This window comes from Psychrobacter sp. UBA3480 (genome assembly GCF_002377945.1).
Taxonomy (GTDB): Bacteria; Pseudomonadota; Gammaproteobacteria; order Pseudomonadales; family Moraxellaceae; genus Psychrobacter.
In genome coordinates, this window is record NZ_DFQV01000001.1 from 21,547 (window position 1) to 79,217 (window position 57,671).

The 57,671-nt window shown below is 42.6% G+C and carries 48 protein-coding genes (1 of these 48 running past the window's edge); 20 read left to right on the plus strand and 28 right to left on the minus strand.

The annotated features are described in order from the left end of the window. The 4 genes from miaA to B2863_RS00120 form a co-directional block, all read right to left on the minus strand. The coding region (miaA, locus tag B2863_RS00105; protein ID WP_296206713.1) for a tRNA (adenosine(37)-N6)-dimethylallyltransferase MiaA at positions 1 to 1,034 on the minus strand (1,034 nt) is incomplete at its 3' end. A gap of 82 nt (positions 1,035 to 1,116) precedes the next feature. Further along, positions 1,117 to 2,919, minus strand: coding sequence for a DNA mismatch repair endonuclease MutL (mutL, locus tag B2863_RS00110; RefSeq protein ID WP_296206714.1), 1,803 nt, complete (start codon positions 2,917 to 2,919; stop codon positions 1,117 to 1,119). A 53-nt stretch (positions 2,920 to 2,972) separates the two neighbouring features. Next, positions 2,973 to 3,503 carry a tRNA (adenosine(37)-N6)-threonylcarbamoyltransferase complex ATPase subunit type 1 TsaE gene (gene tsaE, locus B2863_RS00115; RefSeq protein WP_296206715.1) on the minus strand — a complete coding sequence of 177 codons (531 nt, stop codon included), beginning with the start codon at positions 3,501 to 3,503 and terminating at the stop codon, positions 2,973 to 2,975. Next, the gene (locus tag B2863_RS00120) at positions 3,503 to 4,123 is read right to left on the minus strand and encodes a 6-pyruvoyl trahydropterin synthase family protein (RefSeq protein ID WP_296206716.1); all 621 of its coding nucleotides are present in this window, start codon (positions 4,121 to 4,123) and stop codon (positions 3,503 to 3,505) included. Before B2863_RS00120 ends, tsaE begins: the two co-directional genes overlap by 1 nt. 357 nt (positions 4,124 to 4,480) lie before the next feature. On the opposite strand from B2863_RS00120, the gene B2863_RS00125 reads away from it, so the two are divergent. After that, complete coding sequence (locus B2863_RS00125; protein ID WP_296206717.1) at positions 4,481 to 4,606, plus strand: hypothetical protein; 126 nt, start codon at positions 4,481 to 4,483, stop codon at positions 4,604 to 4,606. A gap of 258 nt (positions 4,607 to 4,864) precedes the next feature. Here the strand turns inward: B2863_RS00125 and B2863_RS00130 are convergent, their stop codons facing one another. Beyond that, on the minus strand, positions 4,865 to 5,197 hold the full coding sequence (locus B2863_RS00130) for a YnfA family protein (protein WP_296206718.1): 333 nt from the start codon (positions 5,195 to 5,197) through the stop codon (positions 4,865 to 4,867). 6 nt (positions 5,198 to 5,203) lie between these two features. Next, positions 5,204 to 6,016: a PhzF family phenazine biosynthesis protein gene (locus tag B2863_RS00135; RefSeq protein WP_296206719.1), complete on the minus strand. Its 813-nt coding sequence runs from the start codon at positions 6,014 to 6,016 to the stop codon at positions 5,204 to 5,206. A gap of 348 nt (positions 6,017 to 6,364) precedes the next feature. Here B2863_RS00135 and htpX point away from each other — a divergent pair, with 348 nt between their 5' ends. Next, on the plus strand, positions 6,365 to 7,273 hold the full coding sequence (gene htpX, locus B2863_RS00140) for a protease HtpX (protein ID WP_296206720.1): 909 nt from the start codon (positions 6,365 to 6,367) through the stop codon (positions 7,271 to 7,273). Positions 7,274 to 7,433: 160 nt separating this feature from the next. On the opposite strand, the gene B2863_RS00145 is transcribed toward htpX, so the two are convergent. Next, positions 7,434 to 9,128, minus strand: coding sequence for an alpha/beta hydrolase-fold protein (locus B2863_RS00145; RefSeq protein WP_101205046.1), 1,695 nt, complete (start codon positions 9,126 to 9,128; stop codon positions 7,434 to 7,436). Positions 9,129 to 9,263: 135 nt separating this feature from the next. Here B2863_RS00145 and B2863_RS00150 point away from each other — a divergent pair, with 135 nt between their 5' ends. After that, positions 9,264 to 9,920 carry an IS1595 family transposase gene (locus tag B2863_RS00150; RefSeq protein WP_045455674.1) on the plus strand — a complete coding sequence of 219 codons (657 nt, stop codon included), beginning with the start codon at positions 9,264 to 9,266 and terminating at the stop codon, positions 9,918 to 9,920. Between the two features lie 173 nt (positions 9,921 to 10,093). On the opposite strand, the gene B2863_RS00155 is transcribed toward B2863_RS00150, so the two are convergent. Both B2863_RS00155 and B2863_RS00160 read right to left on the minus strand, forming a co-directional pair. Further along, a complete protein-coding gene (locus B2863_RS00155) occupies positions 10,094 to 11,368 on the minus strand; it encodes a saccharopine dehydrogenase family protein (protein WP_114700114.1) in 1,275 nt (424 codons plus the stop codon). 298 nt (positions 11,369 to 11,666) lie between these two features. Further along, positions 11,667 to 12,908, minus strand: a complete 1,242-nt coding sequence (locus B2863_RS00160; RefSeq protein ID WP_296206721.1) for a carboxynorspermidine decarboxylase — start codon at positions 12,906 to 12,908, stop codon at positions 11,667 to 11,669. Positions 12,909 to 13,007: 99 nt separating this feature from the next. Between B2863_RS00160 and B2863_RS00165 the strand changes: the two genes are divergently transcribed. Further along, positions 13,008 to 13,673, plus strand: coding sequence for a DUF924 family protein (locus B2863_RS00165; protein ID WP_296206722.1), 666 nt, complete (start codon positions 13,008 to 13,010; stop codon positions 13,671 to 13,673). Between the two features lie 136 nt (positions 13,674 to 13,809). Here B2863_RS00165 and B2863_RS00170 read toward each other — a convergent pair whose 3' ends face one another. The 3 genes from B2863_RS00170 to lpxB all read right to left on the minus strand — a co-directional run bounded on the left by B2863_RS00170 (position 13,810) and on the right by lpxB (position 17,574). Next, complete coding sequence (locus B2863_RS00170; RefSeq protein ID WP_296206723.1) at positions 13,810 to 15,063, minus strand: CAP domain-containing protein; 1,254 nt, start codon at positions 15,061 to 15,063, stop codon at positions 13,810 to 13,812. Positions 15,064 to 15,356: 293 nt separating this feature from the next. Beyond that, positions 15,357 to 16,235 carry a ribonuclease HII gene (locus B2863_RS00175; protein WP_296206724.1) on the minus strand — a complete coding sequence of 293 codons (879 nt, stop codon included), beginning with the start codon at positions 16,233 to 16,235 and terminating at the stop codon, positions 15,357 to 15,359. 22 nt (positions 16,236 to 16,257) lie between these two features. After that, entirely contained in the window at positions 16,258 to 17,574 is a 1,317-nt protein-coding gene (gene lpxB / locus B2863_RS00180) for a lipid-A-disaccharide synthase (protein ID WP_296206725.1), read from the minus strand. A gap of 429 nt (positions 17,575 to 18,003) precedes the next feature. Between lpxB and B2863_RS00185 the strand changes: the two genes are divergently transcribed. Beyond that, positions 18,004 to 19,086, plus strand: coding sequence for a 3-deoxy-7-phosphoheptulonate synthase (locus B2863_RS00185; RefSeq protein ID WP_296206726.1), 1,083 nt, complete (start codon positions 18,004 to 18,006; stop codon positions 19,084 to 19,086). A gap of 234 nt (positions 19,087 to 19,320) precedes the next feature. Here the strand turns inward: B2863_RS00185 and pepN are convergent, their stop codons facing one another. Continuing rightward, positions 19,321 to 21,921 carry an aminopeptidase N gene (gene pepN / locus B2863_RS00190; protein ID WP_296206773.1) on the minus strand — a complete coding sequence of 867 codons (2,601 nt, stop codon included), beginning with the start codon at positions 21,919 to 21,921 and terminating at the stop codon, positions 19,321 to 19,323. A gap of 420 nt (positions 21,922 to 22,341) precedes the next feature. Between pepN and B2863_RS00195 the strand changes: the two genes are divergently transcribed. The 3 genes from B2863_RS00195 to B2863_RS00205 all read left to right on the plus strand — a co-directional run bounded on the left by B2863_RS00195 (position 22,342) and on the right by B2863_RS00205 (position 24,628). Next, the gene (locus tag B2863_RS00195; protein WP_296206727.1) at positions 22,342 to 22,950 is read left to right on the plus strand and encodes a DUF6231 family protein; all 609 of its coding nucleotides are present in this window, start codon (positions 22,342 to 22,344) and stop codon (positions 22,948 to 22,950) included. A 141-nt stretch (positions 22,951 to 23,091) separates the two neighbouring features. Further along, positions 23,092 to 23,610, plus strand: coding sequence for a peptidoglycan-associated lipoprotein Pal (gene pal, locus B2863_RS00200; RefSeq protein WP_296206728.1), 519 nt, complete (start codon positions 23,092 to 23,094; stop codon positions 23,608 to 23,610). Positions 23,611 to 23,812: 202 nt separating this feature from the next. Beyond that, a complete protein-coding gene (locus tag B2863_RS00205; RefSeq protein WP_296206729.1) occupies positions 23,813 to 24,628 on the plus strand; it encodes a 4'-phosphopantetheinyl transferase family protein in 816 nt (271 codons plus the stop codon). A gap of 136 nt (positions 24,629 to 24,764) precedes the next feature. Here the strand turns inward: B2863_RS00205 and B2863_RS00210 are convergent, their stop codons facing one another. Then, entirely contained in the window at positions 24,765 to 25,643 is an 879-nt protein-coding gene (locus tag B2863_RS00210) for a hypothetical protein (protein WP_296206730.1), read from the minus strand. Between the two features lie 593 nt (positions 25,644 to 26,236). Between B2863_RS00210 and B2863_RS00215 the strand changes: the two genes are divergently transcribed. Next, a complete protein-coding gene (locus B2863_RS00215) occupies positions 26,237 to 26,995 on the plus strand; it encodes an IclR family transcriptional regulator (protein ID WP_165597749.1) in 759 nt (252 codons plus the stop codon). 221 nt (positions 26,996 to 27,216) lie between these two features. Here B2863_RS00215 and mmsB read toward each other — a convergent pair whose 3' ends face one another. From mmsB to B2863_RS00255, 8 genes are all read right to left on the minus strand, one after another. Continuing rightward, on the minus strand, positions 27,217 to 28,194 hold the full coding sequence (mmsB, locus tag B2863_RS00220; protein WP_414706848.1) for a 3-hydroxyisobutyrate dehydrogenase: 978 nt from the start codon (positions 28,192 to 28,194) through the stop codon (positions 27,217 to 27,219). Between the two features lie 136 nt (positions 28,195 to 28,330). Next, complete coding sequence (locus B2863_RS00225) at positions 28,331 to 29,596, minus strand: enoyl-CoA hydratase/isomerase family protein (RefSeq protein ID WP_296206732.1); 1,266 nt, start codon at positions 29,594 to 29,596, stop codon at positions 28,331 to 28,333. Positions 29,597 to 29,651: 55 nt separating this feature from the next. Beyond that, entirely contained in the window at positions 29,652 to 30,434 is a 783-nt protein-coding gene (locus B2863_RS00230; protein ID WP_296206733.1) for an enoyl-CoA hydratase, read from the minus strand. 32 nt (positions 30,435 to 30,466) lie between these two features. Next, entirely contained in the window at positions 30,467 to 31,627 is a 1,161-nt protein-coding gene (locus B2863_RS00235; RefSeq protein WP_296206734.1) for an acyl-CoA dehydrogenase family protein, read from the minus strand. 219 nt (positions 31,628 to 31,846) lie between these two features. Further along, the gene (locus B2863_RS00240; protein ID WP_296206735.1) at positions 31,847 to 33,331 is read right to left on the minus strand and encodes a CoA-acylating methylmalonate-semialdehyde dehydrogenase; all 1,485 of its coding nucleotides are present in this window, start codon (positions 33,329 to 33,331) and stop codon (positions 31,847 to 31,849) included. Between the two features lie 343 nt (positions 33,332 to 33,674). Continuing rightward, positions 33,675 to 35,696: a propionate--CoA ligase gene (locus tag B2863_RS00245; protein WP_296206736.1), complete on the minus strand. Its 2,022-nt coding sequence runs from the start codon at positions 35,694 to 35,696 to the stop codon at positions 33,675 to 33,677. Between the two features lie 313 nt (positions 35,697 to 36,009). Further along, complete coding sequence (locus tag B2863_RS00250; RefSeq protein WP_290177411.1) at positions 36,010 to 37,680, minus strand: fatty acid--CoA ligase; 1,671 nt, start codon at positions 37,678 to 37,680, stop codon at positions 36,010 to 36,012. A gap of 203 nt (positions 37,681 to 37,883) precedes the next feature. Beyond that, the gene (locus tag B2863_RS00255) at positions 37,884 to 39,074 is read right to left on the minus strand and encodes an MFS transporter (protein ID WP_414706852.1); all 1,191 of its coding nucleotides are present in this window, start codon (positions 39,072 to 39,074) and stop codon (positions 37,884 to 37,886) included. Positions 39,075 to 39,610: 536 nt separating this feature from the next. Here B2863_RS00255 and B2863_RS00260 point away from each other — a divergent pair. The 3 genes from B2863_RS00260 (at position 39,611) to B2863_RS00270 (ending at position 42,482) form a co-directional block, all read left to right on the plus strand. Beyond that, positions 39,611 to 40,543 (plus strand): dienelactone hydrolase family protein, encoded by a 933-nt coding sequence (locus B2863_RS00260; RefSeq protein ID WP_296206737.1) that lies wholly within the window; start codon positions 39,611 to 39,613, stop codon positions 40,541 to 40,543. A 313-nt stretch (positions 40,544 to 40,856) separates the two neighbouring features. Beyond that, positions 40,857 to 41,603, plus strand: a complete 747-nt coding sequence (locus tag B2863_RS00265; protein ID WP_296206738.1) for a hypothetical protein — start codon at positions 40,857 to 40,859, stop codon at positions 41,601 to 41,603. Between the two features lie 132 nt (positions 41,604 to 41,735). Beyond that, positions 41,736 to 42,482 (plus strand): hypothetical protein, encoded by a 747-nt coding sequence (locus tag B2863_RS00270; RefSeq protein ID WP_191113724.1) that lies wholly within the window; start codon positions 41,736 to 41,738, stop codon positions 42,480 to 42,482. 124 nt (positions 42,483 to 42,606) lie between these two features. On the opposite strand, the gene B2863_RS00275 is transcribed toward B2863_RS00270, so the two are convergent. The 3 genes from B2863_RS00275 to B2863_RS00285 all read right to left on the minus strand — a co-directional run bounded on the left by B2863_RS00275 (position 42,607) and on the right by B2863_RS00285 (position 45,383). Then, complete coding sequence (locus B2863_RS00275) at positions 42,607 to 43,122, minus strand: Rrf2 family transcriptional regulator (RefSeq protein WP_296206739.1); 516 nt, start codon at positions 43,120 to 43,122, stop codon at positions 42,607 to 42,609. Between the two features lie 359 nt (positions 43,123 to 43,481). Further along, entirely contained in the window at positions 43,482 to 43,919 is a 438-nt protein-coding gene (locus B2863_RS00280) for a DUF3429 domain-containing protein (protein WP_296206740.1), read from the minus strand. Positions 43,920 to 43,988: 69 nt separating this feature from the next. Next, positions 43,989 to 45,383: a DASH family cryptochrome gene (locus tag B2863_RS00285; RefSeq protein ID WP_296206741.1), complete on the minus strand. Its 1,395-nt coding sequence runs from the start codon at positions 45,381 to 45,383 to the stop codon at positions 43,989 to 43,991. Positions 45,384 to 45,607: 224 nt separating this feature from the next. Between B2863_RS00285 and B2863_RS00290 the strand changes: the two genes are divergently transcribed. Further along, positions 45,608 to 45,856: a hypothetical protein gene (locus tag B2863_RS00290; RefSeq protein ID WP_296206742.1), complete on the plus strand. Its 249-nt coding sequence runs from the start codon at positions 45,608 to 45,610 to the stop codon at positions 45,854 to 45,856. A 115-nt stretch (positions 45,857 to 45,971) separates the two neighbouring features. Here the strand turns inward: B2863_RS00290 and B2863_RS00295 are convergent, their stop codons facing one another. Continuing rightward, positions 45,972 to 47,450 carry an aldehyde dehydrogenase family protein gene (locus B2863_RS00295; RefSeq protein WP_296206743.1) on the minus strand — a complete coding sequence of 493 codons (1,479 nt, stop codon included), beginning with the start codon at positions 47,448 to 47,450 and terminating at the stop codon, positions 45,972 to 45,974. 428 nt (positions 47,451 to 47,878) lie between these two features. Between B2863_RS00295 and B2863_RS00300 the strand changes: the two genes are divergently transcribed. The 7 genes from B2863_RS00300 to B2863_RS00330 all read left to right on the plus strand — a co-directional run bounded on the left by B2863_RS00300 (position 47,879) and on the right by B2863_RS00330 (position 56,283). After that, the gene (locus tag B2863_RS00300) at positions 47,879 to 48,478 is read left to right on the plus strand and encodes a TetR/AcrR family transcriptional regulator (RefSeq protein WP_057760518.1); all 600 of its coding nucleotides are present in this window, start codon (positions 47,879 to 47,881) and stop codon (positions 48,476 to 48,478) included. Between the two features lie 378 nt (positions 48,479 to 48,856). Continuing rightward, positions 48,857 to 50,068 (plus strand): iron-containing alcohol dehydrogenase, encoded by a 1,212-nt coding sequence (locus B2863_RS00305; RefSeq protein WP_201607832.1) that lies wholly within the window; start codon positions 48,857 to 48,859, stop codon positions 50,066 to 50,068. Between the two features lie 166 nt (positions 50,069 to 50,234). Further along, entirely contained in the window at positions 50,235 to 51,284 is a 1,050-nt protein-coding gene (locus tag B2863_RS00310) for an NADP-dependent oxidoreductase (protein WP_296206744.1), read from the plus strand. Positions 51,285 to 51,523: 239 nt separating this feature from the next. Continuing rightward, complete coding sequence (locus B2863_RS00315; protein WP_296206745.1) at positions 51,524 to 52,201, plus strand: type 1 glutamine amidotransferase domain-containing protein; 678 nt, start codon at positions 51,524 to 51,526, stop codon at positions 52,199 to 52,201. Positions 52,202 to 52,231: 30 nt separating this feature from the next. Further along, positions 52,232 to 52,861, plus strand: coding sequence for a glutathione S-transferase family protein (locus B2863_RS00320; protein WP_296206746.1), 630 nt, complete (start codon positions 52,232 to 52,234; stop codon positions 52,859 to 52,861). A 385-nt stretch (positions 52,862 to 53,246) separates the two neighbouring features. Continuing rightward, the gene (locus B2863_RS00325; protein WP_296206747.1) at positions 53,247 to 54,935 is read left to right on the plus strand and encodes an MFS transporter; all 1,689 of its coding nucleotides are present in this window, start codon (positions 53,247 to 53,249) and stop codon (positions 54,933 to 54,935) included. Between the two features lie 85 nt (positions 54,936 to 55,020). After that, complete coding sequence (locus B2863_RS00330) at positions 55,021 to 56,283, plus strand: HlyD family secretion protein (RefSeq protein ID WP_296206748.1); 1,263 nt, start codon at positions 55,021 to 55,023, stop codon at positions 56,281 to 56,283. A gap of 142 nt (positions 56,284 to 56,425) precedes the next feature. On the opposite strand, the gene pdxH is transcribed toward B2863_RS00330, so the two are convergent. Together pdxH and glmM are read right to left on the minus strand one after the other, a co-directional pair. Next, positions 56,426 to 57,088 carry a pyridoxamine 5'-phosphate oxidase gene (gene pdxH, locus B2863_RS00335; protein WP_296206775.1) on the minus strand — a complete coding sequence of 221 codons (663 nt, stop codon included), beginning with the start codon at positions 57,086 to 57,088 and terminating at the stop codon, positions 56,426 to 56,428. A 109-nt stretch (positions 57,089 to 57,197) separates the two neighbouring features. Next, on the minus strand, positions 57,198 to 57,671 hold the 3' end of the coding sequence (gene glmM / locus B2863_RS00340) for a phosphoglucosamine mutase (RefSeq protein WP_296206749.1). 894 nt of this gene lie beyond the right edge of the window; the window shows 474 of its 1,368 coding nt (coding positions 895-1,368); the start codon falls outside the window, past its right edge; it ends in the stop codon at positions 57,198 to 57,200.

A 57,671-nucleotide genomic window follows, 5' to 3' on the forward strand; every position in this document is an offset into this window, starting at 1 on the left:
AGCCATGTGTACTGACGTTTTGCTAGCTGTCTTGTAGCATATAATGCCTTATTTTGCATTTCCTGACAAGCAAGCGCCTCGGTCTCTTGGTTAGCCATATTTGGTTGAGTAGCTGACTGAGCAACATTATCTGAGATTTCTTTTTCTCCGTTGACAGCTGTATGCTTTCCAAAAGCTTCATAAAATTGAGCTTTATCTAGATGAGTCTCATCAAATATCGGATGCTCAATATGCACCAAGTATTCTAGTACTTGCCTGTAACCCACACAGCGCATCGAAGGCATATTAGGCGTGAGCGGATACTTTTTTAGTAAGTCTATGACTTCAGCCACTAGCCCTTCATTCCACATGATATCTAGACGTTGTTCGATACGATTATGTAGCCATGAACGAACTGGCATTACCGATAGCGCGTGCCACTGCTGCTCTGGGTTGTGGGCTAGGGCTTGCTTTGGCTTGCGCTGCCAGTCACTTATTGGAATATTTGTTTGTAGATAGACTTCCACTGCTCGCGTGATACGCTGAGTATCAGTAGCATTCAAACGCTCATGGCTTATAGGGTCTATACTACCCAAATAATCATATAGAGCGCTAATACCTTCCTCTTGACGCCACTTCTCTACGCGCGCCCGTACGCTGTCATCGCTATCGGGCACAGGAGACAACCCATCGAGTAGCGCCATGTAATACATCATGGTGCCGCCTACTAATAATGGTATCTTGCCATTTCTATGACATTCGTCAATGAGGCGGGCAACGTCACTGACAAACTCAGCCACACTATAGCTTTGCATAGGATCAATGATATCGACCAAATGATGTGGATAACGCGCCAGCTCATCCGCTGTTGGCTTGGCTGTGCCAATATTCATGTCACGATATATCAGTGCTGAGTCCACAGAAATTAATTCAAAACGACCTGTATCGTATAGCTCGTACGCCAGTGACGTCTTGCCGCTAGCAGTTGGTGCCATAAGACAAACCACGCTATTATCCGCCAACTTGTGAGAGATGCTATCAGACGAATGTTGCATAAAGTGGCCTTTCATAATATATGGATAACTCAGATATCAATTGGTTTAATTGCTTTAAGATGTTGTAATTATTTTCAGATATTCAGGATAGCATTAGCTTTACTAAGCGATGGCTATCTATCGTCTTGATAGCATTGTTCATCATTATTTCAGTAAGATCATTCACGAAAACCATTGAATCTTGCACAGACATTTGCGCATTGACCGTTATAAGTTGCTGATTAAACTCAGTAGCACTTTTTGGTAATCTATCTTTTTTGAATACTTGCTGACTAGAGGTAAGTGACTCAAATAACTGGTTTATTTTAGACTGCCAATTTTTAGCACTTATCAGTACACATTGCCCTTGGTGATAAAATAACAGCCAAGGTAGACTTCTATCATCTGTGCTTGAGTCAATACCAACAGTTTCTACATCGTTAATGATATCTAAGCAAATTGGTAAAGATGCAGAGGTAGCTGCTCCATCAGAATAATATGAAGTGCTGTTGTTACTGTTGTTACTGTTGTTACTGTTGTTACTTTGGTCTGAGCGCTCATTGATATAAGATTGCAATGACTCTTGCAATGAAGGATTATCTGAAGATAATTGGTTTGCAGTAGACTGATAAGACTGCTTATTAGATTCTACTTTATTATGCTGCCTTGGGTTATTAGTAAGCTGAATACTTGAGATGGGCACTTCAGAAGAACGACTTAAAGAAGCATCATTATTTGCCCGTTCCGCAGATATGTATTGGCTATCAGCTTCTGGCTTCGGTACAGATTCAGATGCAGACTCAATTCCAAGCCCAAATTTAGTTACATCGATCGTTTTCAACTGCGTACGAACTGTATGGCCTAAGTGCGCCATAATATTATTCAATGGACTGATTTTGATACGTTGTTTAGATGGATGCACATTGATATTTAACCATTGCGTTGGCAAATCAAAATACAGTGCATACCCCATACCTGCTAGCTGCGCACCTTGTGCCAGTTGACGTATTTGATTGCTAATTAACGCTTCTTTTACCAGTCTGCCATTTACATAAATCAGCTTTGGTAAGTCAGATTTTTCATAATGCAATGGCCATAACCAACCACTAATCGCTGCTTGATTAGCATTGCTACTATCATACTCTACAGACGACTGTATCAGACTCGACAAATCTATCGATATTGCTAATGCATTATCTATCAATGCCATACCAGTCGCTTGTTCCAACCGCGGTAGTGGCAAACGACTGTCATTATTACCACTAATACTCGTAGCACTTGCAGATAATGATAGCCGCTGTTTATTGTCATGAAAAAGTGTTAAAGCAACATCGGCACGCGCCAGTGCAACCTCTCGGACGATGGTTTCGATATGACCAAATTCAGTGGCAATAGATTTTAGGTTGCCACGGCGGGCAGGCACGTTAAAATACAAATCTTTTACGACAATCGTGGTACCGCGGTTATGGACAACTGGTAACAGTTTCGGTGTGTCATCTAATACACCAACGACCTGTAATTGACGACCGATACCGCTCTCATCATGACTACTGATTAAGGTCAAACGTGAGACAGCAGCCATCGCCGCTAACGCTTCACCGCGAAAACCCAACGTCGTAATACCATGCAAATTAGCAACGTCAGCAACCTTACTGGTCGCATGTCGGGTAATGGCCATAACCATGTCATCAGGATGAATACCGACCCCATTATCCACTACCTCAATCAGGCCCATACCGCCTTGAGTGATGCGCACCTCAATACTAGTCGCACCAGCATCGATGGCATTTTCCAGCAACTCCTTGACCACCGCTGCTGGACGGGTCACCACCTCACCTGCTGCTAATTGATTAATTAGCAACGGCGATAGTTTTTTAATGCGGGTATTAGGATGATTATCTGGCATTTATAGATGTCATATTTTTGGAAAGTAGCGATTGGTATAATTTAGATATTCGTTTAGATGATAAGTTGCGATAGATCTAAACCCTGCGCTTGACCTGCCTTTGACAACCTCAACTGCACTTGGCGAGCTTCAGTGTCGTTATCATCGCTTACACTTTGAGTCATATCGATGAATAACGTAGGCGGTGGAAGATAGCTATCAGCGCGGCTAGCCCATTCGATAATGACCAATGCTTCAGGCTCACCGAGATACTCGTCAAATCCAATAAAAGACAGTTCTTCTGGATCTTGCAGACGATATAAATCTGCATGATAAACTGGCTTGATCGAACCATCCTTTCGTTGAATACTGTAGGGCTCAACCAAGGTATAAGTTGGACTTTTTACCGCACCTGTATGACCAAGCGCTTGTAACCAGTAACGCGTTAGTGTAGTCTTTCCAGCGCCCAAGTCCCCTGCCAGCCACACGCTACCTGTCAGTGGTAATGTCGCTAATTGCTCAGCCAATGATTGAGTGTCTTGCTCAGAATTGAGTATCAAAGTCTTTAAGAATTTTTCATTTTCTATAGATTGACCATCACACATTAGACTGAACCTGCTTGTACTTGCTCTGTCTGTACCTGCATGGTCACAGTTGGATTGGTAAAGCTTTCACCGCGAATCAGTTTGGCATACAGCTCAGAGTCAGCCCACTCAGCACGAACCTGCTCACTGAATTCGAAGTCTTCTAAGACTAGCTGACCCATTTGATCGTTTGCAACATCATCAGCAAAGCACTGCGCATACCCTGTCGCCGTCTCGTGGGCAATCACTGAGTACACGCTGACATCTGCTTCGCCGTTTTGCATTTGTGTCTGACGTAGTATTTCTTGTGCCCAAAAGAATATCACTCGTGAAAACTGCTCTGCCGATGGTGAAACTGGCAAGCTAATCCAACGTGCACTAAATTTCTTACACGCTGCAATATACTCAGGATCATCTTTGTTCCAAAAACAAATCGCATGATCAAAGCTATCAATAATATCTTTGATAGAAGATTTTAGTAGACCAAAATCATAAACCATTTGCCCATGGTCTAAACGATTAGCTTCTAAAATCAGCTCAATCTGATAGCTATGACCATGAATGGAGTGTTTGCAACGCTCAGAGCTACAGTTGCGAACGATGTGAGCATTTTCGAATTTAAACAGTTTACGTATACGCATAATAGGGTGACCAAAACAGTGAGCACGATGGTGCTAAATGTTAATAAATAAGAGTTTGCCGCGTTTATTCATCGGCTTTTAGCCATTATAGCAAATCGCTATGTATCCGTAAGTAAGCACTTATGAATACCATGATTAATTGAACGAATCAGTTGGCGCATGGCTTGGCTAAAACAATGATTTGGCTAAAGAAAATAAAAGGAATAAATCGTAGGCGAATTGTGCGAGTGCTATCTATTACTAACGCTTAAGCCTATACTCGATTCAATAAGCGACTATGTTAGTCGTCACCATACTTACTTTAAGTCAGCTCAATTGGCTCAACGGGTTGTATGCGTTATCTACAAAGGAGTTACCATGAGCAAAGGTCAAGACAGTAAAAAGAACGTCAAAAAGAAGCCGCTTTTAACAGCTAAAGAAAAAAAAGCCGCCAAACAAGCTAAGAAAGACGGCAATAGTAGCAGTATCCTAGGCAAGCACTAATTTTATATATAGATACTAATCATATAGAACGGTTCATCAAATCTAATCATTTGACGAACCGTTTTTTATTATCTGCTATTTGCTAATTAGGGCGCGTCTTCATTTTAAAAATGGTCATAAAAATGAGATAAATTGCCGTCAAACAAGGAAAATAGTGTCGATAATATCGAGATATTAACCCGCTATTTGACGCGGTTTGGCAAAATTTAGCCATTTTTAGCCCATTTAGATGACCATCGATTGAATTGCAGACATGCCCTAGGCACTACGCGGTGCAAACATAATGATCGCCATGCCAAGTAACGCGACCACAGCACCTATTATGTCCCATGAAGTCGGACGAATACCATCAACAGCCCATAACCATAGTATTGCCATAAAAATATATACACCGCCATAGGCTGCATAAACCCTACCTGCAGCGGTCGGATGTAACGACAGCAGCCAAACAAAAGCGACCAAACTCAGCGCGCCAGGTATCAGCAGCCAGATTGACCTACCCTCTCGCAGCCATAGATAAGGCAAATAACACCCTGCAATCTCAGCCAATGCGGTCAGCGCAAACAGTCCAACGGTCTTCAGTTCTGTCAAACGTATCTACTCCTCAACGGTGATAAATCCAGTCAGATATGGTACGGCATTGCCAGAAATAAGCACTCTATCCCCTGCTACGGTACAGTCAAGCACGCCGCCTCGACTAGATGCTTGATAAGCGACTAATTCATTTTTACCTAAACGCTCTGCCCATAAAGGTGCAAGCCCAGTATGAATCGAACCAGTCACGGGGTCTTCGTCACCGCCATTTTCTGGCCAAAAGTATCTAGAGACAAAATCGTAATTCTGATAACTTTCTGAGGTTGCCTGACAAGTTACCACCACATCATAAGGTGCTAGCTGCTTTAATGTCTCATTATCACGCACAACATTCAATACATCAGATTCAGAATCATAGATGACAAAATATGCTTGAGCATTACGATATACCTCAACAGGAGCAATGGATAGACCTGCCAATAAGCTATCAGGAATCTCATCAATTTTTTTAGGCACTGTATTGGGGAAGTCCATTTGTATCTTGCCTGATTCTGTTTGGACAATGGTAAGTATACCAACTGCTTTGGCTGAAAATTGAATAACCTTTACGTTCGGGTTTTTCTTAAACAGCACGTAAGCAGAGGCTAAGGTCGCATGACCACAGAAGTCAATTTCGGTCAATGGTGAAAACCAACGAATATGATAAACACCTTTATCATCAGGAACGATAAAAGCCGTTTCAGACAAATTATTTTCAGACGCGATAGACTGCATCAAAGCATCAGCTAACCATTCATCTGTGACAATAACTGCAGCGGAATTGCCTTTGAACAAAGTATCCGTAAAGGCATCAATAATGTTTATTTCTAGTCGCATGGGATGTTCTCATTTTTATAATTTTTAAAGATTAATCTTGGTCATTATTATCTTTGGAGAAATCGAAATAAGAAAATCTGACCAAAACTTAATACTTAGATCGATAGGCAATAGTTTCAGTGATGTTGTACTGTAGCTAACCAGTCTTGGCAACGAGCTAATATACCTAGCTCGCTAATTCTCTCAAAAATTCTCGCTATAGCTGGGACAACATGATTATTTTAGCATTTTGACAATATTGAAATAGTATGACACACAAAACCCCAGTAAAATCTATCATAACAAACAAACCTCTTAGATGACCGTTTATCGAGGCCATACCGACATTGTAAATAGGAAGTTAGCATCATGATGCGTATTGGATTATTTTTATTAACCAACTTGGCAGTGATTGTGGTATTTAGCATTGTGTTTGGTATTTTATCGAGGTTTTTTGGAATCGGTGGTGTGCACAGCGCAGGTGGTCTCAACTACATTAGCCTTGCCGTTATGTGTGGTATCTACGGTATGGTCGGCTCGATGGTGTCGCTATTTATATCGAAGTGGATGGCTAAAAGATCCACTGGTACGGTAGTCATAGAATCGCCACGCACCGCTACTGAGCAATGGTTAGTTGATACAGTCGCCAAACAAGCACGAGCCGTAAATATCGGTATGCCTGAGGTTGGTATTTTTAATAATTCGCAGCCAAATGCCTTTGCGACTGGTTGGAATAAAAATAAAGCACTGGTAGCGGTTTCGTCTGGTCTACTACAAAATATGAATCAAGATGAAGTCGAAGCGGTACTGGCGCATGAGATTGGTCATGTGGCTAACGGTGATATGGTAACCCTTGCCCTCATTCAAGGGGTCGTAAATGCCTTTGTAATGTTCTTTGCACGTATTGTAGGCAGTTTCGTTGATCGTACTGTGTTTAAAAATACCAGTGACCGCCCAGGTATTGGTTACTTTATTACGAGTATCGTAATGGATATCTTACTTGGATTTTTGGCATCTGCCATCGTGATGTGGTTCTCACGCTTACGTGAATTCCGTGCGGATCAAATGGGTGCAAAATTGGCCAGCTGCGAAAAAATGATTAGTGCGCTTGATGCGCTTCGTCCTTCTGCACAGCGACCAGATCAAATGCCTGAGAGTATGAAAGCATTTGCGATCTCATCAGGACAAACGCAAGGCTTTAGTATTGCCAACCTATTCCGTTCACACCCAACGCTTGATGACCGTATTGCGGCGTTGAGAGAATATAATCCTAATTAATGACAATCGATTTAAAACCAACTTGCTACTTGTTAGCAGGTTGGTTTTAAAAAAATACTTTATATAGAAAATTAGAAGTTAGAGTATGAATACTCAGTCACTATCATTTTATTTAGTAGTAAAAGGCTAAACATTAGCGCTAGTTTAAATAAAAGAGATATTACTTCTTTTCCTTAGACGGAAAAAGCGATACCAAACCATCTCCTATGATTCCTCGCCAAGCAAAGTAATCATGTCCTGCAGCATACTCTTGATAATGTGTATCGTACCTTTTTGCCAATAAAACGTCTCGCAGATGACGATTGGTTCCCAATATACCGTTGCTACCACTTTTACCACGAGCCGTTTCAAACACGCCTGCGCTCAAAAAGAAACGAACGGGTGCCTTATCCATTTTTATTACCTCAGACGCTACGAAGTGTTTATCTTCTGCTGTCTGATCTTTTGGATGCCACCAGTAAGACCCAGACATAGAGATAACATTGCCAAATATGTCGGGGTGACGTAGTGCGATAGTCGTCGCTGCTAAACCGCCATAACTTGACCCTGCAATGACCGTTCTATCCGTTGGTATCGCTACTGGCAATCGTTTATTTATTTGTGGTACTAACTCATTGGCCAATACATCTGCAAACATTGGGTTGGCAGGTAATTCACGTGCACGGGCATCATTATCAGGATTGCTAATAAACACCGCTGTCACTGGTGGAACCTTACCTTCTGCAATCAAATTATCTAAAATCGTGGGCAATCCAACCGTATCAATATAGGCTTCCGCATCAAAGATATATAACAGCACCGCATCATCTTTACTATTCTCCTTGTTGTTATTAACAGTTGGGGAGTAAATGGTGATATCGCGAGTATTGTCCAATGTACTATTGGTAAATTTAAAGGTAGACAACTCTCCTTTGGGAACCTCTGCCTGTCTTTTTATCCAACGCCTATTTGGTGCGTCTTTTAACGTAATAGTAGATTTGGTTGTGTACTTATCAGTGGCTGAACGTGGCCATGAATGGTGATTATAAGGATCGGCTTGAGCCACGGCTTTTATGGCGACTCTACGAGCAAACTCAGACAGAGGTGGCTCAGGGGTATTGGGAGCAATCTGATAGGATAAGTGCGTGTTGTTTGGCACAATAAAGCTTTTGTACCATGTATCAGAGTCTACCAATCGTTGCAATGCATCATGATTGGTGGACGGGCCACCCATTAACTTGACATTGCGATAGTCTCCTCGCGCTAAAAACGTCATCACAGTGCCCAAAGCTGTGTCTTCAATCAGCGGTGTACCTAATACTTCCACTTCCGCCCAAAAGCGATCTGTACTCTGCCCTTTCTGCAATGACTCAAGTAATGCCGATACTCTGGGGCTGAGTAACGTGTCAGAACTGTCTAGAGAATTTCCTAAAGAACCTTTTAAATCTTGCTCTGCTAAACTAACACGTTGTTCGAGCACTATCTGATAAGCACCTGAGCCAGACAGTCGCCAGGTCTCTGCACAGTTTTCGGCTACTGAATAGAAGTGTTGTTTGCCACTTTTATTATCAATCAAACGGCGCGATACTTTTCCTGTGGCATCGATAACATCTAGCGTCATCATACTTCTATCACTCTCAACATATCCGGTTAGATAATCGCCTGTATCGCAAGGAACGCTAAAATCTAATGACTTATGCTGTGGCTTGATATCAGCGTTTTCCCTGTTGGAATGATTTAAATCGCCTTTCAAGGGACTTTCAATCGTTAGCATCGTTGCCTCCGAACCAAATGCAGGAAATGACGCCGAATATAATAAAAAGGTAAAGCCTGCTATGGCCCATTTCTTCTTAGGAAGAAATCGTATGTATCTCATTCACTACTCCCTCATTTACTCACTGACAAACATCTAATTTCTACCTTTACAGAATGTCTAGCGAATGATACAAAAGTGAAATACTACCTTATTTTTAGGGGCTGTAGTAGATAAGCACTATGCTAGACTACTTTTATGAAGATAACCCGTTGTAAACTAAGTAAAAAAGCACAGCGAAGGCTGTTAGAGTTTTTTACGGCTGAAGTGACTGCTAGAACAGCCGCAGATTTGCTTGATATTCAGCCTAATACTGCTGCACTTTTTTATCATAAAATAAGACTTGTGATAGATTACCATCTCTCATTAGAAGCTGATGAGCTTTTTGATGGTGAGGTCGAATTAGATGAAAGTTACTTTGGCGGTGTACGCAAAGGCAAAAGAGGTCGCGGGGCAGCTGGTAAAACCGCTGTATTTGGTATTCTAAAACGAAACGGTAAGGTTTATACCATTGTCGTAGCAGACACCAAACAGACTACCCTAATGCCTGTTATTAAGCGTAAAATCAAGCCTGACAGCTTTGTTTATACGGATAGCTATCGAAGTTACAATGCATTAGATGTGAGTGAGTTTAAACATTTCAGAGTCAATCACTCTATAGAGTTCATTTGCGGTAAGAACAATCACATCAATGGCATTGAGAACTTCTGGAATCAGTCCAAACGAACACTCAGAAAGTATAATGGGATTAATAAGAAGAACTTCCATTTGTTTTTAAAAGAGTGCGAGTTTAGATTCAACTATGGCTCACCATCTAATCAGCTGAAAACCTTGAGAAAATGGTGTGATATTTAATCCTTATCTACTACAGCCCCTATTTTTAATATAGATGATATTGAAAATCATTATCGTTTGATAATTTATTCTGTATAAATAAATAATGACAATTTATTTTTCCTTTATAAAATAAAAAACCCACCTGACTCAATTAAAGTCAGATGGGCTTTTAGAATAGATATGATGACTAACTAAATATCAAACTCAAGCGCTCTATCACCTTCGCTATCTTTGATACGCGTTGGCAGACCAATCTTGTTTAGTAGATTGATAAATGGCTTGGCATCTAGCTCTTCGACGTTGACCATTTTGCCTGCATCCCATTCGCCAGTAGCGACCAGTATCGCAGCAGCAACAGGTGGCACGCCTGCGGTATAAGAGATACCTTGGCTACCAACTTCATTGTAAGCATCTTTATGATCTGAGACGTTATAGATAAACACTTCAGTCTCAACGCCATTGATCTTGCCTTTGACTTTGTCACCGATACAGGTCTTGCCTGTATAGTTCGGTGCAAGCGAGCTTGGATCTGGTAGTACTGCTTTAACAACTTTCAGTGGTACCACTTCTTGGCCTTCAGCAGTCATCACTGGCTGCTCAGATAGCAATCCTAAGCTCTGTAGGACAGTGAAGACATTGATGTAATGCTCACCAAAGCCCATCCAAAAGCGAATGTTTGGTACATCTAAGTTGGCTGACAGTGAATGCACTTCATCATGACCACTCAGATAGCTATTTTGCACACCCACAACTGGCAAGTCATCCGTACGTTTGACTTCAAACATTTTGTTAGACTGCCACTTGCTGTCTTGCCAAGAGTAAACCGTACCGGTGAACTCACGGAAGTTGATCTCTGGGTCAAAGTTAGTCGCAAAGTATTTGCCATGGCTGCCCGCATTGATATCAATGATATCGATATCAGTCACAGATCCTGCATCCATCATGTCATAGCCAAGACGCGCGTAGGCGTTGACCATACCGGGATCAAATCCTGCACCTAAAATGGCCGTAACATTGTTGTCTGCACAGCGCTCTTTACGTTGCCACTCGTAGTTGTTGTACCAAGGCGGCGTCTCACAAATCTTGCGTGGATCTTCGTGAATAGCCGTATCTATATACGCCGTGCCTGTTTCAATACAAGCTTCTAGTACGGTCATATTGATAAATGCCGAGCCAACATTGATAAGTATTTGTATTTTTGTGTCTTGTATCAGCTGCACGAGTGCTTGGCTGTCCATGGCATCGACCTGATGCGTATGCAAGACCGCAGCTTGCTTAAAGCTGTCTTTTTCTTTTACGCTCTGCGCGATAGCATCGCATTTGTCTTTGGTACGTGAGGCGATATGGATCTCGCCAAGCACATCATTGTGCATCGCACATTTATGCGCGACCACTTGAGCGACACCGCCTGCTCCGATGATCAGTACGTCTTTTTTGTTAGATTTGGCTTGTTGGTTTGTGTTCAATGAACAATCCTCCTTTGTGTCCCTGTCGATACCATTGATTGCGGCTATGCAAAACAGAAACGAGTGAATGATATGCGTGAATTAAAAAGGAAGACCGAGGAAAACCCACGCACCCGTCGGGCAGATACCACTCTAGTATTTGCCCGACGCGATTATAACAATTTTTATTCCCTTATCGGTAAAAAATATGTATAAAAAGTGGAGATATTAAAATGTCTACTAATACAGGTTAAGCCTTTGTTTTTTAATCATTAAAAATACAAAAACCCGACAATAGCATAGTCTTAAAAGCTAAACCTTAAGATAGGCTGGCTTTATATTCCTCATAGTCAAACTCACGCTGGATATCAGTACTGCCATCCAAACGGCGGATCACTATCGCTGGCATATTGACCCCATTGAACCAGTTTTTCTTGACCATCGTATAACCGGCAGCATTACCAAAGGCAATCTTATCGCCTATCTGCAAATTATTCGGTAATGCATACTCACCAAAGATATCACCTGCCAAACAAGAACGACCATAGATAATGGTATGGTCTGCTGACTCAGCATTCGCCTCAGACGGTGCAGCTTCTGCAGGATTGCCAATAGGCGCAATATCGGTAGCTGTATGGTTAATCGCAGCAATCGGTGCTGACTCACGATAGATAAGCAAGTCGAGCATATGTGCTTCAATCGAAGCATCAACGACGGCTAGGTTTTTTTCGTTATGCATGGTATCTAGCACAGTAGTCACCAACGTGCCTGCGCCATGGATGCTTGCTTCACCTGGCTCAAGATACACTTGCACGCCATAGGTTTCGCTAAAGGCTTTCAAACGTGCAGCTAGCTTCTCTAATGGATAATCAGGCGCGATAAAGTGGATACCACCGCCCAAGCTCACCCATTCAAGCTGCGCTAAGATATCACCAAATCTTTCTTCGATATCAGCCAAGCTTTCGCTAAAGGCTTCAAAACTGTCATTTTCACAATTGTTATGAATCATGACGCCAGTGATATCGCCAAGTACTGCTGCGATTTTATCTTTATCGTGCTCGCCAAGACGGCTAAATGGACGCGCAGGATCAGCAATCAAAAATGATGAGTTGCTGGTCTTAGGGTTGAGTCGTAGACCTACAGGTATATTTTGCGCGGCGGCTCGCGCTTTAAAAGCGTTGAGCTGTGAGATTGAGTTAAAGATTATTTTATCCGCATAGTTCAATACTTCAGGGATTTCATCTGCACTATAGGCGACGCTATAAGCGTGCGTTTCTTTTTTGTCGCTGTTACTGGCATCATCGTTATTGCCAAAGGTTTCATAGCCCAATCTGACTTCGTTAAGTGAAGATGAAGTCGTGCCATGCAGATAAGGCTGCATCACATCAAAGACCCCCCATGTGGCGAAGCATTTTAGTGCTAATAATGCTTTTGCACCAGACAGCTCACATAGCCTAGCGATGATTTTCATATTGGCAACGATAGCCGCTTCATCAAGCACGTAGTATGGTGTTGGTGGCAATGTCGCGTTGATAGAATTCTCTAGATTTTTTGCATTCATAATAGATTACCTAATAGACACTCTGCTGTTGGTATCTTGACAGACAGATATAAATATTTGCGCTATAGTAGACTAAATTCATCATAATTAGAATATCTTATGGCACTCTCAACCGATTATTCCAGCTCAGCCAGTCGATACCATTCATCACAATTGGATCCGAAAAACATAGATTTGACTTATCTAGATCCTGATGCGCGTGCCGTGTTGGATTTTTGGTTTGATAAAAACAATGAAGCTTACTGGTTTGAACAAAACGATCGTTTTGATAAGCAGATACAAGATAAGTTTGGCGGCATTTGGGAAGCAGCGAAACAAGGTGAATGTGTCACTTGGCGTATCGCAGAGTCTTCATTGGATGGTAATAGCTCGATAACGGCGTTGGCAGGACGCTTGGCAGAAATTATTGTGCTGGATCAGTTTTCACGCAATTTATGTCGCGGACAAGCAAGTGCATTTGCGCAAGATGGTATGGCATTAGCACTCGCCCAAGAAGCCATTCAACAGCCTTATTTTGATACTCTACCGATGCAATGGCGTAGATTTATTATCATACCGTTTATGCACTCTGAGTCGGCCATGATTCATAAGCGTTATCTACCGCTATTTGAACAACTAGATGATGCAAACACATTGGACTTTGAACATCGTCACAAACAAATCATCGATCAATTCGGGCGATATCCACATCGCAACGAGGTACTAAATCGCGACTCAACCGAAGATGAAAAGAACTTTTTAAAACAGCCTAATTCATCGTTTTAGGCCACATTCCTAGTATTGTACGAAGATAATTAAAGTTATTACACAAAAAATTATTACATAAAAAGAAGGTCTGAATCATATCACTGGTTCAGACCTTCTTTTTTACGATCAATATTTAGAGCGTATTAAATGATTATTAGTAATTTACCTTACCAGTAGTAAACGTAAATGACTGCTGCTCTAATGTTTTATCGTCAACCAAAATATCAAAGCTGACCTTATATTCGCTATTACCATAAAGTCCACAATTACCACCTTTATTACTACCTGATTCACAGCTTTTCAGCGCATCCGTTAATGGCAAAATAAATGCTTCATTCGCTGGCAATGCATAATTCGTACCTTTGTACGGATCATTGTCAGAATCAAGCAGTTGAATCGGCAAATCTATATTACGCTGCACATCTCGGAATTTAACGTTACTCACTTTAACTTTATCAGCGGATGGCATGTTGATATAAACCGGCTGTCCGATAGGATCAGTACGCAAATTGCGCCCAGAGCCTCTGACTGGATTTGGGGTTTCGTTATAAAGTGCAGTGACTGTCCCCGTCACATCTTGACATGGGTACGTAAAAACACCTTCAAGCGTTTTATTTGTCGTGGTTTTTGTCCCTGCAGCATTGCTTACCAAAACATAGCCTTTATTGTTAGCAGCATTTTTACCACTAGGCGTATAGGTAACCATCCCTGTTCCTACTACGCCTGAAGTTGGCAACATTAAAGAGCGTAGATGATAAGGCGCTGACAACAACGACTTTGCCATAGAGCTTGCCACGGCTTCTGTACTCAAAAAATTTCCTGCCGAACTGTAATAGACAGACTGGGCAATGTTTTCAGTGACACCATATTGCGAGTTGCCATAGTCCGCATTGATCAATCGATCTGCCAGATCTAATCCACTGAAAAAAGGATTGTGAGAACCTGTCACACTAGCAATATCGCTAATTTCGTTTTCGAAATGCGCGTTAAAGCTGGTTGGCGAGCTATTGGCAAATACATATTTAATATAATTTGCATGTTGAATAGCAATATCGTCTAATTCTGTATCAACAGATAAACCATTTAGACCACAGCTGGTTCTTGCTAAACTGAACTGATTATTCGCACTTAATGCTGCTTGTACATTATTAACGGCTGACCCATTACCACCAGCGTTAGGAATACCATCGCTTGGCTCGTCACCCTGACTAGTAGGCGTCGCTATAATCGGAGCAGAAGTAATAGGTTCTGACGTGGTTGGCTCGGCAGTTTCATCGCTTTGTGAGTTATCTGGTGTATTAGCAGATGTAGAACTGCTGTCAGAATCACCGCCTCCGCCGCACGCGCTGAGAAATATGGTTAAAAATAGCACTGCCGCAAGATTTTTTTGAGAAGTATAAGAAGTCATCGCTCATCCTATAAAATAATAACCTGTTTGTGAAAAGCAATGAGAATAAAAATCAGTTACAGGGTAGTCAGTGATTGATTTAACAGTGTTTTATTTCAATATAATGTCTATTGTATTACAAGTTATGAACTTTTGCTCATTATTTTGTAAAAAACCTGCTACTCGCTGATTGCAAGTAACAGGTTTCTTTTTAGGTCTATAAATCAACATTATGCTTAAGCTATTTTCGAGGCAAAGATATCATCTATAAAGTACGATTCTTTTGTCTCCGCTATACAGTCACTTTTTCATAGCTACTGTATTTCTAACGCTTTTCTTACTGGTGCAAAACTACGTCTATGCGTTGGCAAGACACCATATTTTTCGATTGCTTCCATGTGCGCGCGCGTCGGATAGCCTTTGTGTTTGGCAATACCATATTCCGGATATTGAGCATCCAGTGTATACATCGATTCATCACGACTTACTTTTGCTAATATACTGGCCGCTGCAATACTAGTATGACGCGCATCGCCTTTTACCCATGCTTGACAATCAATCGCAGATGGCGCCACCTCTAACTTTTTAAAGCTATCATAGTTCAAATCAGGACAACGATTTCCATCAAACAGTACTTCTATTTTTAATTGATCGAGCGACGTGCTTTTATCATTTCTAGTGGTCGAGAATTTTTTAAAAATCACTTCTAGCAATGATTCAGTACATAAGCGCATGCCAAGCATCGTTGCTTGCAAGATATTCACCTGGTCGATCACTGCTGCTGGTATATCAGCGATGATATAACCGATAGCATGCTGCTGAACCAATGGATAAAGGATATCGCGCTTTTTTTCACTCAGTTGTTTGGAGTCTGTCAGTATCGACAACGGCGTGTCTTTAAGCGGTTGTTCCTCAATCAAACCTGACCAAGTCGCAGGTAATATTGCCGCCGCCACATTGACACTACCTAGTAATGGCCCACGTCCTGCTTCATCAACGCCGATTTGTAGCATTGATTGCGCTGCATCTTGGTTATCATTAGACAGATATTGAGTGAGCAGTTCAGCGGTATTCATGTTCCCATATAAGTGTATGGGCGCTGCTAACTGAATATATTTTCCTTTGACATCAATATGCTCGATATTAATATCAATTATTTGAACTGAGCTTTCTGTATGTTGGTTGATATGCATAATATTAGGAGGTCTTTCTCGTTTAATTAGGATTAATAGTATCGGTATTTTGGATAAACCACTGTTCAATCACGCTGTTTGAAGGCTCATGGTTACTTTGCTGTTGTAGCGACTGCTTTGTCACTAGTAAGTCGTGTAATTGCTCGGCATAAGCGCGTGGTTGCAGCAATCGCATCACGGTACGGCATATATTGTCACCGCTTGCTTGCTCTTGAATCAGCTCAGGTACAATCGGTGCATTAGCCAATATATTAGGCAATGCCACATATGGTACTTTTACCAGACGCTTGGCAATTTGGTAAGTCAGCTGATTTAATTGATAGACTACTACCATCGGCCGTTCAAGCAGCATTGCCTCCAGCGTTGCTGTCCCAGATGCCAGCATCACGATATCTGATGCCGCCATGGCATGTTGGCTAAATTCTGGCTGGGTATCATCGTAAACCACCACAATTGCTTCACGTAGCTGTTCTGAGCGTTGGTCGATCACTTCTTGTACTATATATTGATGGTTTTGATCGACCGTTGGAATGATAAAGCATAGCTTAGGATCTAACAGGATTAACTTTTGGATACCATCAAGCATCAATGGCAGAATAGCTGTAATTTCACCGCGCCTAGAACCTGGCATTACACAAATAAGCTGACTTACATCATCGAAGCGTTCAATAAAAAACTGCTGCAACCCATCGTTGTCCCAAACGAGCTCACTGCGACGTTGGTTGATTGGCGTATCGATCAGATTCTGATCAATGGTTCGTAGTAATGGATGACCCACACAGATCGCTGGATGGTTATGTCGCTCATAAACTGGCAACTCAAACGGGAATAGACATAGCACCAAATTGGTCGCCGCTTTAATATTATGGATACGTGACTCACGCCACGCCCAAATAGAAGGACTGACGTACTGCACACAGAATACGCCTTGGGGCTTTAGTTTTTTGGATACTCGCAAATTAAAGTCAGGCGCATCAATACCGACGAACCAATCAATATTGGCAGCCTTAAATGCGCTCAGTAGCTCGCGGCGCGCTTTGAGCAAATCTGGTAGCTGCGACATGACTTCTACTAGGCCCATTACTGCCAAGCGCTCCAACGGAAAAATACTCTGTAGCCCTTGCGCTTGCATCTTTGTACCGCCTACGCCTACCCAGACAATATCATCACGTAGATTATTCATTTGCCGCATAAAATCTGCGCCTAAGCTGTCACCAGATACCTCACCTGCGACGATGCCTATCACTAGCGGCGTAGCATTTATATTTGGTACTTGAGAATCCGTCTCGGCTTGATGAATGAGGTCAGTATGGTGATGAGACGTAGCAGAATCTGTCATGACAAGCTCTCGATATTAGAAATACACAAAATAAAATAAACCGTTATTATAAAATATAACGTAATAAATCAGCGATACGACCTCACGGATAATGTGCGCACTCATCCGTACTGTTTTAATGACACAGTTTGGGCCACCCATCGCTGATGTTGCTATCATACTTGACGATGATACAAATAGCGAAATTCACACATAAAATCTGAGCGTTATGCACCAAAAACTCAACCAACTCTTATTAATAGATAGAAAAACCAAATGCTAAACGTGCATTTAGAACGTCAAATATCATGCTAAGTCTCTATAAGTATAACTAAGTTTTAGTTTTCTCATTCCAGTTATCAGTCAATTAACTGCTCGACTACCCTTGTCAACCAACACTTTTGTCCGCATAATGAATGTTCCTATAAATCAGCTAGACGATATATAACCATGACAACATCAGTTACCCATAATGCAGATATTGACGACGTGAATATTGAAAAATTTATTCCTTTGATTACTCCCGCCGAGCTAAAAGCCGAGCTGCCTCTGTCAGACGACGCGTATAACACCGTACTAAAAGGTCGTAATACTATTCAAGATATCTTGGATGGTAAAGACAAGCGTTTGTTTGTGGTCATTGGCCCTTGCTCTATTCACGATATCAAAGCCGCTCACGAATATGCCGATCGTTTAGCCGTATTGGCAAAAGAAATCGAAGACAGTGTATTTGTGGTCATGCGTGTTTATTTCGAAAAACCTCGTACGACGGTTGGCTGGAAAGGCATGATCAACGACCCTGACATGAATGACAGCTTTGATATAGAAAAAGGCTTGCGCACGGCTCGTAAATTGCTACTTGATTTGAATGAAAAAGGTCTACCTTGCGCGACCGAAGCACTTGATCCAAATACGCCGCAGTACATCCAGGATCTAATCAGCTGGTCAGCCATTGGTGCACGTACCACTGAGAGCCAAACGCATCGCGAAATGAGCTCTGGTTTATCATGCCCAGTTGGCTTTAAGAACGGTACTGATGGTGGTATGACAGTTGCTGTAAATGCCATGCAAGCGGTTAAAGAAGGTCATAGTTTCTTAGGTCTATCGTCAGATGGTAAAGTCTCTATCATCAAATCTAAAGGTAATCCTTACGCGCACGTGGTACTTCGTGGTGGTAACGGTAAACCTAACTATGATGAAACTGCGGTAGCCCAAGTTGAAAATGAACTAGCAAAAGGCAAAACCAATAGCAAGATTATGATTGACTCAAGTCATGCTAACTCAGGTAAAGACCCTTACCTACAACCGATGGTTATCAAAAACGTTGCCGAACAAATTCAAAATGGCAATAAATCGATTATCGGTATGATGATCGAGAGTCACTTAAAAGGCGGCAATCAAAAATTGACTGCTGATTTAAGCCAGCTTGAGTACGGCAAATCGATCACCGATGGTTGCCTAGATTGGGATAGCACCGTCACAGCATTACGTGACTTACGTGATATGGTAAAAAAGGTGCTACCAAATCGCTAATCGCTATCCGCGATAATTTATCGTCGAGCAAGCAATAAAAAGCCCCTTTCGTACTAATACGAAAGGGGCTTTTTATTTCTGAACGTTTTATAAGAAATACTGTATTTTAAAACTTGGTTAGCAATGACCATCAACGATACGTATCTAACTGATTGGTCAGAGCTAGCCTTATCTTGATATTAGTGCTTCTCTAAAATTGATACTGTATCTTAACCAATATTGCACTGCTCTCAATTAACTATTTGCAGCACCTAGTACACTCTCTAAGCTTTCGAGCACATGCTTAGATGAGACATTCTTTTGTAAATCTATCAGCTGCTCGTGCGCCATTTGACGACGAGGCTCAGCCAACGTATTCCAGCGGGCGAGTACTTGCAGTAAGCGTGAGGCTAACACAGGATTGGCATCATCTAATTTTTGAATCACGCCTGTATACATCTCTAGACCTTCTGCCGTCCAGAGTACCGTCGGTTGTGAGCTAAAAGCACTGATAACTGAACGGACACGGTTAGGGGTATTCCAATCAAAGTCCGTATGCGTCAGTAGCGACTTAACCATATCAGGCGTCACATCGTCAGCGGCAGCTTGTACACTGAACCACAAATCGACAACCAGATCATTTGCTTGGAAACGATCATAGAAGTCTGCTAAGTACTTATCTGCATCTACCAGCTGATGATTGACCATGGCCTTCAATGCACCAAAGCGCTCAGTCATACAGCTCGCATTATCATACTGCTGCTGTGCCCAGTCTGCTGCATCATCCACATTGGCAGTCAATGCCATATCGAGTACGACATTACGCAGCGCACGAATGCCTCGAGCTTCAGCGCTATCCTCATAAGACTGCATTGGCAAGTTATTGTACAGCTCAGCCCATTGATCTTTTAACTTATCAGCAACTTGCTTGTATAGCCCATCGCGCTGCTCTTTAACCAGCGCTGGATCGTAGTCTTTAGAAATAGCAGAAGCCAACTCTTGCGCTGATGGAATATCAAGCAACCGTGCCGCTAGCATCGCATCGTCAGCCGCTAAGACAGGCAACGTTTGCGCCAATGCTTCTAGGTATACATCAGGGCTGCTCTTCGTACCTTGTCCTTGCAGCAAAATACGATTTACCAGCATTTGAGTAACTTGCCAGCGGTTAAATCCATTGGTTTCGTGCTTAAGCAAAAATGCTAAGTCTGCATCTTGGTAGTCATAGTTAAGCTGTACTGGCGCACTAAAATCGCGCAGTAATGACACAACAGGCTCGCTCGCAACATTTTCAAAGACAAAGGTTTGCGTCGCCTCGTCAAGCAATAACATACGCTCAGCGACGATAGCGCCTGAGTCTTTATCAAACAATGCGGTTGCTACAGGTATCGGCAATGGTTTTGGTGCATCAAAGCCTTTGACATGGCGTGTTTGCTGATTCAAAGTAATAGTCAGCGTCTGTGCTGCGCTATCATAGGTTTGAGAACCCGATACCACTGGCGTACCAGGCTGACGATACCAATCAATGAAATTCTCGATTTTGTCATCAGTGATACTCAGCGCTGATAAAAAGTCCTCAACTGTTACCGCTTGTCCATCATAGCGACGGAAATACTCATCTGTTCCTTTGCGGAAATCATCTGGCCCTAACGTATTGGCAATCATACGCACAATTTCAGCGCCTTTCTCATAGACAGTCGTTGTATAAAAATTATTAATCTCAACGAAGCTCTCAGGACGTACTGGGTGCGCTAATGGACCTGCATCTTCGCTGAATTGATGGGCACGCAAGGTCGCTACGTCATCAATACGCTGTACCGCGCTTGACTGTTGGTCTGCTGAGAATGACTGATCACGGTAAACGGTAAAGCCTTCTTTCAAACACAGCTGGAACCAATCACGGCAAGTAATACGATTGCCTGTCCAATTATGAAAATACTCATGAGCGATAATGGCTTTTACGCTAAAACTACGAGCATCGGTGGTCGTCTCAGGGCTAGATAACACACAAGCGGTGTTAAAAATATTCAAACCTTTATTTTCCATTGCACCCATATTGAATTGGCTGACCGCCACAATCATATAGCGATCTAGATCGTAGGCTCGCCCGTAATTGACCTCATCCCATTTCATCGCATCTTTTAGGGCTTGCATACCGACATCACATTTATCGATATCAGCAGACTTGGCATACAACTCAAGCAATACTTCTCGACCTTCGCTAGTCGTATAAGAATCTGTCAATACATCTAAATCGGCTACCACACAGGCAAATAGATAGCTTGGCTTATTGGTTGGATCGTGCCAGATGGCATAATGGCGGTCTGGTGCATCGGCCACTTCGCCTGCTTCGACTAAGTTACCATTGGCCAACAACGTCGGATAGCGCTTATCTGCTTCAAGTCGCGTGGTAAATATCGCCAACACATCAGGGCGATCAGGATAAAAAGTAATCTTACGGAAACCTTCTGGCTCGCACTGAGTCACAAACATCGTGTCGTCGCCACTGCCCGCCATATATAAACCTTCAAGCGCCGTATTGGTCTGTGGGCAGATACGCACCTGAATATCTAAAGTAGCTCGCTCAGGGGCATTATAAATCGTCAGCTTACCTGTTTCCTGCTGATAATCCTCAGTGGTCAGTGCCTTACCGTTCATCGTAATCGTTAGCAACTCTAACGACTCACCAAATAAGACAATATCCCCTGCCGTTTGACGTACCATCTCAAGCGTACTGTCTACCTGCGCGTAGTCTCCAAACAGTTTGATATCTAAATGTACCGTATCGACATCAAAACTTGGTTTGGTATAGTCTTTTAAGTTAATCTTACTTGGCGCATGGGGCGGCACATCTGGCATTTCAGGATTGATGATTTGTGCATCAGTTTCAGCAGTAGACATATGGTGTCCTATTATTATCAGTGATTTGGTTATAAGTTATTTTTACTGGGAATGAGTAATATCATTTCGCTATTTACAGAAGACTCTAGTGCAAATAAAGACTTTGCCTTCAGGCTAACTACACCAGCTAAGCACTTAGTAAACTAAGCACATAGACAAAGCTTTGCAATGATTAAGCTAATTTTTATTACTAAATTGGTTTTCTTGTTAAGCTTATAGCTAGATTGACCTAAATCGCCAAATTTCAAGTATGTAAAGTAAGATATCGTCGGTTCAAGATGATTTAAATATGAAACATACGTTATCAATTGGATAATGTTGTTGAAAATGATTTAATAGTCGTACTGATGACCAATCATTTAACTAACGGCTTATTATATGACAAAAAATACGGTGAAACGCGCAGACATTACCCTACCTTTACTTATAGAGTATGTTGACGCGCTACTACCTTCATTGACGACTCAGACAGAACTGTCACCTGAGCATAGCAAAGATAATAGTGAAGCATTATGGGTAATACATAACCATGCGGATTTATTAGCACTACAAGCACAACTTGACGATACTACATCTACTAATGAGAACACTGAATCGAAGCTGAACGCACGACACTTATCAACGTTATCAGATCTTGCTAAACAGCATGTACCTGATCGTTATGAGCTTGCTTGCTTTTGGCTACCCACCTTGTCAGAAGAGCTAACTCAGCATTATGTACCGCTACTCATGCGCTACCGTGACCTGTATGCCGCGCACTTGCTTATTGCATTGGACAGCTCGATAGACCTAAAACCTTACGGCTTTACGCCATTTGATATATTGAATGAGCCATCTCTAAATATTGATGACATTCAATCTATTAACTCATCAACCGTTACTGCGACGCTTTGGCAATTTAATCTATATGACTACAAACAACTGCCGAATTGGCTCAATGCTGATTACTGGGCTAACCCTGAAAACTGGGGCAAGCACCGCTGGTAATATACTCAATTTTATCTATCGTAATTTACAGTAAAAATACTTACATAAATTAACATTTAGTATATTATAGATAGAGATTGCCTAAGTTTTATCGGAAGCAGTTTAAAAAAACAAATTTAATTAAAATTTTAGGAGCTCGTCATGTCAATCAGTTTTTCTAAGATCGCTGTTCTTGCTTTATTATCAAGCGCTGTTGCACTGACCACTGGTTGTGCTACCAAGCGCACTACTTCAGAAGTTGTGGTTGCCCCGCTAGGTATCCCAGGTGGACAAGTTGGCTATAATGGTGCGGTTATCGTTGATAACTCAAACGCTGTCATCACGGGCGCTGAGAATATTCAAGCAGTGGTCTACTTTGCCTTTGATAGCAGCGAAATTACTGCTCAATCAGCGAGCGTCCTTAACCAACACGTAAGCCTGCTAAATTCAAACCCAGCAGCGACTGTCGTTATCGCAGGTCACACTGATGAGCGCGGTAGCCGTGAATACAACATGGCACTAGGTGAGCGACGCGCACAAGCTGCCCGTAACTACCTTGCTGCTCAAGGTGTCACTGCAAACAACATCCGTGTCATTAGCTATGGCGAAGAGCGCCCTGCAGCAGCTGGCAACACTGAAGACGCGTATGCACAAAACCGTCGTGCTGAGCTGTCTTACTAAATTGTGATTTAGCGTTATTTATAGCGTTCGATAGTTTAATAAAAGCCCAGCAAGAGTATATTGCTGGGCTTTTTGGATTTTTAGTAGGTTAATTAGATATAAACTATTTAAATATAGCTTTTGTATGACTATCTATGTATCAAATACATAGCGTTCAGACTTACTCAATTCTATGATAATCGTTTTTGATGACTATTAATATATGCCGAATTCTAACCTTACCCAAATACAGTACACTCAACTCGACACCACGACATGGTGTGTGACTGCTCAAGTGAGTGAGTCAGTAAGTCATTCAGTCACTGGAAGCTTGTGGAAAAAGTCATTATGGTTATCATCATGCAATACGTCGTGTAAAGACATCACTAAGTTCAATAGCCTAAATTGGTACTATCAGGTGGCGACAGCAGCACCTAGACACTTAGTACCTGCTCTAGCACGTAAACAGCGTCAGCAGCAGCGGCAAGGCGTCAGGCAACTATTGCAAGAGCTGCTCAAAAAATTAGAAATAGATGACACCTTGGATGAGTCAAGCTTTCCCTATCGGCTCATCAACAGTCAGTATTACGTATGCTTTAGCCATACAGGAGCTAGTAGTTCAAAGCAAACTACAGAATCGAATCAGACAAATTTTACACATTTACACAGCAAAATAGCTGTCGTTATCAGTCGCCAGCGTCCTGCTGGTATCGATATAGAGACCCATAATATTGCATGGCATGTAGTCAAACGTTTCTATTCAAAGAGCGAGTTAGCTATTTTACAGGAGCTATCTACAGATCAGCGAGAACGCACTGCCAAACTGTTATGGCAAATAAAAGAAAGCTTTATCAAAGTCAACCAATATACATTAGCTCAAGGTCTGGGTATGGATTACTCTCACCTTATTCCTAGCTTGATTGAAAATAAAAAAGAGGTTAACTCTGCTTCTATACTCAGTGATAGTAAGGATGCGGACTACCAATCTGTTTATCGTATTGCCACGTTACGATCTCAGCAAACTGTCATCATTTTTTGAGCAGAGTTTTCTAAGTAAAGTTCAAATCTGACTTTTAGCATATCTTTCAATACTCTATTTTAAGCATAAAAAAACGACCCTAAAAAGGATCGTTTTTTTGTTTTCTACTAATGACAGTATTTAAACTGTGATTAGACTAGAAACGGTAAGTTGCGCCAACTTTAACGATTGGCAACCACTCTAACCAATCTTTATCTTCTAGCTCTTGCTCAGCAAGTTTAGCAACTTGACCCGCATTAAGACCAGAAGGTATATCAGTAACACCGTTAGAAACTCTCACAACATTTTCTGGGTCAGTTGCATTTACAGTAGCATTAGTTTTACCCATGTAAGCTGCGCCAATTTCACCAAATAGACCGAAGTTGTTTGTGATGTTCGGACGGAAACCGATAGTAGCGTAAGGAGCTAGCTTGTTACGATGCTCCATAGTACCTTGTAAAGTACCTACATCATCTGCGTTGTATGACACATCATTAATTTTGTAAGTACCGCCTTTAGAGTTAGCAGTTACATCAAAATCGTTGTCTGGAACGATGATACCAGCACCAACTGTGAACCAGTTACCAGTAGGACGTAATTGTACACCTAGGTATGGGTTACTAAAGTCAGCATCTACATCATAGTTTACGTCGTCTGCATCGAAATCACCGCCGAAAAGGTCAGCTACATCGCCACCTGCCCAACCAGCTTGTAGTTCAGTTTTCTCATTCATTGACCAACCGATGTTCGCACCATAACCTAGAGTACCAACTTCAGCGCTAACTGATGCTGGGTTTACTACTTTATTAAAGAAACCTTTAGTGCCACCAACAACAGCGCCAGTAGTGTTGCTTACTACACCAGCGTCAGCATTGTATGCATAAGAAGCAGGTTCTGCTTGATAAGCAACTGCAACTGGCTCAGCTTCATATGCGACTGCAGCATTGTTATCAACAACGATAACTGGCTCAGCAGCTAATGCAGCAGTTGATGCTAGAACAGCAGCAGAGATTGCCGTCAATTTAATAAATTTCATAATTATTCTCCTAAAGTGTGAAATAAACCCGCCCATAAAAAACGATGATTGTGCTTTTGTTAAACCATCATTTTGTTGAGGTGATTAAAACAATTCTGACTTGAAAAGTCACCCCTACTGATGCTGTTTTTATTTGCCATTATGTAAAGATTGCATAGGTACTGTAATAATTGCTACACCAATCTGTAAAAATTCGCTTTTATGTTACATAACGTCCTTAAAGTAACCAAACAGCGTAAACATGAGACTTCGCTTGCTTAATGTTTATGTAAGGGTATTGCAAAACATGTCCACATAGTTATCTAGAACGCACTTTGAATCAATGACAATTATATGGCTCAACCTTACAGAATAGTGTGCCTTGTGAGTTGACGTATCTATTGTTACGTATATAGGCAAATCTACGCCAACAAATAAAACGATATAAATGATCTCATATAACGCGACTAACGCTTGCCTCAAGCGAATATTATGCTAAATTAGTTGTTATAATAGATTTGTTATAGAACGTTAGTAATGTCACTATTTGTCTTATTTATGAAAACCTTGTGATGCTGCCTGCTCTATTTCTTTACTCCTAACGAGCCATATATATGCCTAAAGTATCGTCGATTACCCGTGTACTAGAAATCATCGAAGCAGTGTCCTATGCTTCAAAACCGCTTTCTCCACTTGAGCTCTCACAAGAGCTAGATATCCCTAAACCGACCATTCATAGATTGATTCAAAATTTGGTTGATGATGGTTTTTTGACTGTTGATATTGGTGGCGGTATTATCCCTGGTAAGCGCGTACGCAATTTGAGCGTTGAGCTCTGGCAGCAACGGTTATTTTTTAACGAACGGCAGATGATTTTGCAAAAGCTGGTTGACGAGCTAAAAGAAACTTGCGGCATTGGTATTCCTTATCATATGAATATGATCTATACCAATCGTGCTCAGACGACCTTGCCACTACAGATTTATCTTCCTGTCGGAGCAAAATCACCCATGTGGTGTACAGCGACTGGTAAGCTATATCTGAGCCAACTATCTACAACTAGCCGTATGAAAATACTACAAGGGTTACCATTAGATAAGTTTACTAAGAATACGATTACTGATATCGATGCATTAAATGCCGAGCTTGATCGCATTGCTGATACTGGTATCGGCATCGATAATGAGGAGTTTATCTCTGAGATGGTGGCAGTGGCTGTACCTATCTTGGATAAAAAGCAACGCTATCTGGCTTCTCTCTATCTGCATGCGCCAACCATACGCGTCTCATTAGATGATTTGCTGACGCACGTTCCAAGACTGCAAGAAGCAGCACAAGACGTTCAGACGCTCGTATATGATCTGCAAAGCTAATACTATCTATTAGCCATAAAAAAAAGTCTACGCTATGATTTTAGCGTAGACCTGTTTCTTTTTAGCAAATGCATTCTCTTAATTAATGCCACCTACTAATGATACGAAAAATTCTTAATATTAGTATCTTTAAGAATTGGTATTCCTAAAAATTGGTATGTCTAAGAAGGTTACATTCAAAAGAGACATAGTTAAGAGAGTCACGCTTAAGACAATCATGCTTAAGACAATAATGAGACATCATGACGTCCGATAATACTAGAAAAGTCTTTATCACCATTCTCTACAGTATGTGAGGCATATAACTCTGTTGCTTTAGCACCCATTGGCGTTTCTACTTCAGTGTCTTGAGCAGTTTGCATCGCAAGGTTTAAATCTTTTTGCATCAATTTGCTCATAAAGCCGCCTTGATAGCCATTGCTAGAGGGCACATTTTCCATGACTTGTGGATAAGGATTATAAACTTCTAATGTCCAGTTACGCCCTGAGCTCTGCAGCATGATATCTGATAGCACTTTGGGATCTAGACCGTTCTTGACTCCTAGATTAATCGCTTCTGCCGTGCCCGCCATCAAGATACCTAACAGCATATTGTTGCAAATTTTTGCGACTTGACCTGCGCCATGGTCGCCTGCATGAAAGATATTTTTCCCCATTACAGCAAGTATTGGCTCAGCCTTAGCAAAAGCAGCAGCATCGCCACCAACGATAAAGGTCAAACTACCAGCAACTGCCCCGCCTGTACCACCAGAGACTGGTGCATCCAAGAAGTCGATGCCAAGCTTACTTGCCGCCTCTGCTACTGTCCTTGCATCAGCCGCCGCAATCGTACTACTGTCAATCACAAGCGTGCCTTTTGGTAACTCTGCGAGCAATCCATCAGAGCCACTATCGCCTAAATATACAGAATGTACATGCTGACCTGCAGGTAACATACTAATCACGACTTGAGCATTACTTGCAGCGTCTTTAGGACTTTCTGCAACACTAGCCCCTGCTTGCTTCAAGCGCTTAGTAGCTGTCTCAGACAAATCAAAAACAGATAGCTCGTAACCTGCCTTTAATAAGTTCTCTGCCATTGGCGCACCCATATTCCCAAGCCCAATAAAGGCAATATTTGGTTTAGAGTTATTATTATCCATCGTACTTGTATCCTTTGTACCCATCTCATCACTCCTTGATGATTTATGATGTAGCAATAGCTACATACTATTTAACAGTATTTATTAGTGAATATTGCTTATTAATGAATGCTGCTATCTTATGTCTTAGCATCATTCTTCAAAGCGTTATAAAGTCGCTGACTGTTTTACGTTATAAATTTCTTTTAGGCAGTTAGCGGACATACTGACTACCCAAAGCGTCACTACCTAACCAACCTTCTAAAGGGTGCTCGTTTTTAGAATAAGGATTGCCAAAATGCTGATCGATATACGCCTGCCCTTCTACACTTAGACAGTCTGCCAATGAACGCGACCATTTGGGCTTTCTATCTTTATCAATTAATAATGCCCGCACGCCTTCTTTAAAATCAGGATTGGCCGCGCAATGTACTGCGACGTTGGTTTCTAAATACAGTACTTGTTCGACCGATAGGTCAGCGACTTTGTGATACAGCGCATAGGTTAATGCAGCCGTGACTGGGCAGCCATGCCGATAGGTTGCAACTGCTCGCTGAGTCCAACTGTCTTCTGCAAAGTCTTGGTTTAGCTGCATGAGTGCTTCATCGCTTTGTAGCAACGCATCAATATCAGCCAGACTACCACTATTCATTAGTTGCTGAATAGGCTGCCAGTATGTTGCAAGCTTACTATCAGGCAGTTCGGCTATTGGCAGCTCAGCAAGTGCACGGCTGACAATACTATGCGCACTATTGTCATGACACTTATTCGAACTGCTTGCGTTATCAACTGCCTGCCAGTTGCTCTGTTTGAGACATTGGATAACGGCATCATAGTCATGGCTGGCAACAGCATACTCTGCTAAATTGGCTAATAGCGCGTCACTGCCATTGCACATCGCGCCAGTTAAACCTAAGAACAAACCCGTCTTGGCAGGCATACGCTGCAAAAACCAACTGCCAGAAGCATCGGGGAACAGTCCAATTGTGACTTCAGGCATGGCAAAACGTGTGCGCTCAGTGACCAGACGATGACTACATCCTGCCATCAGCCCCATACCGCCGCCCATGATAATACCGTCGCCCCAAAGTATTAATGGCTTTGGATAAAAGTGCATTTGACGATAGAGACGGTACTCGTGACTAAAAAATTCAGTGGCATACGGGTTTGGCATTGGTGCACTGGTAGACATGCTGTCATAGAGCTTACGAATATCACCGCCCGCACAGAATGCTTTGTCGCCCGCACCTTTTAACACAAGCGCAACCACTTGCTCGTCCGCTTGCCACTGCTCTAACTGCGCTGAGAGCAATTGGCACATATCAACGCTGAGTGCATTAAGCGATTTAGGTGTATTGAGTGTCATGACTCCAATCAAGTGCCCGCAATCTGTCGACTCAGTATTGAACAACACAGGCGCTTCTTGAGCTGCATTATTTACTGACGTTTGGGAGTTAATATCATTCGTCGCTGATGTCATAAAAGTGACCTACAAAATTAAATAATAAAAATGGCTCAAGCGTTTTGACTGCTGTTTATTTGTTTTGCCAATTGGGTTTACGCTTGTCTAAAAATGCTTGTACCCCTTCGCGCTGATCTTTAGTATCAAACAACTTCACGAAAGCTTCGCGCTCATGGATAAGATTTTGCGCAGGCGGGGTATCTCTAGCCGCCTGAATCAGTTGCTTGGAATAACTGACGGCGACGGGTGATTGCTTTGCTACTTTTTTTGCTAAGTCCTGAGCGATTTGCAGACCCTCACCTTTTGCCACGACCTCTTCAACCAGACCGATACGCAATGCCGTATCCGCATCAACACGCTCACCGCACAGTATCATACGTTTGGCCCAACCTTCGCCTACTAACATAGGCAAATTTTGTGTGCCGCCAGCACATGGCAACAATCCTACACCTGTCTCTGGCAATGCCATCTGGGCATGCGCTTCTGCAATACGGATATCACATGCGAGTGCACATTCAAGTCCTCCACCCATCGCATAGCCATTGATAACTGCAATACTGACACCGCGATAGGCAGACAATGCTTCAAACGCCTCACCAAATGCAATCGCCATGCTGATGGCACGGCCTTTATCGCCGTCTGAGAAATTATTTAAATCTGCACCCGCTGAAAAGAACTTTTCGCCATCTCCATGCACGATCAGTGCATAGACATCGTCGTTGGCATTGAGGTCGGTAATGAGCTGCTTAAATGCATGTAGACTATCCATCGTCCACGTATGTGCCGGTGGGTTATTCAACGTCAATGTTGCGGTATGGCCATCAATTGATAGCTGTAGATTTGTATAATCTGTCATAAAACATCCTTGTTTCAGTAAAACGAGATAAATTAGCGAAGTTGACTTAACCCTTCATCTTGCAAAACCTGACGTGAAATAATCACTCGCATGATCTCATTGGTGCCTTCTAAGATTTGATGGACACGCAAGTCTCGCACATGGCGCTCAAGCGGATACTCATTTAGATAACCATAGCCGCCGTGCAACTGCAGAGCTTCATTGGCAACATCGAAACAAAGATCCGTAGACAGACGTTTTGCCATCGCGCAGTAGGTAGACGCTTGTCCATCATTGTTGTCGACTTTATCAGCTGCTAGATACAGCATTTGGCGCGCGGCAATGGTCTGAGTCAACATATCAGCAAGTTTAAACTGTACTGACTGTAAGTTGGCAATTGCACTACCAAACTGGCTGCGCTCTTGCACGTAACTGGTTGCGGTCTCTAACGCCGCTTGTGCCGTTCCTACTGCACAAATACCGATATTAATACGGCCACCATCTAACCCCTTCATAGCGATACGAAAGCCTTGACCTTCCTCACCTATCAGGTTTTCTACTGGTATTTTTACATCTTTAAAACTAATTGTCCGTGTTGGTTGTGCTTTCCAGCCCATTTTGTGCTCGTTTTTACCATATTCGATACCAGCACTATTGGCATCTACGACGAACGCGGATACGCCTTTTGGCCCTGCCGCGCCCGTGCGTGCCATCACCACCAATACATCGGTTGAGCCTGCGCCAGAAATAAAGGTTTTTTCACCGTTCAGTACGTAATGCTCGCCTTGCTTTTCCGCTTTGGTACGTAAGGAGGCTGCATCAGACCCTGCATTTGGTTCTGTTAGGCAATAGCTGCCAAGCCACTCACCGCTGACCATATTGGGTAGATATTTTTTGCATAGCGTATCGCTACCATATTCACCAATCATCCATGCGGCCATGTTATGAATACTCATATACGCTGCTACAGCCGTGTCGCCCCATGCAAGCTCTTCGAATACCATCGCTGAGTCCAGTCTTGGTAGGCCTAAGCCATCATATTCTGGATTGGTGTACAGTGCCAAAAAGCCAAGCTCACCAGATTTTTTGATCACATCTACTGGGAAGTGCGAGTTGCGATCCCATTCAGCAGCATTTGGCTTTAGCTCTTTTTGCGCAAACTGACGGGCGGTTTGGCGAAAGGCGACTTGGTCATCGGTCAATGAAAAATCCATAGGGTCATCCTTGTTCTTATAGATCGAATAGAGGGCTTAAATCTCAGATAAACGTTAATAAAAGCGCTAGTAAAAATGTTGGTCAGAGATTTTATAAGACATTAGCGCGACATGATAGCGGCATAACGATAATAAAATTGCGTTTAATAGTACCGCAAGTCGCATTATCGTCATACCGAAAACACAAAATGTCATACTGAAAATACAGTGAGCTGACGATTAAATTGAAATCGTTGTGTTGACACCGCGGCTCGCTTCATCATCAAACCAACGTGCGGTCACTGTCTTTGTCTGAGTATAGAACTGTACCGCTTGCTTGCCGTAAGGCCCTAGATCACCAAGCTTACTGGCACGTGAACCTGAGAATGAGAACATTGGAAGTGGCACAGGAATTGGCAAATTAATACCAATTTGACCGACCTGAATGTCTTGTTGGAATTTGTGGGCTGCCGCTCCTGACTGGGTAAATATTGCGGTACCATTGCCATGTGGATTGGCATTGAGCAGTGCAATTGCTTCGTCCAAGCTATCAGCGCGCATAATGCACAGTACTGGTCCGAATATTTCCTCTTTATAAATTTGCATATCGCTTGTGACATTATCAAAGATCGTCGGGCCTACAAAGTTACCTTTTTCGAACCCTTCAACGGTAATTCCGCGACCATCCAAAATCAAGCTCGCGCCCTCTTCTACCCCAGTATCAATCAAGTGCTCGACACGGGCCTTTGCAGCAGGCGAAATCAATGGTCCCAAATCCTTGTCATTTTTCCCAGCTGAGACGACCAAGCTTTCCGCTTTTGCTTTAATCTCGTCAATCCACTCACCAGCTGCGCCTACTAGCACGACCACTGATAATGCCATACAGCGTTGACCAGCTGCACCAAATGCTGCGCCTGCTAGCTGATTGAGCGTTTGCTCTTTATTGGCATCAGGCAGGATAACGCCATGATTTTTGGCACCCATCATGCACTGGGCACGCTTACCTGATTGGCTAGCACGCTCATAGACGTGTTTGCCTACATGAGTAGAGCCGACAAAAGAAACCGCTTTGATATCTGGATGGTCGCAGATAGCATCGACGGTTGCTTTGCCACCATGTACTACGTTTAGCACGCCTTCTGGTACGCCCGCTTCAATCGCTAGCTCTACCAAACGCATAGTCACCATCGGATCTTGCTCAGACGGTTTTAGGATAAATGTGTTGCCCGTAGCAATCGCCATTGGGAACATCCATAGCGGAATCATCGCTGGAAAGTTGAATGGCGTAATACCAGCACAAACGCCGAGTGGCTGCCAAATACTATAAGTATCGACCCCTGACGCAACGTTTTCTACGAAGTCGCCGATTTGCAGATTGGCGATACCAGCGGCATGCTCTACCACTTCTAGACCGCGAAACACATCACCGCGCGCATCTGCAATCGTTTTGCCTTGCTCTGCGGTCAAGATTTCTGCCAGCTCATCCATATGATCGCGAATCAAAGATTGATATTTCAAAAAGATACGCGCACGCGTGGTGATTGGCGTTTTGCGCCATGTTGCAAACGCAGTCTGTGCGGATGCAACCGCTTGGTTAATCTCATCATTGGTGGTTTGTGGGACTTTGGCGATGACTTCTTGCGTCGCTGGATCGGTGATGTCAATCCATTCATCGGTGTTTGATTGTACGAACTGACCATTGATGAGCTGTTGAACGTGGTGCATAAGATATCCTTATCTTTTTTGCGAGACTACCGTGTGACGGCACCTAGATATTTATTAGAAAAATAAAAGCAATGAGGGTTTGTCTATAAAACATTCATAAAAAATTGAATTTTAAAATGATTTATTTTGTATCGTTATTGACTATAACAATAAATCAATTTTACGGTCAAGCGCTTTATCAAATTTTTATATAAGTTTATTTTAATAGCACGTGTTCCTATAAAAATTGTTTAAATAATAAAAACGAGAAAGCCCATGATGACTCATGAGCTTTTTGAAATTAACCTATCTTTCAGCTGCGATTAACATCATCGCTAACTCATATAGTGCTAATTTATACCAATCAATAATCCTTCATTGCTTGCTTAATCGCATCAATAGCAGTTGGGTTATCAAGCGTTGACATATCTCCTGTCGGTTGGTTTTCCGCCAGTGCACGAATTGAACGACGTAAGATTTTTCCAGAGCGGGTTTTTGGCAGTGCCTGTGGGAAATAGATAGCAGCTGGTCGCGCAATGCCGCCCAAAGATTTGACGACAGCCCCTATCACTTGCTGCTCGATGCGAAAACGGTTTTCGGTGGTTTCAATTTGCGTTTGATCTTTTAGGACACAGAATGCAATAGGTAGCTCGCCTTTTAGCTCGTCTTGAATACCCACCACAGCACACTCTGCCATCTCTGGATGTGTGCTGATGGCCTCCTCTATCTCTTGTGTGCCTATGCGATGTCCTGCAACGTTAATCACATCATCGGTACGCCCTAAGATGTAGAAATACCCTTCTTCATCTGTTACTGCATAGTCCGAGGTTGAGTACTGCTGACCATCAAACAGACCAAAATAGCTGCTAATAAAACGCTCGTCGTTACGCCATACCGTGGTGAGACAGCCAGGCGGTAGCGGTGCTTTAATTGCAAGCAACCCTTTTTCGCCAGCCTGACAAGGATCGCCTGTTTCCTCATTGATAACATGCGCCTCATAGCCATACATCGGGTAACCAGGTGACCCCTGCTTGTGCGGCTTATGATTGAACTTTGGCGTATGGCTCAAGATTGGCCAACCAGACTCTGTTTGCCAATAGTGATCTAAAATTGGTACGCCTAGATGCTGAGTCAACCAATTAGCCGTCGATTCATCAAGCGGCTCGCCTGCCAAAAAGAACGACTTCACACTGGAGACATCGTAACGCGTCATCCAGCTTTCGTCTTGCTTTTTGAGCATACGCACGCCTGTAGGAGCGGTGAATAAAATATTAACTTTGTTAGCTTCAACGATACGCCACCAGATACCTGGGTTTGGCATATGCGGCAAGCCCTCATACATAATACTGGTCATACCAGCCAGTAACGGCGCATAGATCGTATAAGAATGCCCAACGGCCCAACCAATATCAGATATTGCCCAAAACGTCTCGCCCGCCTTGCCATCATAGACATAATCCATTGACGTCGTCAGCGCAACTGCATGACCGCCTGTATCCCGCTGCACTCCTTTTGGTGTGCCAGTAGTACCAGAAGTATAAAGCAGATAAGACGGGGTGTTTGACTCAAGCCAAACTGGATCTACGACTGCATTGGCCTCACAACTATGACGACGCTCGGTCGCATAATCAACATCGATGTCTTTTGCCTCAAACGGCAATATACCGCGATTGACCACCAGTACATGCTCTGGCTTAACAGATGCTTGCTCGACGCCTTGATTGACTAGGCTTTTATAATTAATGACCTTACCGCAGCGCAGCCCTGCATCTACCGTAATGACCATTTTGGCCTCGGCATCATCCATACGGATAGCCAAGTTATGGGCGGCAAACCCACCAAATACGACTGAATGCACGGCACCAATACGAGCACACGCCAGCATGGCATAAGCCGCTTCTAATATCATTGGCATATAGATAATGACACGGTCACCTTTACCAATACCGTGACGCTGTAGCACATCGGCAAAATAATTAACTTCTTTATACAAGTCATTATAAGTCAGGCGGCGCTTGGTATAGTCTGTATAAAACTCGACGTTGTTACCTAAATCTTTAAACGAATCAACGACCGCTGGAAAGGTTTCTATCAATTCTTGATTAATCTCTGATGACACCCACACAAAAGCATCTTGCTCTGCCCGGTCTGCTAGATGGCGATCGACGCAGTTATAACAAAGATTTGTCTCACCGCCGACGAACCATTTGGCAAAAGGCAGATTACTGTCATCTAGAATTTGCTCAGGCTCTTTATGCCAATAGATACGCTTCGCCTGCTCAGCCCAAAATTGCTCTCGATCCGTAATAGACTCATGATAAATATCAGCGAAGTTTGGCGTGTCTGTCGTTTGGGTAGAAACTGGAGATTGGGAATGGTCGCTCATAGTAGCTGTCCTTAGCATAAACGAGAAATGAGGCAATAGTACTTTATAGTTAAGGCACTTAATAAGTTATAACGGTATTCACCTCGCGCGACGCTCTGTCTGCGTGCAACTGGCTGATACCAACTCTAAAATGCTTCAACTATAAAAAACCATGTCTTAGTAAATACTGGTCATCCTTGCCAGAATTAAAAAACCGATACATATCGTATCGGTTTAAAATGTAGCAGAGCCTATCGAAAAGGTCAACTATTAAGCGTGTAATACGCGCTACATTTTGACGAATACAAATATTTGAACATTTAACTAATACTAATCAAATCTCAGTTTGATTGGCATACATCTCACGCATAACTTTTTTGTCATGTTTACCGACGGAAGTTTTTGGTAGCTCATCAACGAACTTAAACTGGCTTGGCACACCATATTTAGGAATGATACCGCGCTCTACCGCTTTTTCTGCAATCGCTTTGATATCATCAGCACTGGTATCCTTAGCATCAGGCTTTAATACCACCAAAGCCAACGGACGCTCACCCCATTGCTTATCACGCACGCCAATCACTGACACATCGGCTACTGACGGATGTAGTGATAAAATAGTCTCAATCTCTAATGATGAAATCCACTCACCACCTGATTTGATCACGTCTTTTAAGCGATCGGTGATTTTGATATAGCCATCAGGACGTATGTAGGCGATGTCTTGGGTATGCATATAGCCATTTTCCCATAGCTCTTTGCCAGCGTCGTCATTTTTGAGATAGCTTTGGGTCAACCAAGGCGCACGCAATACAAGCTCGCCTGTATTTTCTGGCCCAGTTCCCACTGACTTGTTGCCTTCGCCCCATACCTGAGCATCGACCATAAGTACGGGTTTACCTGTCATACAACGACGGGCAATGTCTTCTTCTTCAGTCATTTCAGGCTCATCGAGACTAAAACCCGTTAAGCTAATAAGCGGGGCGGTCTCTGACATCCCGTAGCCTGTGTAAACTTCAATGCCTTGTGCCATCGCCGTTTTGGCTAGACCTTCGGTCAATCTTGAACCACCAATAATCATTTTTAGACCATTAAAGCTAGCGTCGCGGTCTTGTGCTTCTTTGAGTACCATTTGCAAAATCGTTGGTACACAATGGGTGATACTGACCTTTTCATTGACAATTAAGTCCATCAACGTATCAGGCGCATAGCGACCTGGATAGACTTGCTTTAGACCCACCATGGTTGCTGTAAACGGAAAACCCCATGCATGCACATGGAACATTGGCGTCATCGGCATATAGACATCCCCATAGCTCACGCCTTGCTTATCAGGCAGCATCCCCAAAGTTGCCGCTTCTGCTAGTGTATGTAGCACTAGCTGACGATGGCTAAAGAAAACCCCTTTTGGATCACCTGTCGTGCCTGACGTATAAAAGGTCGTCGCAATGGTATTTTCATCAAAATCTGGGAAATCAAATTCGCTATTCGCAGCTTCTAGTAGTGCTTCATACTCGCCTGTGACACGGCTTTGGTTGCTACCAAAGATACCTTCAGCAGTGACACCATTGTCATCAAGCCAGATAATATGCTCAATACTTGAGTTCTCGAACTGATAGTCTTTAACCAATGGCGCAAACTCAGAGTTGAGCATCAGCACTTTAGGCTTGGCATGGTTGATGGTATAAAGGATTTTTTCAGGCGATAGACGGATATTGACAGTCTGTAAAACGTACTCTGACATTGGTACGGCAAAATAAGACTCAAGATAGCGATGACTGTCCCAATCCATCACGGCAACCACATCACCTGCATCGAGCTTTAGGTCTGCTAATACATTGGCCAAGCGATTGATACGCTCAAACAGCTCTTTATAAGTCAGGCGCTTTTTGTCCGCATACACAATCTCTTGATCTTGCGATACCGTTTTTGCACGGCTTAATAATTGCTTGACCAGTAATGGATAATCGTAGGCAGATGGTGCACTGTGGTAAATGTTTGACATAGATCTGACTTCCTTGTTTGTTGTACTTATAAGGGATAAATAATAATCAAGTTAATAGCAGCATAAAATCTAATGCGCTAATCATTTTAATTTTTATAATAACATCGTTATTGATAGTAAGAAAAAAGCGACGCCGTGTAAAGCGGTCTTACATTAAGTATCATAAGATGACTGACCGAGCCTACATTAAATCAGACAGCCAATCACTTTGCCCGTACTGTGGTTTTAATCATCCCAAAACTGGCTATTAATAACGCCAATACCTGCACAAACAGTAATAACCATACGGTAAGAGACCACTGCCCTCGCGCATAAGCTATGCCACCCAGCCATGCCCCTAGCGTACCGCCTGTATAGTAGCCCATATAATATAGACCCGAAGCTAATGAACGACCCTTTTTTACGTTGACCGCGATATAACTGATGGTTGCTGATTGGGTAACAAACACACCCGAGGACATAATTGCTAGTCCTATGATCACTCCCCACAAAGGCGTAACCAAGGTCAATAACAAACCCACCATCGATACAACAATAGCGACACGGACCGTACGCGCCGAGCCAAACCGACGTAGCAATTTACTAGACAATGGCGTGATAACAACGCCCAATAGATATACTGCAAAAATATTAGCAAGTGCCCCTGTCGTCAACTGATACGGTTCATCTGCCAGATGTAAATTAATAAAAGTGAAGCAGCCTACAAGGGAGAACAGCACGCAAGCGCCAAGCAGACATGCTGTTACCACATAGCGATTGGTGACGTGCTCACCCAGCGTCTGTATCGCTGAGCGAAAATTAGGGTTGGCCACAAAGTGACGAGACGATGGTAGCATCTTGCCGACCCATATCGCGCCTAGCAAGGTCATTGCGGTCATGACGTAGTAACCATGCCGCCAGCCAATCAACTCATGCAAATGCCCCAGCAAGAACCGACCCATAAAGCCGCCAAGCACGCATCCTGACACATAAAAGGACATCAACTCAGTCATTGCCCGGCCCTCAAACTCCTCACCGATATAGGCAATTGTCACCACCGTAATACCCGGTACAGACAATCCTTGCATGAAGCGCCAAATGCCGACCCATTCAATGCTCGAGCTCTGGGCAATAAGCGCTGTTGGTATCGCTAAAAACAATAAAGCGCCAACGATAAACGACTTGCGCCCGACTGCATCTGAGAGCATACCCAAAAATGGTGACATAATCGCAATAGCCAATACAGTGGCACCAACGATCATGCCAGCCTGTACTTCGGTCGCAGCAAAGTCCACCATCATGACTGGTAGCACCGCTTGAATAGAATACACTTGCAAAAAAGCAAACATACCTATCAGGCCAATTGTGAGCTTCAATATCCACGACGTTGAATGATTGGATGTGACTGGTGGCACAGCTGTTATATCTTGAATCTGATCTTTAGAATTATTCACAGGGGATCTGACTATATTGGTTATACCATGACTGTAAATGATAACCGTCACTGGCGTGGATGGTAGAGAGGAATAAAGGTGATTTATGCTAAATGTATAAGCAAAAGCACCGTTATTAAACGATAAATGTTCATCATAATGACAAGCCAATTATGGTAGCACATTCATCAATATACTCAGGTTTAAAAGTGTTATTGCCTCTTGATAGATTCTTTATTTGGGTTCGAGATTATCGTAGAAAAACTTGACTAGGAATCACATTTCGACTTAAGACGGTGAAGACAGTTTTCGACTCACAAGGTCATGATCAACGTTACGTTTATTGCATATACAGGGTAGTATGGTCAGATGCTGTTGACGCATTTGTTAATCATTTAACTACTTTAACGATTGATAACAGTGACAGTTAACAATCACTACCTACGTCTATTTTTTCTAACCTAGAGACGTGCACGACTACACAATCTTTTAGAATACAATTTACTATGACGAAAAATATGGTGCTTTCAAAAATTATTATCGCGATGAGTATATTGGTTTTCTCTACGATGGCTGTAGCAGAAATAACTGTGTCAGAAACTAGCGTTAAAGGTCTCAGTCCAGTTGGATCAACACTCGACGCTACAAACTCACTAGCGGCAGTAGACTGTATAAAGGATGACGCTATCACTGCTACTGAGCTCACTAAAACACGTGATAACGGTCCGTTTTCTGTAAAGTCCAAGCACGTGAGTCGTCAATCTGCCAATGGCTTTGGTGGCGGTACCATACATTATCCAACGGATGCTGCTAACTGTGGTCTGCTAGGTGGTATCGCGGTGGTGCCAGGTTACGTGTCGTATGAGTCTTCGATCAAATGGTGGGGGCCGCGTTTGGCCTCTTGGGGATTTGTGGTTATTACTATTAATACTAGCTCCATTTACGATAACCCAGATAGCCGTGCTGAACAATTGAGCGCGGCTCTCGATCATCTCATCGCTGATGAAACAGTGGGGCATATGATCGATCCAAATCGTTTGGGCGCTATTGGCTGGTCAATGGGCGGCGGCGGTGCGCTACGACTGGCAACTGAGCGCAGTACGGTGCAAGCCATCATTGCACAAACGCCCTATCACGATACGAGCTATGGCGCGATGGATACGCCTGCTCTATTCATCGCTTGTGAAAATGACCGTATCGCCCCGAATAAAAAATATACCAATACTTTTTATCAAAAAGCTGACGGTCCAAAAATGAAGGTCGAGATTAACAACGGCAGTCATTTTTGTGCCAGTCATCGTTTTAACGAGAAACTATTAAGTAAACCTGCTATTGCATGGATGCAACGTTATATTAACGGTGACACACGTTTTGATAAATTCTTATGTGGCAATGAAAGCTACATAGATGATCCTCGTATCTCAGCCTATGATTACGAAGACTGTTTATAAGCTATTTTCAACCTACTTACGAAAGGAAGGACTGATAGCTCTAACTGTTAATAATGACATTTGAATAACAACTCTTTTTTATTTTTACACATTTACATTGCTTCTATCTTTTTTCTTACAGACTTTACTACCATAAAAATTAATAATCATATGGTCAATCCTCTATAAATTGGATACGGTGTCAGGCTCGCTTAGTCTACAAATTGTAGTACTTTCACTCGCCTTCCTTGTATCCAAATTATATTGAACCGACTGTAGGCTGCTACAAACAAATAAAACAATTGAATAAATGAACGATTAAGGAGCAATGTTGATGACTGATGAGATGTATGACTTGGGTGCAGGGTTTTGGAGTATTCGAGGCTCTTTTATCAAAAACGGTATCCTTGACATTGGTGTTCAATGTGCACTCATAAGACTACCATCAGGTCGATTTATATTCTTAGATAGCTATACATTAACTGGCGATGTGCGTCAGCAAGTCATGGCATTGACCAATGATGGTCAAAATGTCGAAGCCGTCCTCAATGTTCATCCGTTTCATGCAGTACACTGTGCTCAAATGGCCAAAGACTTTCCGCAAGCGACCTTTTATGGCAGTAGCAGACATCCAGAGCAAGTACCTGAAGTCAATTGGGCAAATGACTTGGTCGAAAGCGATGCCATTGCTGCGCGCTACCCTGAACTCAAATTCTCTATACCTCAAGGCATCTATTACATCTCACCTAACAAGACGGTTCATGCTAGCTCATTATTGGTCTATCATCCTGCTAGCCAGAGCATTTATGTCGATGATACCTTTGAGATACCCCCTTCCAAGTTAATAAATGCCGTGCAGCCTAACCTCGGCTTACACCCTACTACCAAAAAAGCGCTCAAAGATGAGCCAAACGCAGCTAAGCACTATTGTGATTGGGCAGTAGAGCTGGCACACGAGTGGCGTGATGGTCGTCATTTTTGCGGCGCGCACTCGGGATTGGTTATATTTGAGGAAGGTCAATTTGAGACAGCACTTATATCAGCGATTGATTTGGCTTGCCCTGAGCTTGAGAAAGTATAAAAACAAATATAAAAGCGTAAAGAGTTAGAACACATACCATTAAAACAACTCGAAAGATGAAGCTTACAGTGAAAAATTAGCTTTGTTTTATTTACATATTCTATTTCATTTACTAGACGAGGAAAATTATAAATGACTGATCACATTCATGATTTAGGCGCAGGATTTTGGAACATACGCGGAACATTCCGTCTCGGTGGCGTACTAAATATCGGCACTCAATGCTCGCTAGTCAAGCTATCATCAGGAAAATTTATCTTTTTGGACAGTTACGCCCTAACGGGTGATGTTCGAGATGAGATTATGGCATTGACCAATAATGGTCAAGATGTCGAAGCTGTCCTCAACGTACATCCGTTTCATACAGTCAGCTGTGCTCAAATGGCCAAAGACTTCCCGCAAGCGACGTTTTATGGCAGTAGCCGTCACCATAAAAAAGTACCAGAAATCAATTGGGCAGATGATTTGGTAGAAAGTGACGCAGTCGCTGCACGCTATCCTGAGCTTAAGTTTTCAATGTCAGAGGGCATTTACTATATATCGCCCAATGAGATGATTCATGCAGGTTCTTTATTGGCTTATCATCCTGCCAGTCAAAGCTTGCACGTAGATGATACTTTTATGAGTCCACCATCGAAGTTATTAGAAACTGTATTACCTGAGCTAATACTGCACCCTACGACCAAAAAAGCACTGAAAAACGAGCCAAACGCTGGTGCGCAATACTGCGACTGGGCGACCAATTTGGCTCATGAATGGCGTGACGTACGCAATTTCTGCGCTGCGCATTCTTATCTTGTTCAGTTCAAAGAAGGTGGGTTTGAGAAAGCACTGGTGAAAGCCGTTAAGAAAGCACGTCCAAAACTAGAAAACGCCTAATTTCTCACACTTTAAACATATATTCTTAATAAGCATAAAAATGGGTCGCTATTACTGTATTTACTAGTGTAGTGACCCATTTTTTGAGCCAATGACTTTATGAAATATGCGATTATCGAAGCTGTTACCGAAACAGCAATGTCGCTAGCTCATCTTCATTGTTCAGAATATCTGCCAATGTATAACGCTCAAGCACATTGATAAATGCGGTGAGCGCTTCAAAAAACACGCTTTTTAGCTGGCAGGCTGGACTAATCACGCAGCCTAGTGATTTATTCTTTTCTTCCTCAATGAATGTCACTGGCAAATCCGCCTGATGAGCGCCCTGCTCACTATCCTTATGAGACGCTGGTACGGCAAAGCACTCTACTAGATTAAAATCAGGCTCTATCTGTTTGATCAATACGCCCAAATTAATATCTTTAGGTACACGTGCCAATCGTATGCCACCGTTTTTGCCACGCACACTTTCTATATAACCGAGCTGACCCAGCTGATGAATAATCTTGGTCAAATGACTTTTAGAAATACCATAACTATCAGCAATATCGCTAATATTAGCCAATAGTGATGGATCTGGTCTCACGGCTAAATAAATCAATGAGCGTAGCGCGTAGTCACTATAATTGGTCAGTCGCATGTACTTGCGCTCCTATTTTTATAAATTTTATACATTAAGCTAGGGCGTGTCATCAATTAGGTTATGAGCATTAAAATAAGATAAATTGATGCTAAATAAGGAAAAGTTCGCAGTGAATATGAACATATTGACAAGAACTTTGACACAGTTTAGCGAAAATTTAGCCATTTTAAGGCCATAAATTGCATCAATGTGCTAATTGATGACACGCCTTAGACAAAGTAAGTCGTATTTTTGGTAATAACGTTTAGACATAGCATTTACGGTAATCTCTCAAATCAACGTCCCAAGTATAAAAACAGAGAAAGCAAGCTGTCTGTTCTTTAGCTGTTATTTGGCCATGACTTAGTTAATATCACTTACAACTGTAATGCCGCGATGACTAACGATATGACCACTATCACCGTGACATACTGCCTTACTTTAAAGTAAGCATGACTGATAATCTGCGCTTGATGAAGGCTATAATCAATAACCAACAGACTTATAAAACCAATCACTAATAGCCAAACAAAGCTACTGGCTGATAATATTAAAAACCCAAGCCAAAGGCCAAGCGCAATGACATTGCTATATAGTGGAAGTCTAATAGCCCACTTATTGTCGTCAGCTAAATCTAAATGATTACCCCAATGCGCGCCTGCCATAAATGAGCCAATCACTAGTCCATAAGCACTTAATACATCGACTACTGAACCAAGTATAGGCACGGTAACAATGTCTACCATCAGCAAAAATGCACAGGCGACAAACGGAATAGCACCTGCAAAAGTTAAATAAGGACTGGGCTTTTTCATTGTTTAAACCTATCTTATGATTACTCTAATAATAGCTATCACCTGTTGAATGGGTGTTTTCGACATACATTAATCGCTCTTTTGAGTGTTGCCTTGCCACTGACGAATAAACTCACCGTTTGGATCGTATTGCTGGGTTTGCTTGTCTAGATTAAACTGCCTGCACCCTCTGGGGTCAGCGCCCACGCCTGCCAGATATTGCCAATTGCCCCAATTACTGCCGACATCATAATCAACAAGATATTGCTCAAAGTAAGCTGCCCCGTAACGCCAATCAAGGCCTAACTCATGGATAAAGCAACTGGCAACCAATTGTCGTCCGCGATTCGACATATAACCTGTCGTGTTCAATTGGTTCATGCATGCGTTGACGATAGGATACGGTGTCGTACCATTTTTCCATTGTGCTAACAGATTTTCGTTCAATTGAGTTGAAGGCGTGTGCTGACTGATACCTTTAAACCAAAATAACTTTTGCTGATAGGTGACAGCATACCAGTAGAAATACTCACGCCATAGCAGCTCAAACCATATCCAGTAGGTAGAGTCATTTGCGATAATATCGCGCTCATAACGGCGCAAACGATTTAATACTGTGTTTACAGACAGCGAGCCGTTTGCAAGCCAAGCGGAAAACTTTGTGGAATGCGCCCACTCATCTAGCGCGTTTCGGGTAGTTTTATAAGTGCTGGGCGCATCGGAATCGAAATAGGCATCTAAGTGCTTAAGGCCATTTAACTCACCACCTCTAAAACTGGATGGCTGCTGTGATGGCTTATCACGCTCTGCCTGATTAGACAACTGAGATTCAAAAAAGTACTCGTTCCTACTCTGCATATTGTCAGGTAATGGGGCAAGTGTTTCTGGCGTTGGATAAATTGCTATATCTTTTTCTGCATGCAGCAAATCATAATCGGTTTCTATTTGTTTACGAAACTGTGTAAAGCTTTTGGGTAAGCTCTCTAGCGGTAACTCGTCAAACAAAGTCGATGTTGTTTGAATGTGCCACTGTATCTCTGGATATTTCGCCTGTAGAAGGTCATATACTTTGTTTTGATTATAATCTGCCTTCTGGCTGATGCAGATATCTGTCACTTGTTGCTGCGCTATTAGATCACTCAACTGAGTAAAGACGTCCAATGCTTCATCGCCTTTCTGTAAATACAGCAACCTATTACCCCGCTGAATCAATGACGCATTTAAATCAGCCAAGCTCTCATGCAAGAACTGCTGGCGGGCTTGACCCATAGCCTCATAACGATAGGCGTCGTAATGGTCTTTATCGTCTAATATATCTGTCAACGATGACGCATAAACCAATAGCAGCTTTCCATCAGTGGAAATTTCAGATGCTTTTAATAGAGTGGCATTGTCCGCTACTCGCAAGTCATTATGGAATAGCACCAATGTAACATTTCTGTTCGCTGAGTTATTCTCTGAGTTGTTCGCTGCTTGATTTAGCATACCCTATCCTTCTGGCTGTTTAGCGCTTATCTATTATTTTTAATATTTAGTCTTTAATCTTGAAATGTCATATACGATGTAAAACATACTTAGGGCGTATTGAACATTCAACTATGATGCGAGCCTAATACTTGTAAGGCAATGCGCTCAGCCCCAGAAACTACTTATAAGCATTGACTCTCATGTGTCTGACTGCTTAAATGGCTTACCTCTAGGAGAACACCATGACTCAAAATAATACTACGACTGAAGAAAATAAATCAGATGAAAAGCGTAAACTTATCAATCGATTTTTGATGAGATTGACAAAAGAACAGCCTCAAATGTATTACGCAACCACCTCTGAGATATCGCGAAGTATTCATACGATGATAAAAGAGCACACCAATCGCCTATCGGTAGAAGAACAAGCACTGGTAAGACGGATGAGTATGGAAGAGATTGAAGGGTTACTTGGTTTTCATGCCAGATAAGAGATTGACCAACTTCAAATACGTTATTATCAGTAAGTTGCCAAATGACACACAAAAAAAGACCGCTATCAAAGCGGTCTTTTTTATTAGCTATTAACATTCTATTTTAGGACAATTAGAATGGATATTCACGTGGTTCATTTTGCATTGAGATCCAATGCGTTCTAGTGAATTCTTCTAGTACCCACTCACCGTTGAATCGGCCGATACCTGAGTTTTTCTCACCACCGAATGGCGTATTGCTTTCATCATTGACCGAGATGTCATTGATGTGGGTCATGCCAGCTCTGATACCGCGAGCGAAACGTAGACCTTTTTGCATATCAGCAGTGAACACCGCACTAGACAGACCATACATAGAATCATTGGCAATCGATAGCGCATCGTCTTCGTCTTTAGCACGGATGATACCAACCAATGGTCCAAACACTTCATTGCGTGATAGATCCATTTCGCGAGTCACTTCGGTAAAGATGTGCGGCGGTACGACTTGGCCTTCGATCTCGCCACTGAGTATCATTTTTGCGCCTTCTTCCTGCGCTTTAGCGATTTTTTCTTTAAGCGATTTGACTTGTTTTTCGTTGATGATTGGGCCAACAGCGGTATCTTGCTTATTAGGATCACCGACGTTCAATGTTTTAACATGCGCTAAGAAACGCTCTACAAAATCATCATATATCTCGTCTTCTACAATGACTCTGTTAATTGCGATACAGATTTGACCTTGGTGTAAAAACTTACCAAAGGCGGCTGCTTTTACTGCTTGCTCAATATCAGCATCTTTTAGTACCACAAATGGACTGTTACCACCTAGCTCAAGTGCCACTTGTTTGATGTATTCACCACCATTGGCCAGCTCACCGATATGTTTGCCCACTGAGGTCGAACCTGTGAACGACACTAGACTTGGCGATTTGTGCTCGACGATTGCATCACCTATCTCACTGCCTGAGCCGACCACGACGTTTAATAGACCTTTTGGAAGACCAGCTTCTTCGAATACTTTGGCCAATAGCAAACCACCTGTCACTGGCGTATCACTAGCAGGCTTGAGTACCACCGCGTTACCAAGTGCTAAGGCAGGCGCGATAGAGCGCTGCGTTAAATGTAGTGGGAAGTTCCATGGGCTAATGACAGCGACTACGCCGATTGGCTCGCGATAAATGAAGTTCTCTTTACCAGGGGTATTCGATGGACGAATCTCACCATGGACACGATTAGGGAATGTCGCTGCTTCAAGGGTAATCGCGCGCGTCGCACCGAACTCGACCATGGCTTTGATACGAGTACTGCCCGACTCTTTGATTAGCCAATCAACGATTTCTTCTTGGCGCTGATCGAGTATGTTTACGACTTTATACAACACTGCAGAACGCTCTGCTGGTGTCTGCTTGGCCCACGCTTCTTGAGCTTGGGTCGCCGCATCATAGGCTTCGTTTAACTGATCTTTGGTCGCTTGCTGAATTTCTACCAGCGTATCACCGTTATATGGGTTGGTATTGGTGTTAGTGCTACCGTCTTTACCGGTTTGCCATTCACCAGCGATAAACTGCAAATGGAAGTCACTGTATGCACTCGTAGTATTGGTTGACATAATCATCCTTATTTTTAATTTGTTATGTTAAGTATTGGTTTTCGGTTATTAAAATAAAATTATCAAGTCGGCGATATCTTAATGAGAAAATATCTGGCAAGTAGTAAGTCTAAAATCGTTACCAAGCTATTAATCAATAGTCATCAATTGAAAAGAGCTCTAATGAAAAATGATCTTTAGCAATAAATACTAACGGTAACGGATAACAACAAAACCTACCTTGCTAGACGACTGGTCTAATGCTACCATAGCTATCAATAAAACTAGACTACTTTGTCAGTGAATATTGTTGATAAAACGTAACACATATAACTATATCCTATTACAATACGCTATCAACGTGACGTTCAAATGAACGCTAACTGTTTTAACTGACTATCTAATACATACGCTAATATAAGCAACTACCAAGGGAGACAATCCTGTTTATGTCTAATACAGACGCAACTACCCCAGATACCAAAGCTCATTTACTTGCTACTGGCTACCAATTAATTGCTAAAAAAGGTTTTACCGCTGTTGGTCTAAAGCAGATTTTAGATACAGCAGGCGTGCCAAAAGGTTCTTTTTACCACTACTTTGCTTCCAAAGAAGCCTTTGGTGAAGCCATTATTAATCATTACTTTAGTTTATATAAGACTCGGTTAGACGTCATCGATGCACAAGATGTCAGTGCGCAGCAAAAGCTATATGATTATTTTCAAAACTGGTATGACACCCAGCAGAACGGCTGTGACCATGAGAAATGCTTGGTAGTGAAGCTCAGCGCAGAGGTAGCTGATATGTCAGAAACCATGCGTAAGGCACTCGATACTGGCTATCAGCAGACGACCATGTGGCTCGCTAAGCAGATCAAAGCTGGCTGGCTCGATGAGTCCGTACCACGCCATGATAATATCTCGGCTGAGAGTATGGCCAAGCGTTGGTATTTTGCATGGCTTGGCGCAAGCTTGATTGCAAAGATTAGCCAAACCAATACGCCTTTAGCAGAAATTTGGCAGATGACCACGACCCAAATGGGACGCTAATAGTTAACTGTTCGAATTTCTAGCGACTGCACCTTTAGCACAAACATCATAAACATTAAGGCACATTGAATATTCATAACGCTTCTAGATAGTAGCTGTCAGTACTATGCTTGAGTATTCAGTGTGCTTTATTGCCTTCTCTTTTCCAAAAAAATTTCTTAAAGACATTTGCATATGACTTAAACAGTTATACGAGAGTTTTGTAAATATCACTAGACGACTGGTCTAATTGGTGTACAATGCGCACAAATATTAAGAATGAATGTCTATACGAGCATTGCTTATCATTCATTGATTGATATCAGACAATATCTCATGTCAAAACAATTTAATTGAACCGTTTTTATTAAACACTTTTTATTATTAATTAGGAATCTTATGAATAACTTCCAATACTACAACCCAGTCCGTATCGTTTTTGGTGAAGGTCAAATCGAGCAATTATCAGATCTAGTTCCTACTGATGCACGTGTTCTTATCACTTATGGTGGTGGTTCAGCACAGCGTACTGGTACTTTAGATGAAGTAAAAACTGCATTAGCGGCAAGCGGTAACCGTACTGTATTTGAATTTGGTGGCATTGAAGCTAACCCAGAATTCACCACATTACTTAAAGCCGCTGATATGGTTAATGAGCACAACATCGACTTCTTATTAGCAGTTGGCGGTGGTTCTGTGATTGACGGCAGCAAATTTGTCGCACTCGTTTCTTCATTGACTGAAGAGGACGGCACTGTCTCACGTGACCAAGCTTGGGATGCCTTAACTGGTTATTGCAAAAACATCGATTCTGCTGTCGACTTGGGTGCTGTATTGACCATTCCAGCCACAGGTTCTGAGATGAACTCAGGCGGCGTGATCAACTATAGCGAACGTCAAGCAAAACTACCATTTGGTAACCCACTTGCCTTCCCTAAATTCTCAATTCTAGATCCAATCAAAACACTTACCCTGCCTGAACGTCAGGTTATGAATGGTGTGGCTGATGCATTTGTTCATGTAATGGAACAGTATCTGACTTACCCAGTAAACGCGAAAGTACAAGACGCCTTTGCTGAAAGCTTGCTTAAAATTCTTATCGATGAGGGTCTAGTTGTTAAGCAAGATCCAGAAAACCTAGAAACACGTAAGAACATTATGTGGACAGCGACCATGGCCTTGAACGGTCTGATCGGTACTGGTGTACCACAAGATTGGACAACTCATATGGTTGGTCATGAGCTAACATCACTACACGCTATCGATCATGCACGTACGCTAACCATCGTATTGCCATCAGTTATGCGTGAGCTAAAAGAAAGCAAAAAAGAAAAACTGCTTCAGTATGCACGTAACGTATGGAACATTACCGATACTGATCAAGACGACGATGCCATCATCGAAACTGCCATTGTTTACACTGAAAACTTCTTCCGCGAGCTTGGCTTGCCAGTTAGCCTAGAAGACGTTGACTTGACGGAATCAGCGATTGATCCAATTATCAAGCAACTTGAAGTGCATAACATGGTTAAGCTTGGTGAACATGGTACCAACGACTTAGAAGTATCACGTCGTATCTTGCAGCGCGCTGTAACTAGCAAAGCGTCTTAATAAGCGCTTTAGCAAGAACTGTCAGAACAATTATAAGAAAAATCGCGACAGTAACAATAAGTACATATCGTTATGCTATTTATAGAGTAGCTATTCCATGCTGAGTAGCTACTACATTTACCACCACTATAATAATGACAATTAATAAATATAAAGGAGTCTTACAATGAGCTTCGACAAACAACAGAATCAACAAACAAACCGTCAAATCAAATTGGCTAGCCGTCCTAATGGCGTACCTACTGCTGACAACTTTGACATGGCAACTAGCGACATTCCTACGCCAAAAGATAACGAGATGCTACTACGCACGGTATATCTGTCACTAGATCCGTATATGCGTGGGCGTATGAGCGATGCAAAAAGCTATGCAGACCCGTTAGAAGTCGGTGACGTCATCATGGGTGGTACCGTAGCGCAAGTGGTCGAGTCGAATATCGACAGCTTCGCGGTAGGCGACTTAGTCGTATCAAACTCAGGCTGGCAGGACTACAGTGTCAGTGATGGCGAAGGCGTCCTCAAACTAGACAAAAACATGTCAAATCCTTCTTATGGTTTAGGCGTGTTAGGTATGCCAGGGTTCACCGGTTACATGGGTCTGACTGATATCGGTAAACCACAAAAAGGCGAAACCTTAGTTGTGGCAGCAGCAACTGGACCCGTTGGTGCCACGGTCGGTCAAGTCGGTAATCAATATGGTCTGCGCACTGTCGGTGTGGCAGGCGGCAAAGAGAAATGCGACTTTGCGGTCAATGAGCTTGGCTTCGATATCTGTATCGATCACAAAGCTGACGACTTCGCTGAGCAATTAAAAGCAGCGTGTCCAGATGGTATCGACATCTACTATGAAAACGTTGGCGGTAAAGTATTTGATGCGGTAATGCCATTACTTAACGACCACGCACGTATTCCAGTATGTGGTCTGGTATCGCAGTACAACGCCACTGATTTACCGGATGGCAAAGATCGCCTAGGTATGCTGATGGGTCTTATCTTAAGCCAACGCCTAACTGTCAGAGGTTTCATTATCTTTGAAGAGTACGGCGACCACTTCCCAGAGTTCTTAGAAACCATGAGCAAATGGGTGGAGTCAGGCGAAGTAAAAACCAAAGAGCACATTACTGACGGTCTAGATAATGCCCCAGATGCATTTGTCAGTATGTTAAACGGTGATAACTTTGGTAAGACTGTAATCAAAGTATCTGACGTTAACTAGTTACTGGTTAAACATTCACTAGTTAAGCAGCTACTGACAGTTAGCAATCGTTGTGAATAACTACTTAACAACATAAATTGCTAATATCACTACTGAAAGTTGCTTACAAAGCAGGAATAATGCTAACAGTCATTATTTGCATTTAGGCTAATTAAGTAAAAACGGCTAATGATGTAACGTAAAACTTATGACTGTTGGCTATATAGTTACTAACACATAAATAATAAACAAGGATAATTATGAACATTTTAATGGTACTAACGTCTCATGACCGTTTAGGCGATACTGGTAAGAAAACTGGCTTTTGGCTAGAAGAATTTGCTGCTCCTTACTACGCATTTCTTGACGCTGGCGTAAATGTAACTCTAGCTTCTCCAGCTGGCGGTCAGCCACCACTAGATCCTAGTAGTGACACAGAAGACACGCAAACCAAAGATACCACTCGTTTTAAAGACGATAAAGACGCGCAAGAGCATTTGGCTAATACCAAAAAACTTGCTGATATGAACGCTGAAGATTTCGATTCAGTATTCTACCCAGGTGGCCATGGCCCATTGTGGGATTTGGCAGTAGATAAAAACTCTATCGATCTGATCGAGACTTTTGTTAAGCAAGATAAGCCTGTTGCTTTCGTTTGTCATTCTCCTGCAGCGCTTAAAAACGTTAAAGTCGATGGCGAGTATTTGGTAAAAGACAAAACAGTGACTGGTTTCACTAACTCTGAAGAAGACGCAGTTGGCCTAACAGACGTAGTACCGTTCCTAGTAGAAGACGCATTGAAAGCTAATGGCGGTAACTACGAAAAAGCGGCTGATTGGGAATCGTTTGTCGTTGAAGATGGTCTGCTAATCACAGGTCAAAATCCTGCATCATCGGAAGAAGCTGCTAAGCGCCTAATGGCAAAGCTGAAAGGTTAGTCAAATTCACTACACAATAAGGTCGATACCATGATTCGCTTACATCATCTCAATCAATCACGTTCATTACGTACGCTATGGCTCTTAGAAGAGCTAGGTGTTCCTTATGAAGTAGTCAGTCATCAGCGCGATGCCAAAACTCATTTAGCACCAGATTCTCTAAAGGCTGTACATCCACTCGGTAAGTCTCCGGTTATCGAAATGGATGGACAAATTTATGCTGAGTCAGGTGCTATCACTGAGTTATTGATTGAGCGGTTTGCGCCAGAGCGTCTGCGCCCTGCTACAGGAAGCTCAGACTATGGCTACTATCTACAGTGGATTGATTTTGCAGAAAGCTCGCTCATGTTGCCATTAATGCTTGAGTTATTTACCAACAAAGCAGGCATCAATGACAATGAGTTTTTAAACGGCTATATCGAGACAGAAAAAACCAGATTGTTTAAATATCTGGATGCCTCAGTTGAAGGTAAGTCATTTATTGTAGGTGATAAGCTGAGCGGTGCCGACTTTATGCTGTCATTCGATTTGATTATTCTTGCTAAGCGTCAGAAACTTGACGCTTATCCGCATATCAAACAGTATGCTGAAAAGTTGGCCAGTCTTGATAGTTATCAGCGTGCGTTTCAGCTAGAAGCAAAATATGACGAATCGATTTAGTATTTGGTATTCATTGATACATCGGTATTAGCCACAATACTATTTACTGACTGACCAATTTTTCGATACACAAAAACAGCTCTGTATAGAGCTGTTTTTTATGCTTATAGCATTTTTTGCTTGTCTTATGATTCGTTAAATTGCATAACATACTGCTATATCTTTATTATGTAGAGCCAATGAGTTACGCGCCAATGACAAAAGCGCTATAAAGATTATGATAAAATATGCCCTGCATTTCTTGGGTTATCTTTCCAGTTTGACCAGCATTTATATCAGTAACTCCGCTGTTTTTAAGCTATGAACATTCATCGTACTGACCTGATTTTGCGTCTGGAATCTGTTCTATGCCATTCTATTTCCTTATACAGATTATGGTACGTCCATGAGTAATGAATATCAGTTTAAGCCCCACGAACAACCGATAATGGTGGGCTCTCCTGCCAATCCTGATCATCCTGCACGCCGTAAATTATTTTACTTACTGATTGGAATTTTCGTTGGTCTCACTGCCAGTTTCCAAAACGGTCTGCTCGTCGCAAATCTTACTCAAATTCAAGGTCAACTGGGCTTAACGCCAGCCGAAGGGGGTTGGATATCTGTTAGCTATAATATGACCAATGCCTGTATCACCGTTCTGCTGTACAAAATTCGCCAACAATTTGGTATGTCACTTTTTAGTAAAATCACCCTGTTCTTTTTGTTGGCTGCCACGAGTTTACAGTGGCTAATCAGTAGTCATTTATTAGATACGCCTAATATAGGAATTGAGCCTTATTATCTAGAGATTGTCGCCAGAGGACTTAGTGGTATGGTCGCAAGTGGCATGACCATTTTAGGGTTATTCTACTGTTTGCAAGGCATGCCAACCGTCAAGCGCACCAGTGGCTTGATATTGGGTTTTGGCTTGGTGCAGTTTGGTATCCCATTATCACGAATCATCTCGCCCTACCTCGCCATCGACGGTCAGCTTGAAAACTTATTTCTATTTCAATTTGGTTTGGCACTGATTTGTTTTGGACTGATTAACATATTGGAGTTACCACCAGGCAATACAGAAAAAGTATTTGAGAAACTCGATTTTTTAAGCTTTGCTTTTTTTGCGAGCGGTCTAGCTGCACTGGCTGTAATTTTGGTGCAAGGTAGGATTTTATGGTGGACGACGCCTTGGCTCGTCTATCCACTGATGATTGCTATTGTTGGGATTGGCATCGCCTTATGGATTGAGACACATCGCAAAAACCCGATGCTACAAGTCCGCTGGATGCGTAGTCGCAATATTATTGCCTTTATGATTACCGGCGCTGTTATGCGAATTTTGCTATCTGAACAAAATGTCGGTGCTGCAGGCCTACTTGCTAATTTGGGTTATGGTAACGATCAGCTGGTTACTTTTTATGCTGTCATAATGGCTGCCAGTGTGCTGGCTTTGGTGATTAGTATTTTTAGTACCAATCCAATGGACTTGCGCCGTCCTGTTATTTTTGCAGTGGCATTGATTGCCTTGGGCTCTTGGATGGACGTTGGGGTCTCTATCAACTCCGCTCCCTATATGTTTTATATTAGCCAGTTTTTGATTGCATTTGCCGCGGTATATTTCATGGGACCTTTGGTTTTCGAAGGATTCTTGCGAGCTATTGCTAGTGGCCCTGCTTATATCATTAGTTTTTCGGTTATCTTTGGTATTTCCCAAACGGTTGGCGGATTGGCAGGTGCAGCGGCTATTCAGGCATTTACGACCATTCGTACACAGGTCCATTATGCAGATATGGTCAGCTCACTGAATTTGGGTGATCCTACGTTTAGCGCTCAAATTGCTGGTACTCGCAGTGTATTATCAAATCAAACGACGGATACAGCGCAAGCGAATGTGGCTGCAATGAGTCAAGTGTTGCAAGGGATTCAACGCCAAGCAACTGTCTCCGCTTATAGCGACCTGTTCTTTTTAATGGCCAGTTTTGCTACTTTCGTTACAGCCATTTTATTGATCAATTATTTTTATAACCGTTACCACAAGCGCAATCCACTTGCTAAAGAGCTTGCGGTTATTGCAAAAATGCGTGAGTCAAAATAACTCAGTTTATTCTATTAATAATGTTTCACCCTGTTCGTTTATAGCCAGTCTATTTTAATATTTATTGAAAATTTAGGAGCACGTCATGAGCCAAGAAAAACCAAATGAGCTTAATCAAATACCTCAGACGTCCACTGGCGCTCCAGCAACAGACACACCTATAGCGTCCGATATAAGTAAAGAAGAGTCTGCTACAAATGCTTCGCAATCAGCAACTAAGACAGCAAAAGGTGATGTAGAAAACAGTTCAGACAGCAATGAACCGCCGATGCCGCCAAAAGAGCCAATACCCGATACTACTGGTTGGTCGCCTAAGAAAAAGTCCTATCTAAACTTAGGCTTATTAATTTTATTGATTGTCATTGGCGTGGCATTGATTTTGTATGCATGGAAGCTCCCGCCGTTTACCCCAACGGTACAGCAAACCAATAATGCTTTTGTCAAAGGTCAGACGACTATTATTAGCCCGCAGGTTTCTGGCTATGTCACCAAAGTAGCTGTGCAAGACTTCGCCAATGTAAAAGCGGGCGACTTACTCATAAAGATTGACGATCGAACCTTTCAGCAGCAGCTCGAACAAGCCCAAGCAAATACAGAGGTAGCTCTTACTAACCGCTCTACCAACGATCAAGACACACAAACCAGCCAAGCACAAATCGAAGCACGCAAAGCTGACTTATATAGTGCCAAAATCAACGTACAGAGCGCACGTGAAGATGTAAACCGCTACCAAGGTTTGGATGCCATTGGTGCGGTATCAAAGGCGGAGGTGGCTCATATCAAGGCTCAACTCGCCCAAGCACAGGCAGGTGTACAGCAAGCAGAAGCCAACTTGCAAGCCGCTCAAGAAAACCGTGAAAAAACCAGTGGCAGTCGCTCATCGCTAGATGCAAATATCAAAAATGCTGAGGCAGGCGTCAAGCAAGCGCAAATCAATCTAGACAATACTATCATCACTGCGCCTGAATCTGGCCAGCTAAGCCAAGTCAGTGTCAAAGAAGGCCAATACGTCAGCGCTGGTACGCAGCTCATGTATATCGTACCAAAAGGCATTTGGATCATTGCAAACTTTAAGGAAACTCAAATAGCCAATATGGCAATCGGTGAGCCTGCGACCATTCATGTCGATGCGCTTGGTGGTGCCAAATTTACGGGGCACGTAAGTAATATCTCGCCAGCGACTGGTAGCGAGTTTAGTGCTGCTGCTGCCAACCCTGCGACAGGTAACTACATAAAAATCGCTCAACGTATTCCTGTACGCATCGACCTAGACCAGAACCAGCCTGAACTTGCACGATTACGTCCTGGCATGTCAGTCTCAGTGGATGTCGATACCAATATTAAATGAAAGGTTGAATAAAAAGTTAATTAAAAAATAATGCCAGATAAGGTAAATAGCTAACGTAAAAAAGCCACTCTAGATACCAGAAAAACTGGATTTAGAGTGGCTTTTTTAGTTTTGTATAATCTATAGCTTCAAACTACAGCAACTATGGTAATAAACGTTTGGTCGTCCAGCTTGTATTGCCTTCACTGTCATCGCCGCTACTCTGCGTATACACAATTCGGTCATGCATCCGATTGGCGCGACCTTGCCAAAACTCAATACTTTCAACCGTAATCTCATACCCACCCCAAAACTCTGGCGTTGGTACAGTAGTATTGTCAGGGTGCGCTGCTTGAAGCTGTTCAAACGTTTGCTCCATGATTTCACGATTGGCCACTTCACCACTTTGCGGTTGACTGACCCAAGCGCCTACTTGACTATCATGGGGACGCTTTTGGAAGTAAGCAGCCGATTTATCAGCAGCAATTTTAGCGATACTACCGCTGATACGGACTTGACGCTCTAGCTCATGCCAGAAGAATAACGCTTCAGCGTTAGGGTTCTCTGCAATATCCTGCCCTTTTGCGCTTTCATAATTGGTATAAAAAACGATACCTGTCTCAGTAATCTCGCGTAATAACACAATACGAACGCTAGGCTTATTGTCTGCGCCACATGTCGCCAAACTCATTGCATAAGGCTCTTGCACCTTTTGCGCTAACGCCTCATTCATCCAAGCTTTAAAAAGCTCGAATGGTGACGTTGGTACTGACTGTTGGTCAAGCTCACCTTTCTCATATGAGAGGCGTTGGTCGGTAAAGTCCATGCTCATAGCAGTTCCTTATTTGAAAACTATAATGTTGTTGTCTCAAGTACTAGTCATTATCTTAAATACCAGTTGCTATCTTGAATACCACTTATTGCCTTAAATGCTATTAGCCTAGTACCGACTTTATAAGATCAGCTAAATCATTAGCCATTACATCGCACTCTATCTCATCATCTGACTCAACCATCACGCGAATCATAGGCTCTGTACCTGACTGACGTATCAGAAGACGACCACGACCCTCTAGCGTTGCCTGTGCTTTATCAAAAGCAGCAACCAACTCCTCATGTTTGAATGGGTCTTGCATTTGAGATAAGCGTACATTGACTAGCTTTTGCGGTAACACTTCAAAACCTTCAACAAGCTCACTTAGCGCACGCTCTCTGGCTTGCATGACTGCCAGTACTTGCAAACCAGCAATGATAGCGTCCCCTGTGCGACTTTTATCTAAGCATAAGATATGACCAGATGGCTCACCGCCCAATATCCAGCCATTAGCTTCTAAGTCCTGCATCACATAGCGATCACCCACCTTTGCGCGAGTAAATTGAATGTCTGCATCTTTTAGTGCCAGCTCTAA

What these genes read in the sequence shown, in the direction of transcription:
- B2863_RS00310 (WP_296206744.1), top strand. Translation starts at nt 50,235, where the DNA reads ATGAGCTTCGACAAACAACAGAATCAACAAACAAACCGTCAAATCAAA.
- B2863_RS00250 (WP_290177411.1), bottom strand. Translation starts at nt 37,680, where the DNA reads ATGTCAAACATTTACCACAGTGCACCATCTGCCTACGATTATCCATTA.
- B2863_RS00305 (WP_201607832.1), top strand. Translation starts at nt 48,857, where the DNA reads ATGAATAACTTCCAATACTACAACCCAGTCCGTATCGTTTTTGGTGAA.
- B2863_RS00300 (WP_057760518.1), top strand. Translation starts at nt 47,879, where the DNA reads ATGTCTAATACAGACGCAACTACCCCAGATACCAAAGCTCATTTACTT.
- B2863_RS00125 (WP_296206717.1), top strand. Translation starts at nt 4,481, where the DNA reads ATGAGCAAAGGTCAAGACAGTAAAAAGAACGTCAAAAAGAAGCCGCTT.
- tsaE (WP_296206715.1), bottom strand. Translation starts at nt 3,503, where the DNA reads ATGTGTGATGGTCAATCTATAGAAAATGAAAAATTCTTAAAGACTTTG.
- B2863_RS00135 (WP_296206719.1), bottom strand. Translation starts at nt 6,016, where the DNA reads ATGCGACTAGAAATAAACATTATTGATGCCTTTACGGATACTTTGTTC.
- B2863_RS00185 (WP_296206726.1), top strand. Translation starts at nt 18,004, where the DNA reads ATGACAACATCAGTTACCCATAATGCAGATATTGACGACGTGAATATT.
- B2863_RS00245 (WP_296206736.1), bottom strand. Translation starts at nt 35,696, where the DNA reads ATGAGCGACCATTCCCAATCTCCAGTTTCTACCCAAACGACAGACACG.
- htpX (WP_296206720.1), top strand. Translation starts at nt 6,365, where the DNA reads ATGATGCGTATTGGATTATTTTTATTAACCAACTTGGCAGTGATTGTG.
- B2863_RS00330 (WP_296206748.1), top strand. Translation starts at nt 55,021, where the DNA reads ATGAGCCAAGAAAAACCAAATGAGCTTAATCAAATACCTCAGACGTCC.
- B2863_RS00145 (WP_101205046.1), bottom strand. Translation starts at nt 9,128, where the DNA reads ATGAGATACATACGATTTCTTCCTAAGAAGAAATGGGCCATAGCAGGC.
- B2863_RS00230 (WP_296206733.1), bottom strand. Translation starts at nt 30,434, where the DNA reads ATGACAGATTATACAAATCTACAGCTATCAATTGATGGCCATACCGCA.
- mutL (WP_296206714.1), bottom strand. Translation starts at nt 2,919, where the DNA reads ATGCCAGATAATCATCCTAATACCCGCATTAAAAAACTATCGCCGTTG.
- B2863_RS00315 (WP_296206745.1), top strand. Translation starts at nt 51,524, where the DNA reads ATGAACATTTTAATGGTACTAACGTCTCATGACCGTTTAGGCGATACT.
- B2863_RS00160 (WP_296206721.1), bottom strand. Translation starts at nt 12,908, where the DNA reads ATGAATGCAAAAAATCTAGAGAATTCTATCAACGCGACATTGCCACCA.
- B2863_RS00265 (WP_296206738.1), top strand. Translation starts at nt 40,857, where the DNA reads ATGACTGATGAGATGTATGACTTGGGTGCAGGGTTTTGGAGTATTCGA.
- B2863_RS00120 (WP_296206716.1), bottom strand. Translation starts at nt 4,123, where the DNA reads ATGCGTATACGTAAACTGTTTAAATTCGAAAATGCTCACATCGTTCGC.
- B2863_RS00225 (WP_296206732.1), bottom strand. Translation starts at nt 29,596, where the DNA reads ATGACATCAGCGACGAATGATATTAACTCCCAAACGTCAGTAAATAAT.
- B2863_RS00295 (WP_296206743.1), bottom strand. Translation starts at nt 47,450, where the DNA reads ATGTCAACCAATACTACGAGTGCATACAGTGACTTCCATTTGCAGTTT.
- B2863_RS00170 (WP_296206723.1), bottom strand. Translation starts at nt 15,063, where the DNA reads ATGACTTCTTATACTTCTCAAAAAAATCTTGCGGCAGTGCTATTTTTA.
- B2863_RS00165 (WP_296206722.1), top strand. Translation starts at nt 13,008, where the DNA reads ATGGCACTCTCAACCGATTATTCCAGCTCAGCCAGTCGATACCATTCA.
- lpxB (WP_296206725.1), bottom strand. Translation starts at nt 17,574, where the DNA reads ATGACAGATTCTGCTACGTCTCATCACCATACTGACCTCATTCATCAA.
- B2863_RS00270 (WP_191113724.1), top strand. Translation starts at nt 41,736, where the DNA reads ATGACTGATCACATTCATGATTTAGGCGCAGGATTTTGGAACATACGC.
- B2863_RS00235 (WP_296206734.1), bottom strand. Translation starts at nt 31,627, where the DNA reads ATGGATTTTTCATTGACCGATGACCAAGTCGCCTTTCGCCAAACCGCC.
- B2863_RS00175 (WP_296206724.1), bottom strand. Translation starts at nt 16,235, where the DNA reads ATGCATATCAACCAACATACAGAAAGCTCAGTTCAAATAATTGATATT.
- B2863_RS00285 (WP_296206741.1), bottom strand. Translation starts at nt 45,383, where the DNA reads ATGCTAAATCAAGCAGCGAACAACTCAGAGAATAACTCAGCGAACAGA.
- B2863_RS00260 (WP_296206737.1), top strand. Translation starts at nt 39,611, where the DNA reads ATGGTGCTTTCAAAAATTATTATCGCGATGAGTATATTGGTTTTCTCT.
- pdxH (WP_296206775.1), bottom strand. Translation starts at nt 57,088, where the DNA reads ATGGACTTTACCGACCAACGCCTCTCATATGAGAAAGGTGAGCTTGAC.
- B2863_RS00290 (WP_296206742.1), top strand. Translation starts at nt 45,608, where the DNA reads ATGACTCAAAATAATACTACGACTGAAGAAAATAAATCAGATGAAAAG.
- B2863_RS00320 (WP_296206746.1), top strand. Translation starts at nt 52,232, where the DNA reads ATGATTCGCTTACATCATCTCAATCAATCACGTTCATTACGTACGCTA.
- B2863_RS00210 (WP_296206730.1), bottom strand. Translation starts at nt 25,643, where the DNA reads ATGAAATTTATTAAATTGACGGCAATCTCTGCTGCTGTTCTAGCATCA.
- B2863_RS00275 (WP_296206739.1), bottom strand. Translation starts at nt 43,122, where the DNA reads ATGCGACTGACCAATTATAGTGACTACGCGCTACGCTCATTGATTTAT.
- B2863_RS00215 (WP_165597749.1), top strand. Translation starts at nt 26,237, where the DNA reads ATGCCTAAAGTATCGTCGATTACCCGTGTACTAGAAATCATCGAAGCA.
- B2863_RS00280 (WP_296206740.1), bottom strand. Translation starts at nt 43,919, where the DNA reads ATGAAAAAGCCCAGTCCTTATTTAACTTTTGCAGGTGCTATTCCGTTT.
- pepN (WP_296206773.1), bottom strand. Translation starts at nt 21,921, where the DNA reads ATGCCAGATGTGCCGCCCCATGCGCCAAGTAAGATTAACTTAAAAGAC.
- B2863_RS00240 (WP_296206735.1), bottom strand. Translation starts at nt 33,331, where the DNA reads ATGCACCACGTTCAACAGCTCATCAATGGTCAGTTCGTACAATCAAAC.
- pal (WP_296206728.1), top strand. Translation starts at nt 23,092, where the DNA reads ATGTCAATCAGTTTTTCTAAGATCGCTGTTCTTGCTTTATTATCAAGC.
- B2863_RS00325 (WP_296206747.1), top strand. Translation starts at nt 53,247, where the DNA reads ATGAGTAATGAATATCAGTTTAAGCCCCACGAACAACCGATAATGGTG.
- B2863_RS00150 (WP_045455674.1), top strand. Translation starts at nt 9,264, where the DNA reads ATGAAGATAACCCGTTGTAAACTAAGTAAAAAAGCACAGCGAAGGCTG.
- B2863_RS00195 (WP_296206727.1), top strand. Translation starts at nt 22,342, where the DNA reads ATGACAAAAAATACGGTGAAACGCGCAGACATTACCCTACCTTTACTT.
- B2863_RS00205 (WP_296206729.1), top strand. Translation starts at nt 23,813, where the DNA reads ATGCCGAATTCTAACCTTACCCAAATACAGTACACTCAACTCGACACC.